We start from the raw sequence: 52703 nt of genomic DNA on the forward strand, positions 1-52703 counted from the left end.
GAACGCCGCACACCCGGGTCCGCCGGCGATGGCCGACACGGCCCCCCGCGCGTCCGGCCGCCCGTCCATTCCCGTGGAAACCAACCTGGATCCCCGCCTCCGCGGGGATGACGGTGGTGGGGGCGGAGCGACCCCGGCGAGGGTCGGCGCCTGACATGGGCGGGCGATGGTGGCGGGGGCAGGGACGAACCCGGCGGGGCCGGCGCCTCAGATGGACGGGCGATGGTGGCGGGGGCAGGGACGAACCCGGCGGGGCCGGCTCCTGACATGGGCGGGCGATGGTGGTGGGGGTGGAGCGACCCCGGCGAGGGTCGGCGCCCGACATGGACGGGTGACGGTAGCGGGGGCAGGGCGAACCCGGCAAAGCCGGCGCCCGACATGAACGGGCGACGGCATACGGCCCCCTGCCCACCCCCAACACCATCTCTTGCATTTTGTTTTTTGTAGCATCATAGTTCCGTCATCCCCACCGATGCGGAGTGATGCGGCATGACCGTCCAGTCCCCTGCCCTCGATCTGGCCGGCGCGCCCGATGCCCGGTTTGCGCCCAACGACCTTCAGCCCTATTGGATGCCGTTTTCGGCCAACCGGGCGTTCAAGGCCGATCCGCGCCTGTTCGTCGCGGCCGACGGCATGTACTACACCACCGCCGACGGCCGGCAGGTTCTGGATGCCATGGCGGGCCTCTGGTGCGTGAATGCCGGCCATAATCAGCCGCGAATCGTGCGGGCGATCCAGGACCAGGCGGCGCGGATGGACTATGTCTCGTCCTTCCAGATGAGCCATCCGGCCGCTTTCGTGCTGGCCGAGCGGATCGCGAACCTCGCCCCCGCCGGGCTCGACCGGGGGTTCTTCACCAATTCGGGGTCGGAAGCGGTCGATACCGCGCTCAAGATCGCGCGGGCCTATCACAAGGTCCGCGGCGATGCGAACCGGGTGAAGCTGATCGGCCGGGCCAGGGCCTATCACGGCATGGGCTTCGGCGGGCTGTCGGTTGCCGGCATCCCGCGTCACCGCCGCGATTTCGGCCCGCTTCTGGGCGATGTCGACCACCTGCCCCACACCCATGATCTGGCGCACAACGCCTTCTCGCGCGGGCAGCCGGCCTGGGGGGCGCATCTGGCCGACGAGCTTGAAAACATCATCCAGATCCACGACGCCTCGACCATCGCCGCCGTGATCGTGGAGCCGGTGACCGGATCGGGCGGCGTGCTGCCGCCGCCGGTCGGCTATCTGGAGCGGCTGCGCGAGATCTGCACCCGCCACGGCATTCTGCTGATCTTCGACGAGGTGATCACCGGCTTCGGCCGGCTGGGCGCGCCCTTCGCCTCCAATGCCCTGGGCGTCACCCCCGACATGATCACCTGCGCCAAGGGCATGACCAACGGCGCCGTGCCGATGGGCGGGGTGATCGCCTCCACCGCCGTCTACGACGCCTTCATGACCGGGCCCGAAGCGGCCGTTGAGCTGATGCACGGCTATACCTATTCCGGCCATCCGCTGGCCTGCGCCGCCGGCATCGCCACCATCGAGACCTACGAGCAGGAAGGGCTGTTCGACCGCGGGCCCGAGATCTGCGCCGCCTGGGAGGACGCCGTCCACCAGCTGAAGGGTGCGCCCCATCTGCGCGATATCCGCAATATCGGCCTGCTGGCGGCGATCGAGCTGGAGAGCCGCGACGGCGCCCCGGGCGCGCGTGCGGCTGAGACGGTCAACCGCTGCTTCGACGACGGCGTTCTGGTCCGGGTGGCGGGCGACAATCTGGTGCTGTCGCCGCCGCTGATCATCACCCCCGATCAGATGGGCCAGGTGGTCGACACCATCCGCACGGCGCTGGGGGAGGTGGCGTAACGCCACCGCGCCCGCCCCTCCCCCCTCTCTTCGTTCTGTCAGACGAGACCAGCGCCCGATGACAACCGCCACCCCGCACGCCCCCATCCAACCCTTCCCCTTCGTGTCCGTCGCGGGCACACCCTATGACCGCGGCTGCGCCTATGGCGCGGCCGTGCCCGACCGGATCGCGCGGAGTGCCGAGATCTATGGCCGGGCGCTGGACGGGCTGGGGGCCGATGCCGATTTCCGCCGCCGGCTGATCGCCGATTTCGCCGAGCGCATCCGGGCGTTCGGTGCCCATTACCTGGACGAGATCCGCGGCATCGCAGAAGGGTCGGGCACCTCGTTCGAAGACGTGGTGATGATCAACGCCCGCACCGAGGTGGTGGCCCAGGCCCGCCGGCTGGCCGCAGCGCCGCCCGCGGCCGTCGACGCGCCTTCCGAACCCGAAGACGGCTGCACCGGTGCGATCATCCTGCCCGGGCGCAGCCGGACCGGCCGGCTGATCCATGGCCAGAACTGGGACTGGCGGTCGGAATGCGCCGAAACCGGCGTGGTGCTGCGCGTAGAGCGCGACGACGGCCCGGATCTGCTGACCTTCGTCGAGGCCGGCGGCCTCGCCCGATCGGGGCTGAATGCGGCCGGCATCGCCATCACCGCCAATTATCTGGAATGCGAGCGCGATTTCCGCACCGCCGGCGTGCCGCTGTCGCTGATCCGCCGCAAGGTGCTGGAACAGAGCCATTTCGCCGAGGCGATCCGGGCGGTGGCGACCACGCCCAAATCCTGCTCCAACAACATCATGATCAGCACCGCCCAGGGCTTTGCGGTCGATTTCGAATGCGCGCCCGACGAGGCTTTCGCCGTGCTGCCCGAGGACGAGATGATCGTCCACGCCAATCACTGGATCAGCCCGATCGCCCGCACGAAGCTGCGCGACACCGGCATCGCCAACATGCCCGACAGCCTGTATCGCGACTGGCGGGTGAAGCGGCTGCTGGAAGAGTCGGGGCCGAAGATCGGCATCGACGACATGAAGCGCGCCTTCTTCGACGATTTCGGCACGCCCTATGCCGTCTGCCGCCCGCCCCGGCCCAACCAGGCCGGCAATCTGTCGGCCACCGTCGCCATGGTGGTGATGGACCCCGCGGCCGGCGTGATGGAGGTGGCCCCCCTGCCGGCGCTGCAGCAGGGTTTCACCCGTTACACCCTGACCGGCGACCCGGTGGCGGCGGCGGCCTGAGCCGCGCCCACTTTTCAAGCGGGATCTTCAGGGCAGGAGGCTGGCCATGGGACGCTTCATCTTCTCACGCATCGCCATGGGCGTGCCCACGCTGCTGATCGTGGCGGCGGCGGTGTTTTTCCTGATCCGGCTGATCCCGGGCGATCCGGCCTCGCTGATGCTGGGCGACATGGCGACGCCTGAAACGGTCGCCGCCCTGCCCCGCGAGCTTGGCCTCGACAAGCCGCTGCCGGTGCAGTTCGTGCTCTGGCTGGGCCAGATCCTGACCGGGGATTTCGGCCGCTCGATCACCACCGATCTGCCGGTACTGCCGATGATCCTGGACCGGTTCGGGATCAGCGCCACCATCGTGGCGATCGCCGTGGCGCTGGCGACGCTCGCCGCCGTGCCGGCGGGCATGATCGCGGCCTGGCACCAGGACAGCGCGCTCGACCTCGGTTTCATCGCGGTGGCGACCCTGCTGCTGTCGATCCCGACCTTCTGGCTGGGCCTGCTGCTGCTGCTGCTCTTCGGGCTGGAACTCGGCTGGCTGCCGGTGATCGGCTATGTGTCGCTGGCCGAGGATTTCCAGGCCGGGCTGCTCTACCTCACCTTGCCGGTGCTGACCCTGTTCCTGCACGAGACCGGGGTGATCATCCGCATGGCCCGCGCCAGCATGCTGGAGGTGCAGCGGCTGGACTACATCACCCATGCCCGCGCCAAGGGGCTGTCGGAACCGGTGGTGCTGTGGCGCCACGGCTTCCGCAACGCCTTCGCCCCCACCTGGACGCTGATCGGCCTGATCCTGGGCAATCTTCTGGGTGGCATTGCGGTGGTCGAGACCGTGTTCACCATCCCCGGTCTCGGCCGGCTGCTGGTCGACGGCATCTTCGCCCGCGACTACCCGGTCATCCAGGGCTGCCTGCTGTTCATCGCCGGCGCCTATGTGCTCGTCAACCTGATCGTCGACCTCTGCTACCCGGTCTTCGATCCGCGCGTGACCCTGAACTGAAGAGGCCCGGATGATGATGATCTTGAGGTCCCTGCGCGGCCTTTCAGGCTCGTTCCTGGTCGGCGTCATGATCCTGGTGGCCATGCTCGCCGCGATCTGGACGCCGCAGGATCCGCTGGCGCTGAACCTGCGCGCCCGCCTCGCCGCCCCGGGCGGCGCCCATCTGCTCGGCACCGATGAATTCGGCCGCGACGTGCTCAGCCGGCTGATGGCCGGTGCGTCCGCCAGCATGACCATCGCGCTCACCACCGTGGTCTTCGCCATCATCGCCGGCAGCATCATCGGCATTCTGGCCGGCTATTTCCGCGGCTGGACCGACCGGATCGTGATGACCTTCAACGATGCCCTGCTCGCCTTCCCCGGCATCCTGCTGGCGCTGGGCCTGCTGGTGGTGCTGGGGGCGAGCCCCGGCGGCATCGTGCTGGCGCTGGGCCTTGCCTATACGCCCTCGGTCGCCCGGGTGATGCGCGGCACGGTGCTGTCGCTGCGCGAAAACGCCTTCATCGAAGCCTCACGCGTGATGGGCCATGGCCAGATCTACACCATGCTCCGCCACGTCCTGCCCAATTGCGTGGCGCCGCTGACGGTGCTCGCGACCTCAATGTTCGGCTGGGTGCTGCTCTCGGAAAGCGCGCTCTCCTTCCTGGGCCTCGGCGCGCCGCCGCCCGCGCCCAGCTGGGGCAACATGCTCTCGGGCGGGCGCGCCTTCATGGGCCAGGCCCCCTGGCTCGGCATCTTCCCGGGGCTCTGCATCTCGTTGACCCTGCTCGGCATCAACCTGCTCGGCGACGCGCTGCGCGACCGCCTGGATCCGCGGATGAGGAATATTGCATGACCGGATGCATGACCGCCGGCGCGCCGCTGCTCGACGTCTCGGATCTCTCGCTCGGCATCGGCGAGACCGGCCGGCTGGTGGTCGACCGGGTGGGCTTTCAGGTCCGGGCGGGTGAAATCGTCGCCGTGGTCGGCGAAAGCGGCAGCGGCAAGACGCTGGCCGCCCGCGCCGTGCTGGGGCTGACGCCGCCCGCCATCCGCCGCCGCGGCGGCAGCATCCGGATCGACGGCCGGGCGCTCGAAGACATGACCCCGCGCGAGCTGCGGGCACTCCGCGGCGGGCGGATCGGCATGGTCTTCCAGGAGCCGATGACCTCGCTCAACCCGTCGCTCACCATCGGCCGGCAGCTGGAAGAGGCGCTGGCGCTGCACACCGGGCTCGATGCCCGGGGCCGCCGCGCCGCGATCCTCGCCATGCTGCAACGGGTGGGGTTGAGCGATCCCGAACGCGTGCTCAAGGCCTGGCCGCATGAATTCTCGGGCGGCATGCGCCAGCGGATCATGCTGGCCTCGGTGATGCTGCCGAAACCCGCCCTGCTGGTCGCCGACGAGCCGACCACCGCGCTCGATGCCGTGGTACAGCGCGACGTGCTGGAGCTGATGGTGGCGCTGACCGCCGAAAACGACACCGCCGTGCTGATGATCAGCCACGACCTCGCCATGGTCGCGCGCTATTCCCACCGCGTCATCGTGATGTGCCGGGGCGAGATCGTCGAGCAGGGGCCGACCGACCAGATCCTGCGCGCCCCCGCCCATCCCTATACCCGCAAACTGCTGGGCGCCATGCCCCGCCGCCGCCCGGTGCCCGAGGTCGCGGCGGATGCCCCGCCGCTGGTGGAGGTGCAGGGGTTGACGGTCGATTTCGGCCGACGCGGCGGGCTCTTCCGGCGCAGAGCGCACAAGCGCGCGCTCCACGGCATCGATCTCGCCATCCGCCCGCGCGAGGTGGTGGCGGTGGTCGGCGGCTCGGGTTCGGGCAAGACCACGCTCGGCCGGGTGCTCGCCAGCCTGCAGAAACCCGGTGGCGGCCGGCTGATCTTCGACGGGCAGCCGATTTCCGGTCGCTCGGGTGCCGCCTGGACCGACTATCGCCGCAACTGCCAGATGGTGTTTCAGGACCCCTATTCCTCGCTGGATCCGCGGATGACCGTCGCCCAGGCGATCGGCGAGGCGCTGCGCGGATCGGGGCTGGACCGGGCCGCCATCCGCGCCCGGGTGCTGGAGGTTCTGGCCGAGGTCGGCCTCGACGACACCCATGCCGGCCGCTACCCCCATGAACTCTCGGGCGGCCAGCGCCAGCGCATCGCCATCGCCCGCGCCGTCATCCGCCGGCCGCGGCTGGTGATCGCCGACGAGCCGGTCTCGGCGCTCGATACCACCGTGCGCGCCCAGATCCTCGACCTCTTCGCCGATCTGCAGCGCCGCCACGGTTTCGCCTGCCTGTTCATCAGCCATGATCTGGCGGTGGTCGAACAGCTCGCCAACCGGGTGGTGGTGATGAACCAGGGCCGGATCGTCGAAGAAGGCCCGCGCGACCGGATTTTCGACGCCCCGGCCGACCCCTACACGAAGCGCCTGCTCCAGGCGATCCCGACCCTCGACCCCACGCCCTCGGGCGGGGTGCGGCTGCGCTGGCGCCACGAGGAGGCCGCATCCGACGGCGACCACCAGGCCAGCGCCTGATCTTTCACGTCTCAAGACCGAGGACGTCCCCCTCCATGTCCGCCGCCCTCTCCTATCCCGACACCCGCCTGTTCATCGATGGCGCCTGGACCGCCGGCAGCACCAGCCGTGACGAGGCGGTTCTGAACCCGGCCACCGGCACCGTCATCGGCCGGGTCGCCCATGCCTCGACCGCCGATCTCGACCGGGCGCTCGCAGCCGCCGACCGCGCCTTCCGCAGCTGGCGGCGGGTCCCGGCCTTCGACCGGGCGAAGCTGATGCGCAGGGCCGCCGGGCTGATGCGCGAGCGCGCGGCCGCCATTGCCCCCATCCTCACCCTGGAACAGGGCAAGCCGCTGGCCGAAGCCCGCGCCGAGGCGATGGGCTCGGCCGATACCATCGACTGGTTCGCCGAAGAGGCGCGCCGCACCTATGGCCGGGTGATCCCGTCGCGCGCCCCCGGCCATGTCCAGATCGTCACCCGCGAGCCGGTCGGCCCGGCCGCGGCCTTCACGCCCTGGAATTTCCCGATCAACCAGGTGGTGCGCAAGGTGGCGGCGGCCCTTGCCGCCGGCTGCACGATCATCGTCAAGGGGCCGGAAGAAACCCCGGCCAGCTGCGCCGCGCTGATCGCCGCCTTCGCCGATGCCGGGGTGCCGGCGGGCGTGATCAACCTGGTCTTCGGCGTGCCGGCGGAGATTTCGGCTTATCTGATCCCCCATCCGGTGATCGCCAAGATCTCCTTCACCGGCTCCACCGCCGTGGGGCAGGAGCTGGCGGCGCTGGCCGGGCGGCATATGAAGCGCGCCACCATGGAGCTGGGCGGTCATGCCCCGGCGATCGTCTTCGCCGATGCCGATCCGGCCAAAGCCGCGGCGGCACTGGCGGCGCAGAAATTCCGCAATGCCGGCCAGGTCTGCATCTCGCCCACCCGCTTTCTGGTCCATGAAGACATCGCAGAGCCCTTCATTGGCGCCTTCACCCGCGCCGCCGCCGCGATCCGGGTCGGCAACGGCCTGGATGACGGCGTGGGCATGGGGCCGCTGGCCAATATGCGCCGGGTGGAGGCCATGGAGGCGCTGGTGGCCGATGCTCAGGCCGCGGGCGCGGAGCTCCGCACCGGCGGCGCCCGCATCGGCAATCAGGGCTGTTTCTTCCAGCCCACCGTCCTGACCGGCGTGCCGCTTTCCGCCCGGATCATGAACGAGGAACCCTTCGGCCCGATCGCCCCCATCTCCACCTTCCGCGATTACGACACGGTCATCGCCGAAGCCAACCGCCTGCCCTGGGGCCTCGCCGCCTATGCCTGGACCGGCAGCGCCCGCACGGCCGCGGCGGTCTCGGCCGATCTTGAAAGCGGCATGGTCTCGATCAACCAGGCCCCGCTCGGCTTCCCGGAAGTCCCCTTCGGCGGCATCAAGGCGTCCGGCCACGGCTCGGAAGGCGGCAGCGAGGCGATGGAGGGCTGGCTGGTGACCAAGTTCACGGCCGAGAACACGGTGTTCTGAGCCACGAACCGGAACAGAGTCGGGTCGCCGGACCGGTCGTCGCATGCCAGGATGGTGGTCCACCCGATGATGGCCCATCACCTGCCCGGACCCCGCCCAGATGACCCCCGACGACCGCAGCCTCGACCTCATCCGGCGGAGCGTGCTCTGCTGGCTCGCCACCGTCTCGGCCGAGAGCGTGCCCAATGTCAGCCCGAAAGAGATCTTCGCCCATGACGGCGCGGAAACCCTGCTGATCGCCGAAATCGCCTCGCCGGTCAGCCTGCGCAATCTGCGCGGCAACCCGATGGCCTGCGTGTCGATGATCGACATCTTCACCCAGAAGGGGTGCAAGATCACCGGCCCGGCCAGCATCCTGGCCCCCGACACCCCCGGCTTCGACACCGCCGCCGCCCCGCTTCTGGCCCTGACCGGCGGCGCCTTCCCCATCCGCCACGTCTTCGCGATCCGCATCGATACCTGCCGCCCGATCATCGCCCCCGGCTATTACATGCGCCCGGGCACGACGGAAGAAAGCCAGGTGGCGGGGGCGATGGCGGCGTATGGCGTGCGGCCGATCACTTAGTCTGCGGCCGGAACAGCCGGAGCCAGAAGCAACTGAGAGGATGAGAGGGATCTGCCGGCCTTTGCCGGATCGTCACAGCTGACGACCAGGATTTCGCGCCGGCCCTCGAAGCTTTTGTATTTTCGGGCGGTGTCATACGTACATCCGCGCGTCAGCGCCCCTTCAAAGCGCAGGGTCCGGAGGATCTGCTCGGGCAGGAGATAGAAGTCGGTCGTGGTCCGGAATATAACAGCGGAACGCAGGTCTCCATATTCCATGGAAAACGGCTGCATACCCGCCGACGATGTCACCCGCACTGGAGGTGGGCATTCTTTCGGCATGAACAATCTCTCGAAGAAGGATCTTTCTCTGCACCACCTCCCGTCTTCGTTCAGATGGACCTCGTGGAAAAGGACGGAATCATCCTCTCTGAAAACATAACGTCCTGGAGATCTATGATCTGGATAGCGGGCCGCTGCGGCATATTTCAAGAACCTTTCGTCTATATTCAGATCGAAGTCGCTCGAAGAGACAGCATAGTGTCCCATAACGGCGCCTGCCAGGTTGGCCCCAATAGGGTAGGGGCCAGCGTATTGCCCAGAGACGCCCATAGCGGCAGCCACAGCGGCACCCGCTAAGGCCATCTTAGATGTAGAACGCACAGATCGACAGACGTCAGACGCCGGCGGCCAACTCCAGACGCCATAGAACGAGTCGACAGCAATCAAATAAATCCCGGCGATTTCAAAAAATGATCGAAAATATCTTTCATATGCTCCATTTATACGCAAAATTTTGCCGTCATTTGTTTTAATAATATACTGCAGATTATTTATATTAACGTGTATTCTGAAATTTATTATTTCATAACTATCGGCGATAACGACACTAAGAGGCAAACTATCTCCAGTCTTTATCTTAAACAATAGTGGATATTCCGATCTGCGGCCAGGTATCTCCTGTTTTCCATCAACAATAACAGTTGATGACGTGCCGCAATTATAAATCGCAACGTCAAGTTCAGGAATGCGGTCATGAGGTCGGCTATCGTCGAGATCGCGCAATGAGTTCCAGGCGTCGAAAGCCGCCTCTGACGGGACATGCTTGATCGGAACATCAGGACCCGTCTGGCAGGCCCCCAGCCCAAGGCAAAGGAAAGTGGCCCACGCCCATCTCGTCAATTGCCTGACAATCATCCGCCTGCTGGCCCCCGCCGTCGGAACGAGGTCGCCAGCGCGACGTAGAGCAGCCCAAAGGCTGCGACGGCCAGGAAGGTCACATGAACCATCAGCAGCCATTGCACATCGTCAAGAACGACCGCATCGTTGACCACCTGCTTGTGGAAATGAAGCCTTGTGCGCACAGCAAGCGCCTGCGACACGAAGGCGGCCACGAAGACGACAACACCGGCAGCACGGCCGCGAATCCATCGATCCGAGCCCTGTCTGCCGTCGGCGCGCAGCAGGTATCCGGTGGCCACGCAGATGCCGAGAGTAAGGGCGAGATCAAGCTCAAGCATGGCGTCAAGCCCATCGCCCAGAACGGCGATCAGCGCAGCATCCGGTTTCGGGTGATCGGCCTGCGACAGAACAATCGGCGCCGAGCCATCGAGCCAACGCAGAAACCCTATACAGGCTACCCCTGCAATCACAACCCAGAAGCCGGGAGACACCGCAAGATTCCGCAACCGTCGATCCGCCCCGGCACGAGGCCGCCGATCATTCCCCGCCATGCGCCCTCACCTGAGGTGACGATCAGAGCACTATCATAGCTGGAGAAAGACAGGGGAGCGCAATCCCCTTTTGCGCAACACATCGGAGATCATCGGCCTGGTGAGTTCTGCGGCTCACCGGTTGGTGCCCGTCGCCACCCGCACCCGATAGCTGCACCGCCTTCCGCCGGCCAGGATGTGGTCTTCCCGCGTCACCGTGCATCCGGGCCCCAGCACCGCGCGGAAGACGGCGAGTTCGGCGCGGCAGAAGCCCTGGCAGGCGGTGGCGGCGGCGCAGATCGGGCAGTGGTTTTCGATCAGCAGCCAGCCGTCGCCGTCGGGGGCGGGCTGCACCTCGGCCATATAGCCTTCGGCGCTGCGCTGGCGGGCGAGCGCCTGGAGGCGCGCCTCCGGATCGGTCGCGCCGGCCAGCGCCGCGTCATAGGCGGCACGGGTTTCGGCCTCGCGCGCGGTGATCAGCCGGTCGAGCGCCTCTTCGCCCAGAAGATCGCGAACATGGCGGATCAGGGCGACGGTCAGCTCGGCATGGGCATCGGGAAACCGGGCCTGGCCGCGATCGGTGAGGTGCCAGATCTGGGCCGGGCGGCCGACGCCGCGGATCTCCGCCCGCGCCTCCACCAGCCCCTCGGCCGCCAGCTTGACCAGCTGCTGGCGGGCATTCTCCCCCGTCGTGCCCAGCGTACGACCCAGCACCGCGGCGGTTTCCGGTCCCCCGGTCTTGATCAGGGTCAGCAGCCGGTCGGCCGTGCCCGTTGCCTGTCTCAGGGAAGGGTCTCTCAAGGGGTCGGTCACCCGCGTCCTCGCCCTTTCGGGATCATGCCAAAGCGTTATTCCAAGCCGTTCTTTGGAAATTAAGGGAGAGGGCGGCGCGGGGCAAGGGGTGTGGGGCCGGTTGGACCCCCGGCGTCGTTCGGGCGTTCCCTTCAGGGCGGCAGTTCGACATGGAGGGGCCCCCATGGCCGAGCCGACGCCTCAGACAGGCACCCGATCCCGGCTGATCGCGGCCACGGCGATCCTGCCCGGACTTTATCTGGTTGGTGTCATAACGATTATATTTATGGGCATGATTGTGGCCGTGGAACTGTTGGTGCGGTGAACCGCACCTCGCGCAACCACATCATGGCCGATTGCAATCGTCGTTCTGCTCAGGCCGCCCCCCCTGCCCCGAGGCCGCACGAACCCTCAATCTGCGGGCGAACCACCCGCCCTCTGGCCGCCGCCGCGCCGCAGCCCGAGTTTGCCCCCGGAGGGGTCGCCCGAGAAAATCCCGTGATATCAACCACATCAACAATTCGTGAAACGCTACATGTGACCACGGGAACGGTTAAACTAGATTAAAGAATCCTTACCGCCGCCGCATTAAGGTTCCTGAGTGGGTCAATTCCTCCACGCCGCTGCGGTGAATATCCTCGCATTTTGCAGAAGGATGTACCGCAGACCGGGAGGGGCGGAGGAACCGGTGCAGATCGGCTCCTTTTGCCTGAAATGCCACGCAAATTCGGGTCATGACCACGCCACGATCCGCGACCACCCGTTGAAACAGGGAGGACATACGGATGCCACAGCACGGCGCGCAGACTGATCCACTCCAGGCCGGCGGCAGGGAGGCCGCATCCGGTCGCGCCACATCTTCCGGCAGCCCCGCCCTGGAGCGGAGGCACCAGCCGGTTCCGCCGACACCCGGACCCGCCAGAGCCGATAGCCACCACGGACCCGATGACAATGGACAGGGGCCACGCATGATGGAACATCACCAACAGGTCGTTCAGGATGAAATCGTTGCCTTGATCCCGTCCTTGCGCGCCTTCGCCCGATCGCTGACCAGGAATCCGTGCGAAGCGGATGATCTGGTTCAGGAAACGCTGATGAAGGCGATCGCCAATGCCGGCCAGTTCACCGCCGGCACCAACCTTCGCGCCTGGCTGTTCACCATCCAGCGCAACACCTTCTACACCCTTTATCACAAGCAGCAGCGTGAACCCGTGCTGGTGGTGGAGGATCTGCCCGGCGTACATGTGAAGCCGGCTCAGGAATGGTCGCTGAAGCTGCGCATGGTCGAAGAGGCCGTCGGCAAGCTTCCCGCCGATCAGCGCGAGGCATTGATGCTCGTGGGTGGCGGCGGCATGAGTTACGAAGAGGCCGCGGAGATCTGCGGCTGCGCCCTCGGCACGATCAAGAGCCGGGTCAGCCGGGCCCGCACGGCCCTGCTCCGCCTGCTCGACAGCGAGGACGAACACGACTTCCTTGACGACATCACCGGTGGCAGCCGTCGCAGCCGTATCGCTGCGGATGATGCCGACCGGCGCACGCCACGGATACAATAAGCGGACCCGCCGCAGCGGGTGATGTCTCCGGGCGCGCGGGCTTCGATCGCAAGGACAGCCCGCGCTTTCATGTCATGACGCTCCCCGTACAGGGGTTTCTTCAATTTCAGACGTCTAAGCCCGCCGCCGCAGCTGACAGCGGCAGGCGGCGCCCCCCCCGAGGGGGCGTCACGGCCATCCTGGAGAGCTGGTCAAGAGGTGTGTTCGTCGGACCCTCCGGTCCGGTTGAGGACGCCCGGATCTGCCGGCTCGGACGGCATGGCAGCCCCGCCATCCTGCCCGGCCGCGTCCGCCAGTGCGGCGGCGGCCTCGCGCGCCAGAGCCATCAGCTCCTCGGGCGGCGATGTGTCGTCTCCATAAGCGGCGTAGAGATCCTGGAGGGCCCGGTCGAGCGAACGGTCGTCGTGCTCGGCCTGCCGTTTCGGGTCGGTCCCGTCGATGCGACGTCCGGGATGTGCGCTAGCCATGGGTAGGGGGTGTTCCTTCGTCATGGGATCATCCTGCCGAAGGCAGCCTCGGGCCATGATGCATGATGCATGGGCGCCGGCCGGTCGAAGCTTCGGTTTCGGCAGTCACCAGCCTGGCCGTCTCCGGAAGCCAGACGTCGGATTGGGGGCACCCGACCTTTCTTACGTCGTTCGTCATCGGGTGGATCAACCTCCGTTGCAGTTTAATTCATCGGGCGGCCGCACGTCACGCGGCACGCGGAGACGGAACTTGAACGGATGGCATACTGTTCCTCCTATGCCGGAACCAAATATATCTGGAAGCGTTCACGCGACATGTCTGCAACAGAGCCTGGAAAGGGACGGATATGTCGGATCATCTTCAACCACCCCAAAGGCAAAATCAGCAGCCGGGGCGCGAGCATGAAATGTCACCGGCCCCCGATTACATGCCACGATTTCCCGGCACCGGCCGGCTGAAGGATAAGGTCGCGCTGATCACCGGCGGCGACAGCGGCATCGGCCGGGCGGTGGCGATCGGCATGGCGCGCGAGGGCGCCGACATCGCCATTCTGTATCTGAACGAGCATCGCGACGCCGAGGAAACCGTGCGTCTGGTCGAAGCCGAAGGTCGCCAGGCCATGCACATCGCCGGCGATGTCGGCGACGAGGCGGTCTGCCGCCGCGCGGTGGGCGAGGTGGTCAAGACCTTCGGCCGGCTGGACGTGCTGGTGAACAATGCCGCCGAACAGCACGAGGTGAAGGATTTCACCGATCTGGCCGCCGAACAGCTGGAGCGGACCTTCCGCACCAATGTCTTCGGCTATTTCTTCATGACCAAGGCGGCGCTGGAGCATCTGCCCGACGGCGGCGCGATCGTCAACACCACCTCGATCACCGCCTATCAGGGCTATCCCAGCATGGTGGACTATGCCTCCACCCGCGGCGCGATCGTGGCCTTCACCCGATCGATGTCCAAGCTGCTGGTCGACCGGAAGATCCGCGTCAACGCGGTCGCCCCGGGCCCCATCTGGACCCCGCTGATCCCCGCCAGCTTTCCGCCCGACAAGGTCGCCGAACACGGCGGCAGCGCCCCCATGGGCCGCGCCGGCCAGCCCAACGAGGTGGCGGCCTGCCATGTCTTCCTGGCGAGCGAGGAGGCGTCTTACATGAGCGGCCAGGTCCTGCACCCGAACGGCGGAACCATCGTGCAGTCCTGACGCAGATGATGGCGGGCACCGATCGGGCAGTGCGCCCGCCATCACAATCCCCCCGATTGGCTCAATCTTCGCGAAACTTCGCCGGCTGGCCATCGGGCGGATACTGGTTTTCGGCCAGCAGCCGGGCCAGATGCAGCACGTTGCGCGCCGCCAGATCGATGGTGGTGCCGATCTTGTCGGGCATGGCGGGCAGATCCTTGTAGTCGGTCTTGCCCATCGCCTCTCCCACCCAATAGACCACGGCATTGGGCGGGATGGTGAAGCCGACATCGGCCAGGCCCTGATAGACCTCGGCCGCGACATGATGGGCGCCGTCTTCATTGCCCACCACCACCAGCGCCACCCCCCGGCCGTAAGAGCGCAGCCGCCCCGCCTCGTCGGTTTCGGTCAGGAAGGCGTTCAGCCGCTCCAGCACCCGCTTGCAGACGCTGGAGGGCTGGCCCAGCCAGATGGGTGTGCCGATCACCAGGATCTGCGCGTCCAGCACCTGGCGGCGGATCGCCGGCCAGGCATCGCCCGGCCCTTCATCGGCGGTGATGCCGGGTTTGATGTCGTGATCGACCGCGCGGATGCTCGCCGTCTCCACCCCGTCGCGGCCCAGCCGGTTCAGGAATTGCGACAGCAGCAGATCGGTCGAGCTTTCGGCATCGCCGCCCTTCAGCGTGCAGTTGATGCCGAAGGCGCGGATCGGCTTCGGATCCGCCATGGCTTACCCCTCCTCCCGCCGGACGGCATTTGCGACGAGCCGGCGGCGGATCTGGTCGTGATCGGTGGTGGTGCGGGCGTCGGACATGGGTTCGGTGCCTCCTTCGGCTGGTTTTGACCCTGCAACGCGAACCCCGGAGCCGGGCCCATGGTTCCCGGGAACCGCGGCCGCCGCGGCCGGGTTGATCGGGTCAGATCCCGATCCGCCAGCAGGGGAGGCCAGCCATGGCGCGCAAACCGGCAAAGCGCAGGACAGACGCCGCCGAAGACACCGAAGACGCCGCCAACCGGCCGTCATCGCGCCCGGTCTGGACCGGCAATATGCGGCTTGCCCTGGTATCGGTGCCGGTGAAGCTTTATGCCGCGGTGAAAAGCGGCGCGCGGATCCAGTTCCACCAGGTCCACGAACCCTCGCGCCGGCGCATCCGCTATCAGAAGATCGTGCCCGGGGTCGGGCCGGTCGATACCGACGAGATCGTGAAGGGTTTCGAACTGGGCCAGGGGCGCTGGGTGCTGATCGATCAGGACGAGATCGATGCGCTGAAGGTGGAAACCCGCCACACCCTGGATCTGGTGCAGTTCGTGGGCCCCGACGAGATTGCGCCGATCTGGTTCGAACGGCCCTATTACGTGGTCCCCGACGGCGAGCTGGCGATCGAGGCCTATGCCGTGCTGCGCGATGCGCTGAAACGCGCCGGGCGGATCGGCCTCGGCCAGTTCGTGATGCGCGGGCGGGAATATGTCGCCGCCCTCAAGCCCTGCGGCCAGGGGCTGATGCTGGAGACGCTCCGCTTCGCCGACGAGGTCCAGCGCGCCGCCCCCTTCTTCACCTCGATCGACGAAGAGGCGAGCGATCCGGAACTGCTCGACCTGGCGGCCGAGTTGATCGAGCGGAAGACCTCGGCCTTCGAGCCCGCACGGTTCAAGGACAATTACACCCAGGCCCTGCGCCAGCTGATCGACGCCAAGGCGACCGAAAAATCGGTCGAGCTGGGCGAAGAGGCCGCGGAAGAGACCGGCGGCGGCGGCAAGGTCGTCGATCTGGTCGAGGCGCTGCGTCGCTCGGTCAAGGACAGTGGAAAGGCCAGCGGCAAGACACGGCCGGCACGGAGCGGCCGGCGCAAGGCGGGGTGAGACCTATGGCCGCCGACCCGCTCGACAGCTATCGCCGCAAGCGTCGCTTCGACCGCACGCCCGAGCCGGAGGCCGGGAGCGGGCGCAGCCCTGAAGGCGGCAGGCTGACCTATGCCATCCAGAAGCACGACGCCCGGCGGCTGCATTACGATCTCCGGCTGGAATGGGCGGGGGTGCTGAAAAGCTGGGCGATCACCCGCGGCCCCAGCCTGGACCCCAGGCAGAAGCGGCTGGCGGTGCGCACCGAAGACCACCCCCTCGCCTATGCCGGTTTCGAGGGGCAGATCCCCGCGGGCCAGTATGGCGCGGGCGAGGTGGTGCTGTGGGATCGCGGCCATTGGGAGCCGATCGGCGACGCGGCGGCGGGGCTCGCGGCGGGGCGGCTGGACTTCGTCATCCATGGCGAGCGGCTGCATGGCCGTTTCGTGCTGGTGCGCATGAAGCCGGCGGCCAAGGCCGGGCGGGCGCCGGAAAAGGCCGAGAACTGGCTGCTGATCAAGCGCGACGATGCCGATGCCGACCCGACGGGCGAGGTGACCCGCCGCCACCCCGGCAGCGTGGCGGGTCAGCCGAAGCGCGAGGCCGCGCCCCTGCCCGGCGCCCCCCTGCCCGGCTTCGTCGCGCCGATGCTCGCCACCCTGACCGACCGGCCGCCGCGCGGGCCCGGCTGGGTGTTCGAAATCAAGCTCGACGGCTATCGCGCCCTCGCCGCGGTGTCGGGCGGCCGGGCCGTCATCCGCACCCGATCGGGCCTCGACTGGACCGACCGCTTCCCCGGCATCGCCCGGGCGCTGGCGGCACGGCCGGGCCTGGACGGCGTGCTGCTGGACGGCGAGGTGACGGCGATGACGGCAGACGGCCGCACCGATTTCTCCGCCCTGCAGGCGGCGCTTTCCGCCGGGGGCGAGGGGCTGCATTACGGCGTCTTCGACCTCTTGGCCGAGGGCGGGGAAAGCCTGCGCCACCTGCCCTGGACCGCCCGCAGGGCCCGGCTCAGGGCGCTGCTGGGGGGGCCCGCGGGCGACGGCATCCACCTTGTCGACCACAGCCCCGGCCCGGCGCGGGACCTGCTGGACCAGGTCTGCGCGGCGGGCCATGAGGGGCTGATCGCCAAGCGGGCCGACGCGCCCTATCGCCCGGGCCGCGGCCATGCCTGGCTCAAGGTCAAATGCGGTCAGGCGGGGGAGTATGTCGTGGTCGGCACCTCGCCCTCCGAAGCCGGGCGGCCCTTCGCCTCGCTGCTGCTGGCGGTTCAGGATCGCGGCACCTGCCGCTATGCCGGCCGGGTCGGCGCCGGTTTCAGCGACAGGGATTTCGCCTGGCTGGCGCCACGGCTGACGGCGCTGGCCCGCAAGACCCCGCCGGTCGACCGCGACAGCGTGCCGCCCGCCGTGGCCCGGGCGGCACGCTGGGTGGAGCCGCGGATCGTGGTCCAGATCGCCCATGGCGGCCTGACCGGCGAGGGGCTGATCCGCCAGGGCCGCTATCTGGGCCCGCGCGAGGACAAGCCGGCGGCCGAAGTTGAGGCGGACCGGGTGATGGCCGTCGAGGAGGCAGAAGCGATGGACGAGACCGGAGACAGCCTGCGCGGCGTGCGCCTGACCCATCCCGACCGGGTTCTGTTCCCCGAACAGGGCATCACCAAGCGCGATCTCGCCCGCTGGTTCGATGCCGTCGCGGCGCTGATGATGCCGCATCTGCAAGACCGGCTGGTCAGCCTGGTGCGTTGCCCCGAAGGCCGCCGCAAGGCCTGTTTCTTCCAGCGCCATGCCGGCCGCGGCCTGCCCCGCGGTTTCGCCAGCCGCAGGCTGACCGACGCACAGGGCAATACCGAAGAGTATGTTCTGGTCCGCGATCCGGAAGGCCTGGTGGGTGCGGCACAGATCGGGGTTCTGGAACTGCATCTCTGGGGATCGCGCATCGACCGGCCCGAGCGCCCGGACCGGCTGGTCTTCGATCTGGACCCGGATCCGGCGGTGGATTTCGCGGCCGTCCGCCAGGCGGCCTTCGACATGCGCGACGCGCTGGCGGCGCTGGATCTCGCCTCGGTGCCGCTGCTGACCGGCGGCAAGGGCGTGCATGTGGTGGTGCCGATCGCCCGGCGGCACGACTGGCCGGTGGTGAAGGCGGCGGCGAAGGCCCTGGCGCAGCGCTTCGCCGACCACGACCCCGACCGCTTCGTCGCGACCATGAGCAAGGCGAAGCGCAAGGGCCGGATCTTCATCGACCATTTCCGCAACGACCGCACCGCCACCGCCATCTGCCCCTGGTCGCCCCGCGCCCGGGCCGGCGCCCCGGTGGCCCGGCCGGTCGACTGGCAGATGCTGGCCGGGATCGACCGGGCCGATGCCTTCCGCCTGGGCGACCCGCTGCCCGCAACCGACCCCTGGGCCGGGCTGGTGCCGCCCCGCCAGGGGCTGACGGCGGCGGCGCTCAGGGCATTGGGTGTGGCAGAATAGGGGCACGCGGGAATGCGCGTGGCCGCAATGACCGCGGGCCGCGTTTTCCCCTCGCCGTCCACCGCCATGAGAGGATTATTTTGGGCCTGCCCCCCAAAAAAATGAAATACCGGCTTGCCAGAGGGACGAAAAGGCCCCACCTTCGGCAGCGTCGAGTACGAGCCTACCCGGTTCCCAGACCTCTAGCCGATGAACTTCGTATACCCATTCGAATTTGTCTTGTTTGAGATCTGATTTCGACCATCCGCACGTGATGCGGGTGCCCTTATGACGACGACGAAAGGTTATTCCCATGGCTACGGGAACCGTGAAGTGGTTCAACACCACCAAGGGCTTCGGCTTCATCCAGCCTGACGAGGGCGGAAACGACGCCTTCGTGCACATCAGCGCCGTGCAGCGTTCGGGCCTGACCGAGCTGGTCGAAGGCCAGAAGGTTGCCTACGAGCTGATCGCTGACCGCCGCAGCGGTAAGCTGGCAGCTGCCAATCTGGAGCTTCTCTGATCCGGTTCCGGTGCGCCCCTTCGGGTGGCGCGCCACGGTGACGATGTCTCCAAGAAAGACCCCGCCCTGGTTTCGACCGGGGCGGGGTTTTTCGCGTCTGCGGATCGTACCGAAACGCCTGGGGACGAAAGGCCGCACTTGAAACCCGGCCCGAAAAGCCGCACCCTTTTTCTCGTCGACGGGCACCAGGGATGATGGGGTGCCCGCCGTCCGTCCGCGCCTGGGCTGCGGACGACACTGCACAACGACGATGACGAAAGGGTGTCCCCTCATGGCGACGGGAACCGTGAAGTGGTTCAACGCCACCAAAGGCTTCGGCTTCATTCAGCCCGACGAGGGCGGAGCCGATGCCTTCGTGCACATCAGCGCCGTTCAGCGCTCGGGCCTGACCGAGCTGCGTGAGGGCCAGAAGGTCTCTTACGAGCTGATCGCCGACCGCCGCAGCGGCAAGCTGGCGGCCGCCAACCTCTCCCTGATCGACTGAGCCGACGGCTCGACCTGACCCACAGGCGAGAGGCGCGTTCGCAGGCGTAGCTACCACCACGGAGTTTCGTGACGCCTGACGATACCCGAGGCACTTTCGGAAACCCCGCATCCTCTGACCGAGGATGCGGGGTTTTCTCGATCAACGGTTGGCTTCATCACCTGCCCAAAGGTGGATCCCCGCCTGCGCGGGGATGACGACATGGGATTGCGAGCCGCACAGAAAACCGCCGCCGCTGCGTCTGCCACGGGACCACCGGCCCCAGGCCGGCCGAGCGTGTCAGAACCGGGGCAGCCGGCGTACAAGAAAGAAGAAACCGTCATCCCCGCGTAGGCGGGGATCCACCTTGGCGGTACCCCTCTCACTGGCCCCACCCGAGCTTCATCAGTCGAGAATGGCCTTACCCCGGAATATCGTCATCCCGCGGCGGCACCGGCCGGGGGGTGGTGCGCTCTTCGCCCTGGTCGGTCAGGGTCGGGAACTCGCCCTGGTTCTCCACCGCCTCCAGCGGCTCGGTGGGGTCGTTGCGGATGCGGTCGCGGGGGGATCCGGGGCGGAAAGTGGTCAGGTGCTGGTTGTCCTCGATCGCCACCAGCTCCTCGGCACGGCCGCGGTAGTCCGCCTCGCGCCCCGGGATGGCGCCCTCTTCCTTCCACAACCTGTGCATGTGTTCTTTGATCCGATCATCCCTGCTGGTTGTTCTCTGCTCCGGGCTCTGCCTGGTCATCGCCGGCCTCCTTCCTGGGGATGGCGGTCAACCGGCCGGACGGAGGGAGAGTTCCCCTATGATCCGGGAACCTCCCGCGCGGTTCAGGGGTTCAGCCCTGGTAACCGCCCGCCAGAGCAGGAGATACCGCCGCCATGGCGACAGCCGACCGGAACCGCCGGCAGCCGGACCCCACCGATGCCGAGATCCTGGGCAGCGCCGAAGGGCGCGAGGCCGATGCCCGCGACACGCGCAGCCCCGATGGCGGGCGCTTCCGCAATGTCCCGCGCGACGAAGCGCCCGCCCGGCCGGATGACGTGATCACCGACCCCGTCACCGGCGAGGCCGAGGGCCTGGACCCGACCGAAGAGGCACCCCGCCGCGCCGCCGAGGACGTGTTCGACGACGAAGCCCCCGACGACGAAGATGGGGAGACCGAGGATGAGGACCGCTTCCCCGAAGGCTGGCCCCCCGACCGCCGCGACACGGATGACGACGATGCCGGGTGATCGCCTGGTCGAAGGCCGGGCGGTGACGCTGGAGGTGAACGGCCACCCCTGCCGCGTGACCATCGACCCCCGGCTCAGCCTGCTGGACCTGCTGCGCGACCGGCTGGGGCTGACCGGCGCCAAGAAGGGCTGCGACCACGGCCAGTGCGGCGCCTGCACCCTGCTGGTCGACGGCCGGGCCGTGCTCGGCTGCCTGACCCTCGCCGCCCGGCTGGATGGCGCCCGCGTGACCAGCATCGAAGGGCTGACGCCCGAGGGCGAGGAGGAGGGAGAGGGCGCGGGCGCGCTGCACCCCATGCAGCAGGCTTTCATCGATCATGATGCCTTCCAGTGCGGCTATTGCACCCCCGGCCAGATCCTGTCGGCCGTGGCGCTGACCGCGGCCGAACCGCAGCCCGACGATGCGCGGATCCGCGAGCACATGTCGGGCAATCTCTGCCGCTGCGCCGCCTATCCCAACATCGTGGCCGCCGTGCGTGCGGCGGCCGGCCGGATGGGGGGGGCGTGATGCAACCCTTCCGGCTTCATCCACCGACACCCGTCCACGACCCGACACCCACCGGTGCCCGGCAGATCGCGGGCGGCACCAATCTGGTCGATCTGATGCGGCTGGGGGTGGAACGCCCCACGGCCCTGGTCGATCTGGACCGGGTGTCGCCGCCGGCGCTGCGCGGCATCACCCGCCTGCCCGACGGCACCTTCCGGATCGGCGCGCTGACCCGCATGGCCGAGGCCGCCGCCGACCCGGAGCTTGGCGCCGCCCTGCCGATGGTGGTCCAAAGCCTGGAGCTGGCGGCAAGCCCGCAGATCCGCAACATGGCGAGCCTGGGCGGCAACCTGCTGCAGCGCACCCGCTGCCCCTATTTCCGCGATGTCAGCTGGCCCTGCAACAAGCGCGAGCGCGGCAGCGGCTGCGGCGCGATGGAGGGCATCACCCGCCATCATGCGATCCTTGGCACCAGCGACAGCTGCATCGCCGCCTATCCCGGCGATTTCGCCCAGGCCGCACTGGCGCTGGATGCGCAGATCGAAATCACCGGCCAGGGCGGGGTCCGGCGCATGAAACTGGCCCGGCTGCACCGACTGCCGGGGGCGACGCCCGATGTCGAAACCGCGCTGGATGCCGACGAGACCATCACCGCCATCCACCTGCCCGCCCCGGGCTGGGCACGGCGCTCGCTGTTTCTGAAGCGCCGGGAACGGACCTCCTATTCCTTCGCCCTGGTCTCGGTCGCCTGCGCGCTGGACCTGGACGGCGACCGGGTGCGCGAGGTGCGCCTGGCGCTGGGCGGCGTCGCCACCATCCCCTGGCGGGCCTTTCCGGCCGAACAGCTGCTGGTCGGCGAACGCCTGACCGAGGAATGTGCCCATGCCGCTGGGGTCGCCGCCTTCGCCGATGCCGTGGTCCGGCCCGACAACGCCTTCAAGCGCGATCTGGGGGCCGCTTTGATCGCCCGCGCCCTGCTTGCCGCCCGCGCCCTGCCTGCCGCCGGGGATCTTTCGGTCACGGAGACCCGCCGATGAGCCTGCCCCCCACCTCCCTGCCCGCCACATCCCTCCCCGCCACGACACCCCGCATCGACGGGCGCGCCAAGGTCACCGGCCGGGCCGTCTATCCCGCCGACACCGCGATTGCCGGCCTGGCCCATGCGGCCCTGGTCGTCTCGCCCGTGGCCCGCGGCCGGCTGGCGGCGATCGACACCGCAAAGGCCGCCGCCCTGCCCGGCGTGCTGGGGGTGCTGACCGTCGACGACGTCACCGGCCGCATCGGCCTGCCCCGCTTCGGCGTCGCCGCCTCGTCGATCGCACCGCTTCAGGACCGGCTGATCCGCCATGACGGCGAGATCCTGGCGGTGGTGGCGGCAGAGACCGCCGAGATCGCGGCCGAAGCCGCCGCCCGGGTGAGCTTCCGGATCGAGGCCGAGGCCCCCGCCACCGGCTTCGACGATGCCGGCGCCGAAACCGTCGCCGCCGCCGACGCTGCCGGCCGCAAGGATCCCGGCCAGGGCGATATCGAGGCCGGTTTCGCCGCCGCCGAGGTGTGTATCGAGGCCGATTACGAAACGCCGGTGCAGCACCACAACGCGCTCGAACTCTATTCCACCACCGCGGTCTGGGACGGCGAGGGCGACCAGGCGCGGCTGACGGTCTATGAACCCTCGCAGAACGTGAACGGCTGGCGCCACGAACTGGCCCGCCAGCTGGGCATCGATGCCGCCCGGGTGCGGGTGGTGGCGGAATTCGTCGGCGGCGCCTTCGGCGGCAAGGGGCCGATCACCGCGCGCACGGCGCTGATCGCCTTCGCCGCCCGGCATTTCGGCCGGCCGCTCCGCTGCGTGGTCAGCCGCGCCCAGGGCTTCACCGCCGGCACCCACCGGGCGGAGACCCGCCAGCGGATCCGCATGGGCGCCACGCGCGACGGCCGGATCACCGCCTTCGTGCATGACGGCGCCGAGGTCACCTCGCGCGCCGACCCCTATCTGGTCGGCGGCAATTCGGTCACCGCCCGGCTCTACGGCTATGGCGCGGTTCAGACGAAGCTGTCGCTGGTCCATGCCGACCGCCCGACCCCCGGCTATATGCGCTCGCCGCCCGAAGTGCCCTATGTCTACGCGCTGGAACAGGCGATGGACGAGATGGCGGCGGCGCTCGACATGGACCCGATCGACTTCCGGCGGCGGAACGATACCGCGACCGACCCGCTGTCAGGCAAGCGCTACAGCAGCCGGATGCTGATGCCCTGTTTCGATGCCGCCGCAAAGGCCTTCGGCTGGGACCGGCGCGACCCGGTGCCGGGGTCGATGCGCGATGGCGACTGGGTGATCGGCATGGGCTGCGCCGCCACCGTCTACCCCGCCAACATCGCCGCCGCCACCGCCCGGGTGCGGCTTGCCGCCGACGGCCGGGTGACGGTCGAAACCGCCAGCCACGAGCTCGGCACCGGCATCCGCACCGCCGCCGCCCGCATGGCTGCCGAGGTTCTGGGCGTGGCGCCCGAACGGGTGACGGTCAGAACCGGCGACAGCGACCTGCCGCCGGCCCCCGTCTCGGGCGGATCCAACTCCACCGCCAGCGTCTGTTCGGCGGTGGCGCGGGCCGCAGAGGCGGTGAAGGCGACGCTCTTCACCCGGCTGACCGCCCCGGATGCCGGGTCCTTTGCCGGGCTGGATGCGGCAACCCTCCGCCTCCGCGACGGCCGGATCGAGGCCGACGGCCCCTATATGGCGTTCGACGCCGCACTGGAGGCGGCCGGGCTGGAGGCGATCAGCCAGACGGCCGACTTCATCCCCGACGGGCTGAAGCCCGATGCGGTGGAGAAGCTGCGCGCCGGCCGCACGCCGATGCGCGGCGGCGGATCGGGCGATCTGCTGCGCTATGCCATGGGCGCTGAATTCGCCGAAATCCGCATCAACCGCCGCACGCTCGAAATCGAGGTGCCGCGCATGACCGGCGCCTTCGCCGCCGGCCGGATCATGAACCCGCTGACCGCGCGCAGCCAGCTGATCGGCGGCATGATCTGGGGGCTTTCCACCGCGCTGATGGAAGAGACCGAGCTGGACCGCCGGGCGGCGCGCGTGCTGAACCACGATCTTGAAAACTATCTGATGCCGGTGAATGCCGATATCGGGCAGGTGGATGTCATCCTGCTCGACGAGGACGACCGCGCCGGCAACCCCTCGGGCATCAAGGGGCTGGGAGAGCTTGGCAATGTCGGCATGTCCGCCGCCATCGCCAATGCCGTCCACCACGCGACCGGCCGCCGCTTCCGGCGCCTGCCGATCCGCATCGACCGGCTGTTCCTGCCGGCCTGCCCCGATGTCGTCTCCGCCTGACCCAGACGGCCGACACGCCTTGAAGACGCACGAGACCAGGACGCCATGGACATCCTCAGAACCCCGCGCTGGCTGGCGGAGCTTGCCGCCGCCATGCCGGCCGGGACCGGTTATCTGCTGCTGCTGATCGTGGCGGTGGGCGTGGCGCTGATCGCCCATCGCCTGTTCTTCCGCCTGCTCACCATCGTGGTGCCGCGCAGCGGCAAGGGCTTCCGCACCGAAGTCTTCCGCCGGGTGCGGGGCCCCGTGCGTCTGGCCTTCATCCTGATCGCGCTGCGGGCGATCGCCCCCGAACTCGCGGTCGACGAGGGCGCCGGCGCGGTGATCGGCCGGGTGCTGCAGCTGGGGGTGATCGCGCTGATCGGCTGGATCGCCGTCTCGGTGCTGCGCGCGCTGGCCGATGTCAGCCGCCGCCGCTATCGCATCGATGTCGACGACAATCTGGTGGCGCGCAAGCACCGCACCCAGCTGATGCTGCTGCAACGGGTCGGCATCGGCCTGGTGGTGGTGGTGACGGTGGCGGCCATGCTGATGACCTTCCCGTCGGTGCGCCAGTACGGCGTCAGCCTGTTCGCCTCGGCCGGTGTCGCCGGCATCGTGATCGGCTTCGCGGCCCAGTCGATCCTGGCCAATCTGATCGCCGGCATCCAGATCGCCCTTACCCAGCCGATCCGCATCGAGGATGCGGTGGTGGTGGAAAACGAATGGGGCTGGGTGGAGGAAATCGCCGCCACCTATGTCGTGATCCGGCTGTGGGACTGGCGCCGGCTGGTGCTGCCGATTTCGTATTTCATCGAAAAACCCTTCCAGAACTGGACCCGCGAGACCGCCGGCATCATCGGCACGGTGATCTGGCAGGTGGACTACGCCATGTCCTTCGCCCGCATGCGCGAAAAGCTCGACGAGTTTCTGAAGCAGAGCAAACTCTGGGACGGCAAGGTCGGCGTGCTGCAGGTGATCGACACCACCGAACGCACGGTCACCATCCGCGCGCTGATGAGCGCCCACAACTCCCCCACCGCCTGGGATCTGCGCTGCGAGATCCGCGAGAAGATGCTGGTCTGGATGCAGGAGGACTGCCCGGAGGGGCTGCCGCGGCTGCGCAACGACGTCACCGCAGCCCTCCATGCCCCCGACCGGGCGGCAACCGGCAGCGACGGACAGGAACCGCTGACCCCGGAGGCGCTGGACCGCATGGGCGTGCGGCAGTAACGGCCGCCCCCGCTGCATGCTAGTCTTGTCGCTCATGGCCAGGAGAGCATCGGCGGGGAGCCCATGGACGCGCTGATCACCGCCGCCGCCCGCGCCCTGGCGGCGGGCGACCTTTTGGGCGCCCTCAATCGCGTATCGCTCCGCGACGACCCGCCGGCGCTGGCGCTGCGCGGCATCGTCATGGCAAGGCTCGGCGAATTCGGCCGGGCGCGGGATCTGCTCGCCCGGGCCGGACGGGGCTTCGGCCGCGGCAACCCCGCGGCGCGGGCGCGCTGTACCCTGGCCGAGGCCGAAATCGCCCTGGTGCTGCGCGACATCGCCTGGCCCCAAGGGCTGCTGGACCGCACCCGCGCGGTGCTGGAGACGGCCGGCGACCATGCCAATGCCGCCCATGCCCGGATCATCGAGGCCCGCCGCCTGCTGCTGATCGGCCAGCCGGGCGCCGCCGGCGACGCGATCGCCGGGCTCGACCCCGGGCGGATCCCGCCGGCGCTTGCGGCCGGGCTGCACCTGACCCGCGCCGGCATCGCCGCCCGCCGCATCGCCGCTGCCGAAGCCGCCCGTGACCTCGATGCCGCCGCCGCCGCGGCCGCGGCCAGCGGCATCGCCGAACTCGCCGCCGAAGTGGCGACCGCCCGCCACCAGCTCGACGCCCCGGCGGCCCGGCTGGTCCGGGCCGGCACCGACCGCATGGTCACGCTGGCCGAAATAGAGGCGCTGCCGGCAGAGGCGGCGCTGGTCGTCGATGCCTGCCGGCTGATCATCCGCGATGCCACCGACATCCGCCCGCTGGCCACCCGCCCGGTGCTCTTCGCCCTGGCCCGCCAGCTGGCGCTGGCCCATCCGGCCGATGTGCCGCGCGCGGTGCTGATCCGCGAAGGTTTCGGCGGCCGCACCGCCGACGACAGCCACCGCGCGCGGCTCCGGGTCGAGATCGGCCGCCTGCGCCGCCTGCTCCACCCGCTCGCCCGGATCCTCGCCACCCCGGCCGGCTTCGTTCTGCACCCCGCCCGCCCGGGCCCGGTCGCTCTGCTCGACCCGCCGATCGAGGCCGGCTGCGGCCGCATCCTCGCCCTGCTCGCCGATGGCGAAGCCTGGTCGACCACGGCCCTCGCCATCGCCCTCGGCACCAGCCCGCGCACCATACAGCGCCTCATGGAACGGCTTGCCGCCACGGGCCGCGTCCGCCCCACCGGCCGCGGCCGCACCCGCCGCTGGACGGTCCCGGCCCTCGGCGGTTTTCCGACGATCATGCTGCTGCCGGGGGTATAGGCGGGACCACAATTTTTGCCCCTGAAAATTGTCATTGACGACGCCGCCGATTGTTGCCGCATCTTTTTTCATCAAGGACTTGCCGGGAATGCGCGGCCTTGATATTCAGGGAAAAAGCTTTACCTTTTGCGTAAAGGTTTTACGTGCTGATCGGCTTCAAGACGACAAAGCTGAAGAAGCTGCTGTCCGACGAACGGCAGCTCGGCCGTGAGTATGGCGCCAGTGGCGGGCGAAAGATTGCGCGCCGGCTCGCCGTCCTTGCCGCAGCGGAGTGTCTGGCCGACGTCCCGACCACGCCGCCCACACGACGGCATCAGCTGAAGGGCGATCTGGACGAGCAGTTTGCCGTCGATGTCGAACATCCTTACCGCCTGCTCTTCAAGCCGGATCACACCCCTGTACCAAGATGTCAGGATGGCGGCATAGACCTGACGAAGGTCACCGCGATCACCATCCTGGGAGTTGAGGATTACCACTGATGACGACCGCCGCCACCGAATTCGAGCCAGATTATGTCGTCTCGCCGGGAGAGATTCTGGAGGAGATCCTCGAGGCGCGCGGCATGAAGAAGCGTCAGCTCGCCGACAGGTCAAACAAGTCGACCAAGCTGATCAGTCAGATCATCGCCGGTATCGCGCCGGTATCGCCGGATACGGCCATCGCGTTCGAGCGGGTGCTCGGCGTTCGGGCCTCCCTCTGGAATAATCTCGAATCCCGGTACCGCCTTCATCTGGCAAAACAGGACGAGCGAGCCCGCCTGGCATCCAACGTCGCATGGGCAAATCGTTTTCCCCTCGCCAGAATGAAGAAGTTCGGCCTCGTCGGCGATGCCCGGAAGCCGATCGTCGAAGATATTCTTGATTTTTTCGGCGTGGCGAATACTGACGCCTGGGAGAATGTTTACCTCCAGGAACAGCAGAGAGTGGCGTTCAGAGCCTCGCAAGCCTTTCAAAGCAGCCCCTATGCGATCGCTGCCTGGCTCCGCTGGGGAGAGAAGCATGCCGAATCGCTGGACGTTCCCGCCTTCGACAGGGACAGGTTCAAAACGGCGTTGAACGACATCAGGGCATTGACCCGTATGACGCCCGAAGAGTTTCACGCCCCCCTGAAGGAGTTGTGCAGCCGGTCGGGTGTCGTCGTGCTCTGGCTGCCGGAGCTTGACGGCACGCGCCTTAGCGGCGCCACAAAATGGCTCGGGCCGGAGAAGGTGATGATCCAGCTCAGCTTGCGCCACAGGACCGACGATCATTTCTGGTTCAGTTTCTTTCATGAAGCGGCTCACGTTCTTCTTCATGGGAAGAAAGCCGTCTTCATCGACGACGCCAGCAATACCACGACCAAAGAAGAAGATGAGGCAAATCTCTTCGCGCAAAATCATCTCATTCCCAGATCGCATTGGGCTCGTCTTACCAGGACGAAGGCGTTCTCGCGGGAGAGGATCGTCTCGTTTGCAGATGAGTTAAATATAGCTCCGGGGATTGTTGTGGGGCAACTGCAGCATGCCGGACTCATCCCGTACACACATCTGAATGGCCTGAAGCAGAAATTCGTTTGGGCCGATCAGCGCTATAACTGAGAAGACCGCTTCCCGACAGCATTGTTACTCTCACCCCCACCCCTCCCCGATCCAGGCTGAGGCTCGGACATGATCCCACCGCAGATCCCAAGGGAGGTTCCCATGACCAAGACCCTCACATCCCCCACCGCCGCCGCCACGGCCGATGCCGAGATCCTGCGCGACTACGGCCCCTGGCCCGGGGTCGATACCGTGCACGGGGTCAGTTTCGACGGCAGCCATGTCTGGTTCGCCGTCGGCCCGGCGGTGAATGTGCTCGACCCCTCGGATGGCCGGGTGGTGCGCAGGCTGCCGGTGCCGGGAGAGGCCGGCACCGCTTTCGACGGCCGGTTTCTCTATCAGATCGCAGGGCCGGTGATCCGCCGGCTCGACCCCGAAACCGGCGCGGAGCAGGGCACCATCCCCTGCCCGGGCAATGGCTGCGCGTCGGGCCTCGCCTGGGGCGAGGGCACGCTCTGGGTCGGCCAGTTCGACGACCGCCGGATCCTGCAGATCGACCCCGAAACCGGCGCCGTGCTCCGCCAGATCACCTCGGACCGCATGGTCACGGGCGTCACCTGGGCGGGCGATGAACTCTGGCACGGCAGCTGGGACGGCGCGCAGCAGACGGCCGATCTGCGCCGCATCGATCCCGACACCGGCCGCGTGATCGCCGTCATCGCCATGCCCCCGGGGCTTTCGGTCTCGGGTCTCGAAAGCGACGGCAACGGCACCTTCTATTGCGGCGGCGGCCGCAGCGGCAAGATCCGGGCGGTGCGCAAGAGCCTGTGAGCGCTACCCCCGGCCACCCGCCACCTCGCGCATGAACGCCAGAAACCGCGGATCGGCGGCATGGGCGACGTTCACCCGGATCGCCGGCGCGCGGGGTGCGCGGTCGGGGGCGAAGACCTGGCCCGGGGCCAGGAAGATGCTGCGCTCTGCCGCGGCACGGGCGAGCGCCAGTTCGTCCGTGCCGGCCGGCAGGCCGACCCAGAGATAAAAGCCGGCATGGGCCGGCGTCGCCACGTCCAGCCCCATTTCAGACAGCGCGCCGGCCGCCGTGGTCGCGGCCTCGCCCACCCGCGCGCGCAGCCGGCGCAGATGGCGGACATAATGGCCGTCGGAAATGAAGTTGTAGATGAAGCGCTCGACATAATCCGAGGTCGCGACCACCGTCAGCATCTTGATGCCCTGCAGCGCCGCCGCCACCGGCGCCGCCGCCGCGACATAGCCCGAGCGCAGGCTGGCCGAGAAGGTCTTGGAGAAGGTGCCGACATACAGCACCCGGTTCAGCTGATCGAGGGCGGCGAGCCTGGGCGCCGAGGCCGGCATCACATCGGCGAAGGCGTCGTCCTCGACCAGCTGGAAGCCGTGGCGTTCCGCCGCCTGCAACAGGCCATAGGCCGTGCCCATGGTCAGGCCATGGCCGGTCGGGTTGTGGCCCTGGGACTGGGTGAAGAACAGTTTCGGCCGGTGATGGGCCAGCTTCGCCGCCAGATCCTCCAGATCCGGCCCCTCGGGCCCGCGGCGGATGCCGATGATCCGCACCTTGGCCAGCGTCAGCTTGCCGAACAGCGGATAATAGCCGGGGTCGTCGACGAAGACCGTATCGCCCGGCTCCAGATGATGGCGGATGATCAGGTCCAGCCCGTGATTGGCGCCGTAGGTGAGCAGCACCTGCCCCACCCCCGCCTTGATGCCGCGTTCCGCCAGCAGCATGGCGATGCGTTCGCGCAGCGGCAGGAAGCCCCAGGAACTGCCATAGCCATGATCGATCGCCTCGCCCTTCGGCCATTTGAACCGGCCGAAGAAGCGGCCGATTTCAGAGCCTTCCATCCAGGCCTGGGGCGGGCGGCCGTCGCCGGGGCGCACCTCGTAATGCTGGTCCAGCTGTTCGCGCAGCAGCGAGACCACATCCACCGCCGCCTCCACATCCGGGTTCTGGCGCGGCAGCGGCCGGCGGTTGCCGCCGGTGACATAGAAGCCCGATCCCGGCCGCGACTCAAGCAGCCCCGCCGCAACCAGCCGGTCATAGACCTCGGCCATCGTGTTCTTCGACACCCCGTGATCCCCGGCCGCCGCCCTGACCGAGGCCAGGCGCTCGCCGGTTTTCAGCAGGCCGCCGGTGATCTGCCCGGTAATCAGCTCGACCAGCTGGTCGATGCGACTGGGTTGACGCGGGGGTGTGTCTGCCATATTGAAGCCGTCCGCCGAACTGTCCCATGAACCTTACTGGGACAGTCATGGTGATGAACCGTCCGACCGTCCCTTGTCCGTCCCCCGGATCATAGGACAATCATTGCCCAAGTCACAATCCTTCCCCGGTGCCCCCTGAAGCCGCGCTTCCGGAGCCCCGAAGAAGGCCGGGACGCCGGACAGACGGAGGAAACATGCAGGCCCGTGGCAGCGCGCTCAATTCGCGCCTTGAGAACTACCGCAACCTCACCCCGGCCGAGCGGCTGGCGGAACTCGCCCGCGCCGCCGGCCTCGATGCCGCCGACCAGGCCCTGCTCGCCGACCCCGCGGCGCTCGCCGTCGATCGCGCCAACGGCATGATCGAGAATGTGATCGGCACCTTCCAGCTGCCGATGGGTGTGGCGACCAATTTCCGCATCAACGGCCGCGACTACCTGATCCCGATGGTGGTCGAAGAACCGTCGGTGGTGGCGGCGGCGTCGTATATGGCGCGCATCGCCCGCAGCAACGACATCGGCTTCGAGACCTCCAGCACCATGCCGATCATGCGGGCGCAGGTGCAGCTTCTGGACGTGACCGACCCCTGGGGCGCGCGGCTGCGCATCCTGGCGGCGCGCGAGGCGATCATCGCCGCCGCCAATGCCAAGGATGCCAAACTGGTCAGCCTGGGCGGCGGCTGCCGCGACATCGAGGTCCATGTCTTCCCGGAAAGCCGGGTCGGGCCGATGGTGGTGATGCACCTGCTGGTCGATGTCCGCGACGCCATGGGCGCCAACACGGTCAACACCATGGCCGAAGCGGTGGCACCGCTGGTGGAACAGGCGGCCGGCGGCCGGGTGCGGCTGCGCATCCTGTCGAACCTGGCCGATCTGCGCCTGGCCCGCGCCAGTGTGCGGGTCTCGCCCGCCGCACTCGCCACGAAAACCGTGTCGGGCGAGGACATGGTGACCGGCATTGTCGAGGCGGCGGAATTCGCCGCGATCGACCCCTATCGGGCCGCCACCCACAACAAGGGCATCATGAACGGCATCGACCCGGTCGTGGTCGCCACCGGCAATGACTGGCGGGCGATCGAGGCCGGCGCCCATGCCTTCGCGGTGAAGGGCGGGCGCTATACCTCGCTCACCACCTGGGAGCGCGACCGCGAGGGCAATCTGGTCGGCACGCTGGAAATGCCGATGGCGCTGGGCCTGGTGGGCGGCGCCACCAAAACCCATCCGCTCGCCCAGGCCGCCCTGCGCATTCTGAAGGTCGAAACCGCGCAGGAACTGGCCGAGGTGACGGTGGCGGTGGGCCTGGCCCAGAACATGGCCGCCCTGCGCGCACTTGCGACCGAAGGCATTCAGCGCGGCCATATGGCGCTGCACGCCCGCAACATCGCCATCCTGGCCGGGGCCGAAGGGGCCGAGATCGAGGCGGTGGCAAAGCAGCTGGCCGCCGCCCATGACGTGCGCGTCGACCGCGCCCGCGAATGTCTCGACGAGCTGCGCCGGGGTTGATCCCCGGCGCCAATCACAAGCAGCCAGTCACGTACAGCTGACGATCCTGGGGAGAAAACCGATGACCAGCCATGACCAGACCACCCGCCGCGGCCTGCTGAAGCGCGCCGGCGGCATCGCCGCCGCCGGTGCCGCGGTGGCCGCCGGTGCCGGCACCTTTGCCGCACCCCATGTCGCCCGCGCCGCCGGCCAGCCGGTGAAATGGCGCATGCAGGCGCTGTGGGACGCCAACACCACGCCGATGAAGTTCGAACAGCTCTTCGCCGACCGGGTGAAGGAGTTGACCGGCGGTGGCTTCGAGATCCAGACCTTCACCGCCGGCCAGCTGGTGCCGGCCAACCAGGCCTTCGACGCGGTCCGCGCCGGCGCCTTCCAGATGATGAAGACCTTCGACGGCTACGAGGCCGGCAAGATCCCGGCCTTCGCCTTCACCTCCACCGTGCCCTTCGGCTTCCCCGAAAGCGACCAGTACGAAGCCTGGTTCTACGAAAAGGGCGGTCTCGACATGGCACGCGAGGCCTATGGCAAGGCCGGGCTGATGTATATCGCCCCCACCGTCTATGGCCAGGAGCCGATCCATTCGAAGGTGAAGATCTCGTCGATCGAAGAATTCCAGGGCAAGAAGGGCCGTTTCGTCGGCCTCGCCTCCAGCGTGATGGGCGCCATGGGCGTGGCGGTGACGCCGCTGCCGACGGCCGAAGTCTATTCGGCGCTGGAAAAGGGCGTGATCGACATCGCCGACCGCGGCGACCTGACCGCCAACCTCCAGGCCGGCCTGGCCGAGGTTGCCAAATTCATCATCCTGCCCGGCGTCCACCAGCCGACCACCGCCACCAGCTATGTGGCGAACAAGGCCGCCTACGAGGCCCTGCCGGCGGAATACAAGGCGGTGCTGGCGGTGGCGGCCCGCGAGACCTCGGCGGCGCTGCGCCAGCATATCGTGGTGCAGGACGTGGCCTCGCTGGCCAAATACCGCGAGGCGGGCGTGGAGATCGTCCAGCTCGACCCGGCCGACATCCGCGCCAACCGCGCCAAGGCCGAGGCCCAGTGGCGCGTCGCCACCAAGGACGACGCGCTCGCCACCCGTATCCTGGACAGTCAGGTCGGGTTCATGAAGGAACTGGGCCTGCTGGGTTGAGGGGAGGCGTGGCCGAAGGTGGATCCCCGCCTGCGCGGGGATGACGGATTTTCCCTTGTGTCAAAGGGACCGATCCTACCCTGCACCGCCAGGCCGCAGTCACCAGGGACCTGCGTCCGTCACCGTAAAACCGACGGCAATCTGTTGTTCCAGACAGGAGATGCCGTCATCCCCGCGAAGGCGGGGATCCACCTTTCCCGCCGCGTGACGGGCGCAGCCAGGGCTCCCCTGCCCCAACAACACAACATCGCCGGGCGGCGGGGCCTTTGTCCCGCCGCCTTCGTCCGGTTCCGGTGCGGAGGATCCTGATGTCCGCCCTTGTCGGGGTGGTCCGCGGCTATTGCACGGCCGTCACCGCCTTCAACCATCTTCTCGCCCGGCTGGCCGCGCTCGTCATGTTCGTGGTCGTGCCGGTGATCCTGTTCGAGGTGGTCTCGCGCTATTTCTTCGATGCGCCGACCAACTGGGCGATGGAATCCGCCACGCTGGTCTTCGGCCCCTATTTCCTGACCGCCGGGCCCTGGCTGCTGCACATCCACGGCCATGTGAACATCGATATCCTCCACAAGGCGGTCGGCCGGCGACTGCAACTCGTCTTCGATGCCTTCGGCCAGCTGGTGATCATGGGCTTCTGTTGGGTGCTGATCGAGCTTTCCTGGCCGCTTGCGGTCAATTCCTGGGAGCTGGGCGAGACCAGCTTCTCGTCCTGGAACCCCGAGATCTGGTGGACCAAATTCTTCCTGCCGGGGGCGCTGGCCCTGCTGTTCCTGCAGGCGGTGGCGGAATTCCTGCGCGCCGCCATCCAGCTCGGCGGCGGTGACGACCCGATGAACGGTGCCGGCCGGCCCCGGGCAGGTGCGGCATGACCGGTATCGCGTCGGAAGGCGTGCTGATCTGGATGTTCGCGGGCCTGGTCGGGCTGATGCTGACCGGCCTGCCGCTCGCCTTCGTGCTGGGCGGTCTTGCGATCCTGTTCACGGTGCTGCTCTGGGATCCGGCGGCGCTGACCATCACCGTGCTGCAGATCTTCGACACCATGCGCTCGGATTCGCTGATGTCGATCCCGCTCTATGTGATGATGGCGAGCGTGCTGCAGCGCTCCGGCATCATCGAATCGCTCTACAAGGCGATGGAGCTGTGGTTCAACCGCCTGCCCGGCGGGCTCGCCATCGGCACGGTGATCATCTGCACGATCATGGCGGCGATGACCGGCATCGTCGGCGCCGCGGTCGCGGCCATGGGCATCCTGGCCCTGCCCTCGATGCTGAAGCGCGGCTATGACCAGCGCCTGGCGCTGGGCACGATCTGCGCCGGCGGCACGCTCGGCATCCTGATCCCGCCGTCGGTGGTGACCATCGTCTATGCCGTCACCGCCCAGGTCTCGATCGGCCAGATGTTCATCGGCGGCATCATTCCGGGCCTGCTGCTGGCGGGGCTCTATGTCGCCTATATCGTCATCCGCAGCCTGATCGACCCGTCGATCGCGCCGCGCGACCCCTCACCCGTCGCCTGGGGGGCGCGCATCCGCTCGCTGCGCGCGCTGATCCTGCCCTTCCTGATCATCATCGGCGTGCTCGGCAGCATCTATGCCGGCATTGCCACGCCGACCGAAGCGGCGGCGGTGGGGGTGGCCGGTGCGATCGTCTCGGCGGCGGTGGAGCGCCGGCTCAGCCTCTCCATGCTGTCCGGCGCCGGCATCGACACGATCAAGGTCACCGCGATGATCCTGTGGATCACCATGGGCGCCAAGGCGTTCGTGGCGATCTTCACCGGCACCGGCGGCGCCGATTTCCTGCTGGAGTTCATCCGCGACCTGGACGCCAACCGCTGGCTGGTGCTGGCGGCGATGATGGGCGTGCTGGTGTTCCTCGGCCTGTTCCTGGACGAGATCGGCATCATCCTGCTCTGCGTGCCGGTCTTCCTGCCGGTGATCCAGCTCCTGGATTTCGACCCGCTCTGGTTCGGCATCCTGTTCATGGTCTCGGCCCAGACCGCCTATATCAGCCCGCCCTTCGGCTATACCCTGTTCTATCTGAAGGGCACGCTGCCGCCGGAGATCGGCATGGGCACGGTCTATCGCGGCATCATCCCCTTCGTCCTGCTTCAGCTGGTGGGCCTCGGCCTCTGCGCGGCCTTCCCCGAACTGGTGCTGTGGCTGCCGAAGCTGATGGTGGCGGGGTAGCGCACGGCACCCGCTTCCCGGCGAAAACCCCGCCCCGCCCTGCCGCAGGGCGGGGTTTTCGCGTTGTGGAAAGCCTCGCGATCGACCAGTCTTGTTCCCTGGTCGGGCGGCCATGCGTGGAGGGATCATGACGATACTGTCCATCCGATCCGGGGATTTCGACGTCGCAGATCGGGTCGAGGCCTTCCGGAATGTCGTGTCGACCATGACCAGGGTCGACGTCACGCCCGATGATCCCGCGACCTTTCATTCCGAAACCTCGATCGCCATCCTCACCGATCTGATGATCGGCCATGGCAGCCATTCGGCCTCTACCGCCGTCAGAACCACCGCCCATGCCGCCGATGCCGGCGACAATGTGATGTTCCACATCCCGCTCTCCGGCGGCTGTTCGATCGCCCAGACCGGCGGCGAAACCGCCGAGTTGCGGCCCGGCCTGATCTATGCCGACCCGAGCGGGGTTGCCGGTGTGCTGCGGTTTCACGGCGAACCCACGGTCGGCTGCTATGTCTCGCTGCCCCGCCGCCATCTGGCCGCGGCAGGTGCCGGGCTGGATGCGATGCTGCGGCGCACCGCACCGCTGACCGCCCAATGGCGGCTGCTGTTCGGCTATGCCCGCAGCCTGCACCGGGAACTGCCGCATCTTCCCCCCGAAGACGCCGCGCAAAGCGCCTGCCATCTTCGGGATCTGGCGGTGATGGCGCTGGGGGCGACGCGCGACGCCGGCCAGATCGCCATGGATGCGGGCTTCGGCGATCTGTCCTGGTTCAACGCCCGGTTCAAACGCTGCTATGGCCTGTCGCCGCGCGATGTGCGGGCACGGGCGCGGCGCGGGGACTGATCCGCGGCTGTGCCGTTGCCCCCGATCCCTGGTGCCGCCCTCCCCAAGACGTCGTCTCCGCCCGCCCGTATTCTGTGCCCCGGAATGCCCGGGGCCTCGGTCGGCCCGCCGGGCCGTCGACGAGAAAAGCCAGATGAGACAGCTTCTGTTGAAGACCGGCGGCGCCCTGCTTGCGGCCCTGATCACCTGCGGCACCATGGCCCAGGTCGGGACGGTTGCCCAGGCCGGCACGGGCACCCAGGCCGGAGAGGCGGATCGCGCCACCATCCTGATCCTCGATGCCTCGGGCTCGATGTGGGGGCGGCTTGCCGACGACGAGACCGGGCCCGGCGGCAAGACAAAGATAGAGGTCGCACGCGACGTGCTGGACGGGTTCCTGGGGTCGCGCGACATGTCGGTCCCGCTCGGCATCATCGCCTATGGCCATAATCGCCGGGGCGATTGTTCGGATATCGAGCAGATCGCCCCGGTCGGCCGGCACGAGACACGCGCCCTGTCGGCGCGGCTGGCGCGGCTGAACCCCAGGGGCAAGACGCCGTTGGGGCAGTCGCTGCGCCGGGCTGCGGCCGACATCCCCCGCACGGCGGAAGAGGCCGATATCGTGCTGGTCACCGACGGGCTGGAGACCTGCGATGTCGACCCCTGCGCGGTTGCGGCAGAGCTTGCCGCAGAGGGAATCCGGATCCGGGCGCATGTGGTGGGGTTCGGGCTGACCGAGACCGAAGCCGCCGCCCTGGCCTGTATTCCCGACAAGACCGGCGGGCTGCTGATGCGCCCGCAATCGGGCGCGGAACTGGCCGAGGCCCTGTCGCGTGCCACCGCCGAGGCCCCGCCGGTGGCGATGACCGGGCTGCGCCTGATCTTTTCCTATCCGGGGGCGATGCCCGATACCTATGAATGGGCGCTGCGCGACGAAAGCACGGGGCAGGAACTGGTGCTGGGCAAGGTGTCGGGGGCGGCGCGCTATCAGCCTTTCGCCGTGGAGCTGGCCCCCGGCACCTATACCGCCCCAGGCACCTACACCGCCATCGTCACGGCAGAGGCGGGGCGCGGCGAGGCCCGCTTCACCGCCACCGGCGCGGCCCGGGACATCGTCGTCACCATGCAGGGGCTGCTGCCGGTCACGGCGATGCGCGATCGCGGCCCCTATGCGGCCCGGGGCGAAACCGTGGCCATCGACCTGAACATCACCCAGGCGGGCCAGGAAACCGGCGGTGCGGCGCTGGCGCTGCGGCTCTATGCGCCCGATGGCGGCGAGGCCATCACCTATTCCACGGTCGAAGGCAAGGCGGGCGTCAGCCAGGCCGGGATCAATCTGCCGGCCACACCGGGCCCCTATCTCCTGAAGCTGGAAAGCTGGGGCGGAGAGCCGGTCGAGGAGATGACCATCCAGACCGAAACCGACCCGGCCGTCACCCTGCTCGCCCCGCCCGCGGTGGCGCCGGGTGCGGCGATCCCGGTCGGCAGCACCGGCAGCCAGCTCTGGAACGACGGGATCGAGATCTGGCAGGGCGACCGCCAGGTCGATTGGGGGGTCACGCTGGGGGATCTGGCCAATGGCAACAGCCTGACGGCCCCGGCGGAGCCCGGCACCTATGATCTGGTCTACAAAACCACCGACGCCGCGGGCACACGCATCGAAAAGGCCCGGCTGGCGATCGTGGTCGGCACCGTCGCCGATGATGCGACCGGTGCGGCCGCGGCGCCGGGGGCCGCCGCCACCTGCGACGACGGCCGGGGCCACGGCCCGGATGCCTGCGCAAACGGCAGAGAGGCGGGAACGCGGGCCTGGACCGACTATCCCCATCGCTGCCTTCAGGGCGACCGGACGGCGACCTATTGCGAGATGCGCGACGCCGCCACCGGCCTCGGCTTCATCCTGCCCGAGAACCGGGTGGCCGAGGTCGTGCCCGCCTCCGGCGCCGACATCTTCCCCCGCGCCGAGTTCATCGACGCCACCGGCGCCACGGCATCGATCTTCCTGAACCCTGAAACCCCACCGCCGGGCGACAATGCCTGCCACATCACCCGGGTGGGGCGCCTGTGCGCCGACCCGGACCGGGGCGATGAAAAGCTGGCCGCCGCCATCCGCACCCTGCAGTTCACGCTGACCACCGGACGGGTGATCCGCCGCTGCGGCGACACGGCCTGCGCGTTCGACCACCCCAACCCGCCGATATCGGGGCGGCTGCCGGCGCGCTGGTCGGTAGAGGCGGCCCGCCCCACCGGGGATGGAGGCCCACAACTTTCGACCTGGTTCTTCGATCTGGACCGGTCCGGGGCTTTCCACCTCATCGGCCTGAACCAGCCGGGCGGAACCGACTGCCGCGAGGCCGGCCCCGGCAACCGGCTCTGCGCCTTCACGCCCGGCATCGCATCGCAGGATTTCGATCTGATCCGCAGGACGCTCGGGACCGGCGGCACCAGGGGCGACACCGGGGGCGGGGCGTCGGATGCGGCCCGGACCCTGGAGCTTCTGGCCCCGTCGCGCACCCCGGCACGATAACCGCTTTCCAAGGATGAACCCGACATGCGTCATCGGCTGACTGGCGCCCTGCTGTCCGGCCTGGGCATTGCCCTGGCCGGGCCGGCGCTGGCCGACAAGGCCATCATCGCGGAATGCCGCGGCAACGGCGCCGCCTTCTATCTGTCGGATGTGCCCTTCGACCGGGTGAACGACCTGGCGGTCGAAAAGGGCATCGGCCCCGCCCCCTCTGCCGATGCCGTCTTCGTGATCGGCGACGGCCGGCGCTATCCCCTCTACAGCTGGGACACGCGCAGCCGCCAGGCGATCGACCGGGCCTGCGGCGGGGATGACGAAGGCAATGGCGACCTGGCGCTGTTCTACGGCATCCAGCCACAGCCCGGCCTGTGGCAGGCGCGGCTGGGCAAAACCCGGCTGGACGGCTGCCCGCCCCTCATGCAGCAGGCCTTCCCGGCATCAGCCGGCGCCCTGCCGGCCGAGTGGACGACCCCACGCCGGCTGACCTTCGACGTGCCGTTCCACCCCGACCAGCTGGAGATGACCCGCCGCCTGGAGGCGGAGGGCCTCAGCCGGGTCGACTGGCGGAACGCCGGCGACGACGCCTGGCAGGCCGAGCTGTTCAGCCCCCTTTTCGGCCAGATCCCGGCCGGCGACGGCCAGGGCAGCAGAATGACCTGGCGGCTGACCGTCAAAAGCGAAACCGAGATCGAACACCTCGTCACCATGCGCCTGACCCTGCCCGACGCGGCCGCCGGCGCCATGGGGCTCGGCGACTGCCGCATGACCAGCGTCAACGCCTGGACCCGCATCGGGGAGTGAGGGGGGGCAGGTCAGGCGTCGCCACTTGCCCGCATCAACAACCCGTTATGCACCCGGCCGGAGGTCGCGGCCCCCGTTTCCCGCATGAAGCCCTCGCGCTTCACCACGGCGCTGCCTTCGGTGGCGAGGCGCGGGTGGTCGCGGCGGAGCAGGCGGCCGGTCGGGGGTTGGGCGGTGGGGTTGGCGGCGTCGGCGAGCGCGCGGACGAAGCTGCGCCACCAGCGGCTGACGTCGTTGGCAGAGAGCACCGCCATCATCGCCTCCCAGCGCTCGCGGCGTTCTTCAAGGCTCATGGTCAGGCCCTGATGCATGCGCCGGGCGGTCTCGTCATGATCGAGCGGGTTGACGATCAGGGCGGCGTCCAGTTCCTGGGCGGCACCTGCGAAGCGCGACAGCATCAGCACGCCCGGATCTTCGGGGTTCTGGGCTGCGACATATTCCTTCGCAACCAGGTTCATGCCGTCATGCAGCGGTGTCACCACCGCCATCCGGGCCATGCGCAGCACGCCTGCCAGCGTTTCGCGCGGGATGCCGCGATTGATGTAGCGCAGCGGCGTCCAGTCGGGTTCCGAGAAGCGGCCGTTGATCCGGCCGCTGATCTCTTCCAGCTCGCGCCGGATCGCGACATACTCCGGCAGCTTGCTGCGCGATTGCGAGGCGATCTGCACGAAAGCCATCCGGCGGCGCAGATCCGGCTGCAGCTCCAGCAGGCGTTCATAGGCCAGCATCCGGTGCGGCAGGCCCTTGGTATAGCCCAGCCGGTCGACGCCCAGCATCAGCGCGCCGCGCCCCGTCCCGCGGGCGAGCTTCAGGCAGTAATCGCTGTCGGCATGACGTTCAGCCGTCAGGGCGAAGGCGGCCGGATCGATCGAGATCGGGAAGACCGAGGCCCGGAAATGGCGGCCGAAGGCCTCCATCCGGCCGTCCATCGAGACGCTGCCCCCCGCCTCCCAGCGGATATAGTCCTGGAAGGCCCGCAGGTCCGAGGCGGTCTGGAAGCCGATCAGATCGGCATGGGCCAGCCCCTCGACCAGGGCGCGGTGTTCGGGCAGGGCCGCGAAGGCGTCCGCGGCCGGAAAGGGCGTGTGCAGGAAGAAGCCGATCGGGTTGCGCAGGCCCCGGCGCCTGAGGTCTTCGGCCGCCGGCAGCAGGTGATAATCGTGGATCCAGATCATGTCGTCGGGGTGCAGCAGCGGCAGCAGCCGGTCGACGAACTGGCGGTTCACCGATCGATAGGCGGTGTAGCGGTCGGCATCGTGGTGCATCAGATGGGGGGCGCTGTGCAGCACCGGCCACAGCGCCTCGTTCGCATAGCCGTTGTAATAGCCGCGATGATCGGCGGGCGTCAGGTCGACGGTGGCGATACGGTAGCCGCCGGGCTGCATCTCGGGTCCGTGCAGGGCCGGCGTCTCCGACAACTGGCCGCTCCAGCCGAACCACAGGCCGGCGGTTTCGCTCAGGGCCTCGCGGACGGCCACGGCCAGTCCGCCGCTCGCCCCCGCATCCTCGGTGGTCCGCGGATCTGCGCGGGCCACGCGGTTGGAAATCACCACAAGTCGCTTCAAGATCCGTCCCTCCAGGCTCCGACGGGGGCCGGCCCTGGCCGGCGCCGTCGTCGCGACATTCATTCATCGCGATAACCCGCAGAGGAGGGGTTAGGTTCCGGGGCCGCCGGCTCCCTCGCCCGCCGGCTCGTCCATCACCGCAAGCCCGGCCAGCCAGCGGCGGAAACCGGGCGCATCGGGCACCGTCCAGCGTGCGGCGCTGGCGGGCGGAGCCCCATGTCCCGCGCCGATTTGGGGGCCCACCCGGATGGAATGGCCGCCCATGGCATTGACCATGGCGAAGCCGTCCTCGTCGGTGACGTCGTCGCCCGCGAAGACCGGCACCCGGCCGCGAAACGGCGCCGCCGCCATGAAGGCGCGGATGGCGGTGCCCTTGTCGGCGCCCGCCATTCTGAGTTCCACCACCATCTTGCCCGGCATCACCCGCATCTCGGGCCGGGTGGTCGCGGCCAGCCGGCGGGCCAGCGCCAGCGCGCCGGCCCCCGCGGCCGGGGCCGCCCGGTAATGCAGGGCGAACCCGTGGGATTTCCGCTCCAGAAGCACGCCCGGATGGGCGGCGGCGAAAGCGGCGAGCGGTGCTTCCAGCGCAGCGAACCCCTCGGGCTGCGGCAGCGGCGGCCGGCCGCGCCATTCCAGCCCGTGCTGGCCGGCAGCGGCCGGACGGGCAGGGTGGAACAGCTGCTCCAACTCCGCCAGCGGCCGGCCGCTGACCAGGGCCAGCGCGCCACCGAACCGGGCCGCCAGGCGGTCGAGCAGCGCCGGCAGCCCGGGTTCCACCACCACCGCATCGGGGGTGGGGGCGATGTCGACCAGGCAGCCATCCACATCCAGAAACAGCGCCCAGTCGGGCCGGGGTTCGGGCAGCCGCAGCCCCGCCACGGTCACTGGCCCGGGCCGGTCGACTTGCCGTTGCCGCCCGGCTGCCTGCCGGGGGTGAAGGGCGCCGAGGCCTGGGCCGTGCCCGAACCGGTGGTTCCGGGCGCACCGCCGCCGACCTCGGTGCCGAAACCGCCCGACGATCCGGCGGCAGCACCGCCGGTGGCGGAGCCGTTCTCTTCCATCCGCCGGCGGAAGCGGCGCAGATCGTCCATCAGCTGGCGCTTGGGGTGGCGCGGCATCAGCCACTGGCCGATCCGGCCCAGCAGCCCCGCCGGCACCTCGTAGCGCAGCGTCACCGCCACCTCGGTGCGGTTGCGGCCGTCGCCGGTTTCGGTATCGGGGATGAATTCGACCATGCCGGCATTCTGGAAATCGGCCTCTTCGGTCGTGCTCCAGGCGATGCGGCGGTCGGGAATGTCCTGGGTGATGCGCGACACGAAGCCGATGCTCTCGCCCGCCGGGCCGTCGATGATCCAGCGCGAGGTGGTGTCGTCGATCTCGCGGATGCTGTGGACATGAGAGAGGATGCGCGACAGATGCTCCAGGTCGCGCCATTCGCGATACAGCTCCGCGGCCGGGCGGTCGATGGTCACCGAGGCATGGATTTCAGAGGTGTTGCGGCCGTTCACCTCCTGCTCGCCCCTGGTGTCGATGCCGAGACGTTCATAGAGCATGCAGCGGCCCTGCAGACCCCGATGGATCAGCAGCCCGCCGGCCGCCATCGACAAAAGACCGCCGGCATGGCCTGGATGGTCGGACTTCAGGCCGTGGCGCACCAGACAGGCGCCGAGGAACAGCGAGGCGAGCTGTTCTGCGGGATGCACATTCGGGGTGTGGTGGCCGTGATCGGTATGGGTCGCCATGGGGGAAGGCTCCTTGGAGTAAACCGGTGAGGTCGTCCCGCACAACCCCGGACCGGCGGGAGGGTTCCCGGCAGGAAGAGGCAGCCGCAACCCGGCCCGCCTGAACCGGCCCGCCTGAACCGCGACATGGGCGGCAGGATGGGGAACCAGGACGCCCCGCGGGTGTTGAGCCAGCAGACGGCCCATCGATGCCCGAGGACGCCTGGTGATGCACACATCCGACGACACCCCCACGGACCGCACCCGCCGCCTGGAGAAGATCGCCCACCGCATCTGGGTGGAGGAAGGCCGGCCCCATGGCCGCGATCGCGCGCATTGGGCGGCCGCGGAAGCCGAGCTTGAGGCGCTGGAGGCGGCCAACCGGCGGCGTCTGGCGGCTGCGAAGACGGCGGAGACGAAGGCGGTCGGAGCCGGAACGCGCCGCACCAAGGGCGGCACCGATGCCGCACCGACGCCGACCGTCGACGGGCCGAAGAAAGCGGGCACGAAACCGGCCACCCGTTCCCGCACCCGGCGGCCGGCGGGGGATGCATGAACGCGCAGCCCTCTCGCACCCCCTGGCATCCGCGGATCCTGATGGTGCCCGCCGCAACCGCCCGCGAGGGTGCGGCGCTGGCGGCCGCCGCCGCCCATGCCCGTGATCTGGGCTTCGATCATCTGCTGCTGGCGGGCCCGGCCGAGCCGGCGCGGATCGAGGCCGCCTGCCGCAGCGCCACCGATCACGGCATCCGGCTGCTGGTCGATCTGCTGCCCGAACCCGACCCGGCGCGCGAAGCGCGGGCGGGCCGCGATCCGCGCCGGCAGGCTCTGATCCCTGAAAATGACCAGGGCGAAGCGACGCTGGCCGGGCTGGTCGATGCCGCCATGGCGGCGGGCGTCGCCGGCTTCCGCGCGCCCCTGCCCCAGGCGGTGACGCCCGAGATCTGGGCGCGGCTCCGTGCCCGCGCCGCCGAGTGCCGGCTGCTGCTCTGGACCCATGGGCTGACGGCGGAGCGGATCGACGCGCTCGCCGCCTGCGGCTTCGATGCCGCGGTCGCATCAGATGCCTGGTGGGATCTGGCGGCACCCTGGATGCTGGACGAGATCGCGCGGCTGTCGCGCATCGGCAGCGTGCTGGCCTGTCCGGAAGTGCCCTTCGGGCCGCGCCTGCCCGAGATCCTGGGCGGGCCCGAGGCGGCAGAGGCGGCCGGGCGGCGCAGCCTGAAACTTGCCCCCTTCCTGTTCGACGGGATCGTGGTTCAGGCCGGGTTCGACTGGGGCGCACCGGATCCGCTGCGCCCGGATACCGTGGCCCCCGCCCGGCCGGAACGGCCGGCCTATGACCTCTCCCCCGCGCTCAGGGTCGCCAATGCCGGTTTCGAGCGGATGGCGCAGGCCGGCCGGCCGAAGCTCGACATTCTGACCGGCCAGAGCGGCCCGGTACTCGCCTTCCGGGCCGGCGACGACCGGCTGGTGGTGGCCTCCCGCGTGCTGGACGCCCCCCTCCGCCTCGATCCGCAGCCGCTGCTGGCCCGCGGCCCGGACATGGCCGCGCGGCGGCTGGTCGATCACCCGCCGGGCACGCCGCTGGATCTGGCGCCGGGCGGGGTGGCGGTTCTGGAGATCGCGGCGGCCCCGCCTGTGCGCGGGCCCGAGGCCGGGCCGGCCGAGGCGGCGGCCAGGCTGCCGCGGATCGCGATCGAGGCCGTCTCCCCCCTGCTGGATGACGGCCGGTTCGCCATCCGCCGCCGGCTGGGCAGCACGCTTGAGATCGAGGCCGACATCTTCGCCGACGGCCATGACGTCATCAAAGCCGTGCTCAGGCTGCGCGCCGAGGACGAGACCGAGTGGCGCGAGGTGCCGATGACCCCGGTGGTCAACGACCGCTGGCGCGGCCGGGTGCCGCTGGACCGGCTGGGCCGGCACCGGTTCGAGATCATGGCCTGGCGCGATGCCTGGGGGTCCTATCGTGCGGATCTGGCCAAAAAGCAGGCGGCCGGCGTGGTGCGGCCGGTGGATCTGGCCGATGGTCTGGCCCTGCTCCGGGCCCATGGCATCGACGACATCGTGCAGGAGGTGGAGCAGGCCTGCGATGATGCGGCGAAGGTCCGCCGCCTGCTCGACGACGAGACCCGGGGCGCCATGGCGCTGGTCGACCCGCGCCCCTTCGCCAGTGCCACGCCGCGGGATTATCCGGTCGATGTCGAGCGGCTGCGGGCCGGGTTTGCCGCCTGGTACGAGCTGTTCCCGCGCTCGGAAACCGACGACCCCGGCCGCCACGGCCGGTTCGAAGACGTGATCCGCCGCCTGCCCGAGATCCGGGCGATGGGCTTCGACGTGCTTTACATGCCGCCGATCCACCCGATCGGCCGCACCAACCGCAAGGGTCGCAACAATGCCCTGACGGCGGGTCTGGACGATCCCGGCAGCCCCTATGCCATCGGCAGCGAGGCGGGCGGCCATGACGCGATCCATCCCGAACTGGGCACGCTGGAGGATTTCCGCGCCCTGGTCGCCGCCGCGGCCGATCAGGGCATGGAGCTGGCGCTGGATTTCGCCATCCAGTGCTCCCCCGATCATCCCTGGCTGAAAGACCATCCCGACTGGTTCGCCTGGCGATCCGACGGCTCGATGCGTTATGCCGAAAACCCGCCCAAGCGCTATGAAGACATCGTCAATGTCGACTTCTATGCCGAGGGCGCGGTGCCGGATCTGTGGCAGGCGCTGAGAGACGTGGTGGCCTTCTGGGTGGCGGAGGGCGTCCGGCTGTTCCGGGTCGACAACCCCCACACCAAGCCGTTTCCGTTCTGGGAATGGCTGATCGCCGACATCCGCCGCGACCATCCCGACACCGTGTTCCTGGCCGAGGCCTTCACCCGGCCCAAGGTCATGTACCGGCTGGCGAAGCTCGGATTCGCGCAGTCCTATACCTATTTCACCTGGCGCGACGACAAGGCCGGGCTGACCGACTATTTCATCGAACTCAGCACGCCGCCGGCGGTGGAGTTCTTCGGGCCGCATGTCTTCGTCAACACCCCCGACATCAACCCTTATTTCCTGCAGACCTCCGGCCGGCCGGGCTTTCTGATCCGCGCCTGCCTCGCCACCATGCTCTCAAGCCTCTGGGGGATGTATGCGGGTTTCGAGCTGTGCGAGGGCGCGCCCCTGCCGGGGCGCGAGGAGTATCTCGACAGCGAGAAATACGAGATCCGGCCCCGCGACTGGAACCGGCCGGGGCATATCCGCGCCGAGATCGCCCTGCTCAACCGCATCCGCGCCGCACATCCGGCCCTGCATCAGAACCGTGGCCTCGCCTTCCACACCGCCTGGAACGATCAGGTGCTGCTGTTCAGCAAGGCGACCGATCAGGGCGACGACATCGTTCTGGTGGCGGTGAGCCTGGACCCGCACGCCGCCCAGGAGGCGGCGATCGAGCTGCCGCTGGAGCGCTGGGGTCTGCCCGAGGATGCCCACGTCGTCATGGATGATCTGGTCACCGGCCAGCGATCCACCTGGACCGGCCGGCATCACCGGCTGCGCCTGGACCCCGCCCACCTTCCCTTCGCCATCTGGCGGGTGCTGCCGCCGGTGAGAGGTTGAGCCACATGCCTGCACCCACGACGCCCGTCTCATCCCCAACCGTCTCGTCGCCCGCCGGCGCGCAAGGCCGGATCATCCGTGGCGCCGATCCTGCACCGGGCGATCCGCTCTGGTACAAGGACGCCGTCATCTACCAGCTGCATGTGAAGTCGTTTCAGGACGGCAATGACGACGGCATCGGCGATTTTCCCGGGCTGATCTCGCGGCTGGACTATATTGCGGCACTTGGCGTCGACACGATCTGGCTGCTGCCCTTCTACCCCTCGCCCTTGCGCGACGACGGCTACGACATCGCCGATTATCGCGACGTCAACCGCGCCTATGGCACGCTTGGTGACTTCAAGCGCTTCCTGGCCGAGGCCCATGCCCGGGGCCTGCGGGTGATCACCGAACTGGTGATCAACCACACCTCCGACGCCCATCCCTGGTTCCAGCGTGCCCGCCGCGCCAGGCGCGGCTCGGCGCAGCGCGATTTCTATGTCTGGTCGGATGACGACCGGAAATATCCCGAAACCCGGATCATCTTCCTCGACACCGAAAAGTCGAACTGGACCTGGGATCCGGTGGCCGGGGCCTATTACTGGCACCGCTTTTATTCCCACCAGCCCGACCTGAATTTCGACAACCCGCGCGTGCTGGACGCGGTGCTGAAGGTGATGCGCTTCTGGCTCGACATGGGGGTGGACGGGCTCCGGCTCGACGCCGTGCCCTATCTGATCGAGCGCGAGGGCACCAACAACGAAAACCTGCCCGAGACCCACGACGTTCTGAAGAAGATCCGCGCCCATCTGGACGAACATTACAGCGACCGGATGCTGCTGGCCGAAGCCAATCAATGGCCGGAAGACACCCAGGAATATTTCGGCGCCGGCGACGAATGCCACATGGCGTTTCATTTCCCGCTGATGCCGCGAATGTATATGAGCATCGCGCAGGAAGACCGCTTCCCGATCACCGACATCATGCGCCAGACGCCGGACATTCCGGAAAACTGCCAATGGGCCATCTTCCTGCGCAATCACGACGAACTGACGCTGGAGATGGTCACCGAAACCGAGCGCACCTTCCTGTGGGAGACCTATGCCTCGGACCGGCGGGCGCGAATCAATCTGGGCATCCGCCGGCGCCTGGCACCGCTTCTGGATCGCGACCGGCGGCGGATCGAGCTGATGCACAGCCTGCTGCTGACCATGCCCGGCACGCCGGTGCTGTATTACGGCGACGAAATCGGCATGGGCGACAATGTCCATCTGGGTGATCGCGACGGGGTGCGTACCCCCATGCAATGGTCGCCCGACCGCAATGGCGGCTTCTCGCGCGCCGACCCCGAACAGCTGATCCTGCCGGCGATCATGAGCCCGCTTTACGGCCATGCGGCGGTGAATGTCGAAACCCAGAGCCGCGACCCGCATTCGCTGCTGCACTGGACCCGGCGCATGCTTCAGGTCCGCCGCCGCTTCCGCGCATTCGGCCGGGGACGGCTGGATTTCCTGTTCCCGGGCAACCGCCGGGTGCTGGCCTATCTGCGCGCCGACGACAGCGATACGGTGCTGTGCGTGGCCAATCTGTCGCGCACCGCCCAGGCGGTGGAGCTGGACCTGTCGCGTTTCGAAGGCCGGGTGCCGATGGAACTGGTCGGCGGTGCCGCCTTTCCGCCGATCGGCCAGCTGCCCTATCTGCTGACCCTGCCGCCCTATGGCTTCTACGCCTTTGCGCTGGAACCGGAAGGCCGGGCGCCGGTCTGGCACCTGCCGGCGCCGGAGCCCCTGCCCGAGCATGAAACCTTCGTGCTGCGCCGGGGGCTGGCGCAGCTGCTGGAAGCCCCCCATCGCGACCGGCTGTCGAAGACGGTGCTGCCGGCCTGGCTGGCCATGCGCCGCTGGTTTGCGGGCGGCCGGGATGCGGCGGCGACCGCGCGGCTGGATTTCGCCGACCCGTTGCCCGGCACCGATGGCGAGATCCTGCTGACCGGCATCGCGGTCGCCCGCGACGACGGCACCGAGGATCATTACGCCCTGCCGCTGGGCATTCTGTGGGAGGCGGACCGCCCGGACACCCCCGCCCTGCCGGTACGGCTGGCGCTGGCCCGGGTGCGGCAGACCGCGCGGGTGGGGCTGCTGACCGACGGTTTTGCGCTGGAAGGCTTCGGCCGGGCGCTGATGCGGGCGCTGGCCGATGGCGGCACGGAGGCGCGCCCGGGCGCGCGGCTGGCGCTGCGGCCCGGATCGGCCGAGGCGGTGGCGGTTGCAGAGGCCATGCCCCCCGGCGCCGAGGTGCGCTGGATGGCGGCGGAGCAGACCAACAGCTCGGTCATCGTGGGCGATACCGCGGTGATCAAGCTGATCCGCCGCATCCAGCCCGGCATCAACCCCGAGGTCGAGATGGCCCGCCATCTGACCGAAGCCGGCTATGCCGGGGTGGCGGAATTCCTGGGCGAACTCGTGTGGGAGGGCCAGGTTGGGGAGGGCTCCGCAGAAACCGCCAGCCTGGCGGTGATCCAGCGCTTCATCCGCAATCAGGGCGATGGCTGGCACTGGACCGGCGACCAGCTGGCCCGGGCGCTGGACGCGCTGCACCATCACGACCACGAGCGGCTGGAGGATGCGACGGCGACGATCCGCGCGCTGACCCGCACCATCGGCCGGCGGCTGAAGGAGCTGCACGAGGTGCTGGCACGGCCGTCGGAGGACGTGAATTTCGCGCCGGAAATAGCCGATCCGGCTATTATCGCCGCCTGGAATAGCCGAATCGGCCAGGCGCTGGAAACGGCCTTCGATATTCTGGCCGATCATGCCGCCGCGGGGGAGGACACCCCCCTCTCCCGGGCAGCGCGGCGCGTGCTGACCCGGCGCCGGGGGCTGGCCGCAGCCGTGGCTGCACTGGCCGAGGCGGGGACCGGTGCGATGCTCACCCGCATCCATGGCGATTTCCATCTGGGCCAGCTGCTGGTGTCGACCGGCGATGTGACCCTGATCGATTTCGAGGGCGAGCCGACCCGGCCGCTGGCGCTGCGCCGGGCCAAGGACAGCCCCTGGCGGGATGTGGCCGGGCTGCTGCGCTCGATCGATTACGTGACCGCCATGCCACATCCGACGGCCCCGGCATCGGATACCGGCGCGGGGCTGGAGCCCGACGATCCCGCCCACTGGCTGCTGCGGCTGCGCGGCGACATGGAGCGTGCCTTCCTGGCCGGCTATGCCGGCGACGAGGCCACCACCGCAGCGCCCGATCTGCCGGCGCTGCTGAAACTGTTCCTGATCGAGAAGGCGGCCTACGAGGTCGCCTACGAGGCCCGGTTGCGGCCCGACTGGCTGCTGCTGCCGGCGGCCGGTCTTGCCCGCCTGGCCGAACGACTGGTACCGGAGATCGACGATGTCGCACCCGACGCATGAACCGGCCGGCCCCCCCGGCCTGGACCGGGGGGCGATCGAGGCCCTGGCCGAGGCCCGCCATGGCGACCCCTTCGCGGTGCTGGGGCCGGGGCCCAGCCTGGAGCCGGGCCGGCGCCGGCTGGTGGTGATCCGCCCCGATGCCGACGAGGTGGGCGCGGTGGCGCAACAGGATGGCCGGCCGCTGGGCGTGCTGGCCCGGGTGCATCCGGCCGGGATCTTCGCCGGCACGATCGAGGATGCCCCCTACCGGCTGGTGGTGACCACCGGCCAGGGCACGGAGACGGTGGAAGATCCCTATCGCTTCGGCCCGATCCTGACCGACGAGGATCTGCGCCTGATCCGCGCCGGCCACCATCCCGATCTGCCGGGGGTGCTGGGCGCGCGGGTGACGGAGGTGGACGGTGTCACCGGCACCGTCTTCGCGGTCTGGGCGCCCAATGCCGACCGCGTCTCGGTGACCGGCGATTTCAACGGCTGGGACGGCCGCCGCCACCCGATGCGGCTGCGTCACGCCGCCGGCGTGTGGGAGCTGTTCCTGCCCGGCATCGGCCCGGGCCGGGCCTATCGCTACGAGATCCGCACGCGCGGCGGCACCGTGCTGCACAAGGCCGACCCGATGGCCCAGGCGACGGAAATGCCGCCCGGCACCGCCAGCATCGTGCCCGACCCGACCCCCTTCCCCTGGACCGACGGCAGCTGGATGGCGCGGCGCGCCACCACCGATCTGCTGAAGATGCCGGTTTCGGTCTACGAGGTGCATGCCGCATCCTGGTTCCGCGATGCCGCCCACCCGCAGCTGGACTGGGACGGGCTGGCCGACCGGCTGATCCCCTATGTCCGGGCGCTGGGCTTCACCCATGTCGAACTGCTGCCGGTGATGGAACATCCCTTCGGCGGGTCGTGGGGCTATCAGCCGCTGGGGCTGTTCGCCCCCAGCGCCCGCTTCGGCCGGCCGCGCGGCTTCGCGCGGTTCGTGGACCGCTGCCATGCCGCCGGGATCGGGGTGATCCTGGACTGGGTGCCGGCGCATTTCCCGATGGACCCTCACGGCCTGTTCCGCTTCGACGGCACGGCACTTTACGAGCATGAAGACCCGCGCGAGGGCATTCATCGCGACTGGAACACCGCCATCTACAATCACGGCCGCGACGAGGTGACGGGCTTCCTGATCGCGAGCGCGCTCTATTGGCTGGAACACTATCATGTCGACGCGCTGCGGGTGGATGCCGTGGCCTCGATGCTCTATCGCGACTACAGCCGCGAGCCCGGCGACTGGGTGCCCAACATCCATGGCGGCCGCGAGAACCTTGAGACGGTGGCTTTTCTGCGCCGGATGAACCAGGTGATCGAGGCGCGCGTGCCCGGCGCCATGACCATCGCCGAGGAATCCACCGCCTGGCCGGGGGTGACGGCGCCGGTCGCGGCCGGAGGATCGGAGACCGCGCTGGGCTTCACGCTCAAATGGAATATGGGCTGGATGCATGACAGCCTGAAATATATGGGCGAAGACCCGATCAACCGGCGCTGGCATCACGGCACCATGACCTTCAGCCTGGTCTATGCCTGGTCGGAACGCTATGTGCTGCCGCTGTCGCATGACGAGGTGGTCCATGGCAAGGGCTCGCTGCTTGGCCGCATGCCGGGGGATGACTGGCAGAAACGCGCCAATCTCAGGGCCTATCTCGCCTTTATGTGGGGCCATCCCGGCCGCAAGCTGATCTTTGCCGGCGGCGAGCTGGGCAATCCGCGCGAATGGGACCATGACGGCTCCACCCCCTGGGAGCTGCTCGACGATCCCGGCCATCAGGGCATCCAGGCGCTGGTCGCGGATCTGAACCGGCTCTACGCCCGCGAGCCGGCCCTGCACACCCGCGACGACGACCCGGGCGGCTTTCAGTGGGTGGTGGGCGACGATGCCGCCAACAGCGTCTTCGCCTGGATCCGCCGCACGGGGGAAGAGGCGATCGACCCCGCCACCCCGTCCTCTGGCATGCTTGTGGTCGCCAATCTGACCCCGGTCCCGCGCGAGGCCTATCGTATCGGGGTTCCGGCCCCCGGCATCTGGCACGAGGTGCTGAACACCGACGCCACCGCCTATGGCGGTTCGGGCCTGGGCAATGGCGGCCGGGCGCTGGCGGTGGAAACCCCGGCGCATGGCCGGCCCGCCTCTCTCACCCTCACCCTGCCACCGCTCGCGACCCTGATGCTGCGACAGGGGCGGTAGAGCGATGCCGGAACCCGCCTGGTCGCCGCCGCCGCTGTCCGGCTCCGCCACTGGCCGTGGCCGCACCGCCCCCCGTCACAGCCACCGTCCGTCACCGCCGTTACCCCTGCCCGCGCCGTCCGACCACCACCGCTGTCCGGCACCGCCGTCGACCCTGCCCGCACCGCCCGACCACCACCGCCCCTGTCCGGCTCCGCCGTTGACCGTGGCCGCACCGCCCTACCACCGCCGCCACTGTCCGGCTCCGACGTCGACCGTCTCTGCACAAAAGAAACACCGTCATCCCCGCGAAGGCGGGGATCCAGGTAGGCCTCTACAGGAATGATCGATGAC

Annotated in this window: 44 protein-coding genes; 34 read left to right on the forward strand and 10 right to left on the reverse strand. The window is 68.8% G+C overall.

The window, feature by feature from the left end:
* The first annotated feature begins 489 nt into the window (after nt 1-489).
* The 7 genes from CMO28_RS06120 to CMO28_RS06150 all read left to right on the forward strand — a co-directional run bounded on the left by CMO28_RS06120 (nt 490) and on the right by CMO28_RS06150 (nt 8636).
* The gene (locus CMO28_RS06120; RefSeq protein WP_296711150.1) at nt 490-1851 is read left to right on the forward strand and encodes an aspartate aminotransferase family protein; all 1362 of its coding nucleotides are present in this window, start codon (nt 490-492) and stop codon (nt 1849-1851) included.
* Between the two features lie 58 nt (nt 1852-1909).
* Nucleotides 1910-3076: a C45 family autoproteolytic acyltransferase/hydolase gene (locus CMO28_RS06125; protein WP_296711155.1), complete on the forward strand. Its 1167-nt coding sequence runs from the start codon at nt 1910-1912 to the stop codon at nt 3074-3076.
* A gap of 46 nt (nt 3077-3122) precedes the next feature.
* The gene (locus CMO28_RS06130; protein WP_296711158.1) at nt 3123-4067 is read left to right on the forward strand and encodes an ABC transporter permease; all 945 of its coding nucleotides are present in this window, start codon (nt 3123-3125) and stop codon (nt 4065-4067) included.
* 10 nt (nt 4068-4077) lie between these two features.
* Nucleotides 4078-4902: an ABC transporter permease gene (locus CMO28_RS06135; RefSeq protein WP_296711161.1), complete on the forward strand. Its 825-nt coding sequence runs from the start codon at nt 4078-4080 to the stop codon at nt 4900-4902.
* A complete protein-coding gene (locus CMO28_RS06140) occupies nt 4899-6584 on the forward strand; it encodes an ABC transporter ATP-binding protein (RefSeq protein WP_296711164.1) in 1686 nt (561 codons plus the stop codon). The genes CMO28_RS06135 and CMO28_RS06140 overlap by 4 nt, the downstream gene beginning before the upstream one ends.
* 35 nt (nt 6585-6619) lie before the next feature.
* The gene (locus CMO28_RS06145) at nt 6620-8071 is read left to right on the forward strand and encodes an NAD-dependent succinate-semialdehyde dehydrogenase (RefSeq protein ID WP_296711167.1); all 1452 of its coding nucleotides are present in this window, start codon (nt 6620-6622) and stop codon (nt 8069-8071) included.
* Nucleotides 8072-8171: 100 nt separating this feature from the next.
* On the forward strand, nt 8172-8636 hold the full coding sequence (locus CMO28_RS06150) for a pyridoxamine 5'-phosphate oxidase family protein (RefSeq protein WP_296711170.1): 465 nt from the start codon (nt 8172-8174) through the stop codon (nt 8634-8636).
* Here the strand turns inward: CMO28_RS06150 and CMO28_RS06155 are convergent.
* The 3 genes from CMO28_RS06155 to CMO28_RS06165 form a co-directional block, all read right to left on the reverse strand.
* On the reverse strand, nt 8633-9679 hold the full coding sequence (locus tag CMO28_RS06155) for a hypothetical protein (RefSeq protein WP_296711173.1): 1047 nt from the start codon (nt 9677-9679) through the stop codon (nt 8633-8635). The genes CMO28_RS06150 and CMO28_RS06155 overlap by 4 nt on opposite strands.
* 128 nt (nt 9680-9807) lie before the next feature.
* On the reverse strand, nt 9808-10302 hold the full coding sequence (locus CMO28_RS06160; RefSeq protein WP_296711175.1) for a hypothetical protein: 495 nt from the start codon (nt 10300-10302) through the stop codon (nt 9808-9810).
* A 159-nt stretch (nt 10303-10461) separates the two neighbouring features.
* Nucleotides 10462-11127: a helix-turn-helix transcriptional regulator gene (locus tag CMO28_RS06165; protein WP_296711178.1), complete on the reverse strand. Its 666-nt coding sequence runs from the start codon at nt 11125-11127 to the stop codon at nt 10462-10464.
* A 175-nt stretch (nt 11128-11302) separates the two neighbouring features.
* On the opposite strand from CMO28_RS06165, the gene CMO28_RS06170 reads away from it, so the two are divergent.
* On the forward strand, nt 11303-11443 hold the full coding sequence (locus CMO28_RS06170) for a hypothetical protein (protein ID WP_296711180.1): 141 nt from the start codon (nt 11303-11305) through the stop codon (nt 11441-11443).
* Between the two features lie 460 nt (nt 11444-11903).
* On the forward strand, nt 11904-12671 hold the full coding sequence (locus CMO28_RS06175; protein WP_296711181.1) for a sigma-70 family RNA polymerase sigma factor: 768 nt from the start codon (nt 11904-11906) through the stop codon (nt 12669-12671).
* A 191-nt stretch (nt 12672-12862) separates the two neighbouring features.
* Here CMO28_RS06175 and CMO28_RS06180 read toward each other — a convergent pair whose 3' ends face one another.
* The gene (locus tag CMO28_RS06180; RefSeq protein ID WP_296711183.1) at nt 12863-13138 is read right to left on the reverse strand and encodes a hypothetical protein; all 276 of its coding nucleotides are present in this window, start codon (nt 13136-13138) and stop codon (nt 12863-12865) included.
* 347 nt (nt 13139-13485) lie between these two features.
* On the opposite strand from CMO28_RS06180, the gene CMO28_RS06185 reads away from it, so the two are divergent.
* Nucleotides 13486-14337 carry an SDR family oxidoreductase gene (locus CMO28_RS06185; RefSeq protein WP_062763152.1) on the forward strand — a complete coding sequence of 284 codons (852 nt, stop codon included), beginning with the start codon at nt 13486-13488 and terminating at the stop codon, nt 14335-14337.
* Between the two features lie 61 nt (nt 14338-14398).
* On the opposite strand, the gene CMO28_RS06190 is transcribed toward CMO28_RS06185, so the two are convergent.
* On the reverse strand, nt 14399-15043 hold the full coding sequence (locus CMO28_RS06190; protein ID WP_296711189.1) for a flavodoxin family protein: 645 nt from the start codon (nt 15041-15043) through the stop codon (nt 14399-14401).
* Between the two features lie 224 nt (nt 15044-15267).
* On the opposite strand from CMO28_RS06190, the gene CMO28_RS06195 reads away from it, so the two are divergent.
* The 4 genes from CMO28_RS06195 to CMO28_RS06210 all read left to right on the forward strand — a co-directional run bounded on the left by CMO28_RS06195 (nt 15268) and on the right by CMO28_RS06210 (nt 19621).
* On the forward strand, nt 15268-16176 hold the full coding sequence (locus CMO28_RS06195; RefSeq protein WP_296711191.1) for a Ku protein: 909 nt from the start codon (nt 15268-15270) through the stop codon (nt 16174-16176).
* Nucleotides 16177-16181: 5 nt separating this feature from the next.
* Nucleotides 16182-18635 carry a DNA ligase D gene (ligD, locus tag CMO28_RS06200; RefSeq protein ID WP_296711192.1) on the forward strand — a complete coding sequence of 818 codons (2454 nt, stop codon included), beginning with the start codon at nt 16182-16184 and terminating at the stop codon, nt 18633-18635.
* Nucleotides 18636-18927: 292 nt separating this feature from the next.
* The gene (locus CMO28_RS06205; protein ID WP_041606896.1) at nt 18928-19137 is read left to right on the forward strand and encodes a cold-shock protein; all 210 of its coding nucleotides are present in this window, start codon (nt 18928-18930) and stop codon (nt 19135-19137) included.
* Between the two features lie 271 nt (nt 19138-19408).
* Nucleotides 19409-19621 (forward strand): cold-shock protein, encoded by a 213-nt coding sequence (locus tag CMO28_RS06210; protein WP_014747389.1) that lies wholly within the window; start codon nt 19409-19411, stop codon nt 19619-19621.
* 400 nt (nt 19622-20021) lie between these two features.
* Here CMO28_RS06210 and CMO28_RS06215 read toward each other — a convergent pair whose 3' ends face one another.
* Nucleotides 20022-20348 (reverse strand): DUF2934 domain-containing protein, encoded by a 327-nt coding sequence (locus CMO28_RS06215; RefSeq protein WP_296711199.1) that lies wholly within the window; start codon nt 20346-20348, stop codon nt 20022-20024.
* A 134-nt stretch (nt 20349-20482) separates the two neighbouring features.
* Here CMO28_RS06215 and CMO28_RS06220 point away from each other — a divergent pair, with 134 nt between their 5' ends.
* The 9 genes from CMO28_RS06220 (at nt 20483) to CMO28_RS06260 (ending at nt 29500) form a co-directional block, all read left to right on the forward strand.
* Nucleotides 20483-20836, forward strand: a complete 354-nt coding sequence (locus tag CMO28_RS06220) for a hypothetical protein (protein ID WP_296711200.1) — start codon at nt 20483-20485, stop codon at nt 20834-20836.
* Nucleotides 20826-21344 carry a (2Fe-2S)-binding protein gene (locus CMO28_RS06225; protein ID WP_296711202.1) on the forward strand — a complete coding sequence of 173 codons (519 nt, stop codon included), beginning with the start codon at nt 20826-20828 and terminating at the stop codon, nt 21342-21344. The genes CMO28_RS06220 and CMO28_RS06225 overlap by 11 nt, the downstream gene beginning before the upstream one ends.
* Nucleotides 21344-22360: an FAD binding domain-containing protein gene (locus CMO28_RS06230; protein WP_296711264.1), complete on the forward strand. Its 1017-nt coding sequence runs from the start codon at nt 21344-21346 to the stop codon at nt 22358-22360. The genes CMO28_RS06225 and CMO28_RS06230 overlap by 1 nt, the downstream gene beginning before the upstream one ends.
* Nucleotides 22357-24669 (forward strand): xanthine dehydrogenase family protein molybdopterin-binding subunit, encoded by a 2313-nt coding sequence (locus tag CMO28_RS06235; protein WP_296711204.1) that lies wholly within the window; start codon nt 22357-22359, stop codon nt 24667-24669. Before CMO28_RS06230 ends, CMO28_RS06235 begins: the two co-directional genes overlap by 4 nt.
* A 45-nt stretch (nt 24670-24714) precedes the next feature.
* Complete coding sequence (locus CMO28_RS06240) at nt 24715-25881, forward strand: mechanosensitive ion channel family protein (protein WP_296711207.1); 1167 nt, start codon at nt 24715-24717, stop codon at nt 25879-25881.
* 63 nt (nt 25882-25944) lie between these two features.
* Nucleotides 25945-27153, forward strand: a complete 1209-nt coding sequence (locus CMO28_RS06245; RefSeq protein ID WP_296711210.1) for a helix-turn-helix domain-containing protein — start codon at nt 25945-25947, stop codon at nt 27151-27153.
* Between the two features lie 143 nt (nt 27154-27296).
* Nucleotides 27297-27632: a type II toxin-antitoxin system RelE/ParE family toxin gene (locus CMO28_RS06250; RefSeq protein ID WP_296711213.1), complete on the forward strand. Its 336-nt coding sequence runs from the start codon at nt 27297-27299 to the stop codon at nt 27630-27632.
* A complete protein-coding gene (locus tag CMO28_RS06255) occupies nt 27632-28729 on the forward strand; it encodes a helix-turn-helix domain-containing protein (protein WP_296711215.1) in 1098 nt (365 codons plus the stop codon). The genes CMO28_RS06250 and CMO28_RS06255 overlap by 1 nt, the downstream gene beginning before the upstream one ends.
* A 102-nt stretch (nt 28730-28831) precedes the next feature.
* On the forward strand, nt 28832-29500 hold the full coding sequence (locus CMO28_RS06260; RefSeq protein WP_296711218.1) for a glutamine cyclotransferase: 669 nt from the start codon (nt 28832-28834) through the stop codon (nt 29498-29500).
* Nucleotides 29501-29503: 3 nt separating this feature from the next.
* On the opposite strand, the gene CMO28_RS06265 is transcribed toward CMO28_RS06260, so the two are convergent.
* Entirely contained in the window at nt 29504-30904 is a 1401-nt protein-coding gene (locus CMO28_RS06265) for a PLP-dependent aminotransferase family protein (protein ID WP_296711221.1), read from the reverse strand.
* Between the two features lie 194 nt (nt 30905-31098).
* Between CMO28_RS06265 and CMO28_RS06270 the strand changes: the two genes are divergently transcribed.
* From CMO28_RS06270 to CMO28_RS06300, 7 genes are all read left to right on the forward strand, one after another.
* Nucleotides 31099-32403, forward strand: coding sequence for a hydroxymethylglutaryl-CoA reductase, degradative (locus CMO28_RS06270; RefSeq protein ID WP_296711222.1), 1305 nt, complete (start codon nt 31099-31101; stop codon nt 32401-32403).
* Between the two features lie 61 nt (nt 32404-32464).
* Nucleotides 32465-33541 (forward strand): TRAP transporter substrate-binding protein DctP, encoded by a 1077-nt coding sequence (gene dctP / locus CMO28_RS06275; protein WP_296711225.1) that lies wholly within the window; start codon nt 32465-32467, stop codon nt 33539-33541.
* 308 nt (nt 33542-33849) lie between these two features.
* Nucleotides 33850-34407, forward strand: coding sequence for a TRAP transporter small permease subunit (locus CMO28_RS06280; RefSeq protein WP_062762190.1), 558 nt, complete (start codon nt 33850-33852; stop codon nt 34405-34407).
* Nucleotides 34404-35723: a TRAP transporter large permease gene (locus CMO28_RS06285; RefSeq protein WP_296711229.1), complete on the forward strand. Its 1320-nt coding sequence runs from the start codon at nt 34404-34406 to the stop codon at nt 35721-35723. Before CMO28_RS06280 ends, CMO28_RS06285 begins: the two co-directional genes overlap by 4 nt.
* Before the next feature lie 127 nt (nt 35724-35850).
* Nucleotides 35851-36564, forward strand: coding sequence for a hypothetical protein (locus CMO28_RS06290; RefSeq protein ID WP_296711234.1), 714 nt, complete (start codon nt 35851-35853; stop codon nt 36562-36564).
* Nucleotides 36565-36697: 133 nt separating this feature from the next.
* On the forward strand, nt 36698-39070 hold the full coding sequence (locus tag CMO28_RS06295) for a vWA domain-containing protein (RefSeq protein WP_296711236.1): 2373 nt from the start codon (nt 36698-36700) through the stop codon (nt 39068-39070).
* Between the two features lie 24 nt (nt 39071-39094).
* Entirely contained in the window at nt 39095-39868 is a 774-nt protein-coding gene (locus CMO28_RS06300; protein ID WP_296711240.1) for a hypothetical protein, read from the forward strand.
* 11 nt (nt 39869-39879) lie between these two features.
* Here the strand turns inward: CMO28_RS06300 and CMO28_RS06305 are convergent, their stop codons facing one another.
* The 3 genes from CMO28_RS06305 to CMO28_RS06315 form a co-directional block, all read right to left on the reverse strand.
* The gene (locus tag CMO28_RS06305; RefSeq protein ID WP_296711243.1) at nt 39880-41433 is read right to left on the reverse strand and encodes an alpha,alpha-trehalose-phosphate synthase (UDP-forming); all 1554 of its coding nucleotides are present in this window, start codon (nt 41431-41433) and stop codon (nt 39880-39882) included.
* A gap of 90 nt (nt 41434-41523) precedes the next feature.
* Entirely contained in the window at nt 41524-42312 is a 789-nt protein-coding gene (otsB, locus tag CMO28_RS06310) for a trehalose-phosphatase (RefSeq protein WP_296711247.1), read from the reverse strand.
* 2 nt (nt 42313-42314) lie between these two features.
* The gene (locus CMO28_RS06315; RefSeq protein WP_296711250.1) at nt 42315-43175 is read right to left on the reverse strand and encodes an SRPBCC family protein; all 861 of its coding nucleotides are present in this window, start codon (nt 43173-43175) and stop codon (nt 42315-42317) included.
* 208 nt (nt 43176-43383) lie between these two features.
* Between CMO28_RS06315 and CMO28_RS06320 the strand changes: the two genes are divergently transcribed.
* From CMO28_RS06320 to glgB, 4 genes are read left to right on the forward strand one after another with little or no spacing between them, the layout of a single operon-like run.
* Complete coding sequence (locus tag CMO28_RS06320) at nt 43384-43710, forward strand: DUF2934 domain-containing protein (RefSeq protein WP_296711253.1); 327 nt, start codon at nt 43384-43386, stop codon at nt 43708-43710.
* Nucleotides 43707-46754: an alpha-1,4-glucan--maltose-1-phosphate maltosyltransferase gene (locus tag CMO28_RS06325; RefSeq protein ID WP_296711256.1), complete on the forward strand. Its 3048-nt coding sequence runs from the start codon at nt 43707-43709 to the stop codon at nt 46752-46754. Before CMO28_RS06320 ends, CMO28_RS06325 begins: the two co-directional genes overlap by 4 nt.
* 5 nt (nt 46755-46759) lie before the next feature.
* Complete coding sequence (gene treS / locus CMO28_RS06330) at nt 46760-50146, forward strand: maltose alpha-D-glucosyltransferase (protein ID WP_296711259.1); 3387 nt, start codon at nt 46760-46762, stop codon at nt 50144-50146.
* Nucleotides 50127-52370, forward strand: a complete 2244-nt coding sequence (glgB, locus tag CMO28_RS06335; RefSeq protein ID WP_296711261.1) for a 1,4-alpha-glucan branching protein GlgB — start codon at nt 50127-50129, stop codon at nt 52368-52370. Before treS ends, glgB begins: the two co-directional genes overlap by 20 nt.
* Nucleotides 52371-52703: the final 333 nt, after the last annotated feature.

The sequence above is a fragment of the Tistrella sp. genome, assembly GCF_002684955.1.
GTDB lineage: Bacteria > Pseudomonadota > Alphaproteobacteria > Tistrellales > Tistrellaceae > Tistrella > Tistrella mobilis.

Coding starts and splice junctions, on each gene's coding strand:
- CMO28_RS06225 (WP_296711202.1), top strand. CDS start 20,826: ATGCCGGGTGATCGCCTGGTCGAAGGCCGGGCGGTGACGCTGGAGGTG.
- CMO28_RS06190 (WP_296711189.1), bottom strand. CDS start 15,043: ATGGCGGATCCGAAGCCGATCCGCGCCTTCGGCATCAACTGCACGCTG.
- CMO28_RS06255 (WP_296711215.1), top strand. CDS start 27,632: ATGACGACCGCCGCCACCGAATTCGAGCCAGATTATGTCGTCTCGCCG.
- CMO28_RS06210 (WP_014747389.1), top strand. CDS start 19,409: ATGGCGACGGGAACCGTGAAGTGGTTCAACGCCACCAAAGGCTTCGGC.
- CMO28_RS06220 (WP_296711200.1), top strand. CDS start 20,483: ATGGCGACAGCCGACCGGAACCGCCGGCAGCCGGACCCCACCGATGCC.
- CMO28_RS06300 (WP_296711240.1), top strand. CDS start 39,095: ATGCGTCATCGGCTGACTGGCGCCCTGCTGTCCGGCCTGGGCATTGCC.
- CMO28_RS06135 (WP_296711161.1), top strand. CDS start 4,078: ATGATGATGATCTTGAGGTCCCTGCGCGGCCTTTCAGGCTCGTTCCTG.
- CMO28_RS06290 (WP_296711234.1), top strand. CDS start 35,851: ATGACGATACTGTCCATCCGATCCGGGGATTTCGACGTCGCAGATCGG.
- CMO28_RS06245 (WP_296711210.1), top strand. CDS start 25,945: ATGGACGCGCTGATCACCGCCGCCGCCCGCGCCCTGGCGGCGGGCGAC.
- CMO28_RS06150 (WP_296711170.1), top strand. CDS start 8,172: ATGACCCCCGACGACCGCAGCCTCGACCTCATCCGGCGGAGCGTGCTC.
- CMO28_RS06215 (WP_296711199.1), bottom strand. CDS start 20,348: ATGACCAGGCAGAGCCCGGAGCAGAGAACAACCAGCAGGGATGATCGG.
- CMO28_RS06280 (WP_062762190.1), top strand. CDS start 33,850: ATGTCCGCCCTTGTCGGGGTGGTCCGCGGCTATTGCACGGCCGTCACC.
- CMO28_RS06145 (WP_296711167.1), top strand. CDS start 6,620: ATGTCCGCCGCCCTCTCCTATCCCGACACCCGCCTGTTCATCGATGGC.
- CMO28_RS06195 (WP_296711191.1), top strand. CDS start 15,268: ATGGCGCGCAAACCGGCAAAGCGCAGGACAGACGCCGCCGAAGACACC.
- CMO28_RS06125 (WP_296711155.1), top strand. CDS start 1,910: ATGACAACCGCCACCCCGCACGCCCCCATCCAACCCTTCCCCTTCGTG.
- CMO28_RS06270 (WP_296711222.1), top strand. CDS start 31,099: ATGCAGGCCCGTGGCAGCGCGCTCAATTCGCGCCTTGAGAACTACCGC.
- CMO28_RS06315 (WP_296711250.1), bottom strand. CDS start 43,175: ATGGCGACCCATACCGATCACGGCCACCACACCCCGAATGTGCATCCC.
- ligD (WP_296711192.1), top strand. CDS start 16,182: ATGGCCGCCGACCCGCTCGACAGCTATCGCCGCAAGCGTCGCTTCGAC.
- CMO28_RS06185 (WP_062763152.1), top strand. CDS start 13,486: ATGTCGGATCATCTTCAACCACCCCAAAGGCAAAATCAGCAGCCGGGG.
- CMO28_RS06260 (WP_296711218.1), top strand. CDS start 28,832: ATGACCAAGACCCTCACATCCCCCACCGCCGCCGCCACGGCCGATGCC.
- CMO28_RS06325 (WP_296711256.1), top strand. CDS start 43,707: ATGAACGCGCAGCCCTCTCGCACCCCCTGGCATCCGCGGATCCTGATG.
- CMO28_RS06120 (WP_296711150.1), top strand. CDS start 490: ATGACCGTCCAGTCCCCTGCCCTCGATCTGGCCGGCGCGCCCGATGCC.
- CMO28_RS06235 (WP_296711204.1), top strand. CDS start 22,357: ATGAGCCTGCCCCCCACCTCCCTGCCCGCCACATCCCTCCCCGCCACG.
- CMO28_RS06130 (WP_296711158.1), top strand. CDS start 3,123: ATGGGACGCTTCATCTTCTCACGCATCGCCATGGGCGTGCCCACGCTG.
- CMO28_RS06320 (WP_296711253.1), top strand. CDS start 43,384: ATGCACACATCCGACGACACCCCCACGGACCGCACCCGCCGCCTGGAG.
- CMO28_RS06295 (WP_296711236.1), top strand. CDS start 36,698: ATGAGACAGCTTCTGTTGAAGACCGGCGGCGCCCTGCTTGCGGCCCTG.
- dctP (WP_296711225.1), top strand. CDS start 32,465: ATGACCAGCCATGACCAGACCACCCGCCGCGGCCTGCTGAAGCGCGCC.
- glgB (WP_296711261.1), top strand. CDS start 50,127: ATGTCGCACCCGACGCATGAACCGGCCGGCCCCCCCGGCCTGGACCGG.
- CMO28_RS06205 (WP_041606896.1), top strand. CDS start 18,928: ATGGCTACGGGAACCGTGAAGTGGTTCAACACCACCAAGGGCTTCGGC.
- CMO28_RS06140 (WP_296711164.1), top strand. CDS start 4,899: ATGACCGGATGCATGACCGCCGGCGCGCCGCTGCTCGACGTCTCGGAT.
- treS (WP_296711259.1), top strand. CDS start 46,760: ATGCCTGCACCCACGACGCCCGTCTCATCCCCAACCGTCTCGTCGCCC.
- CMO28_RS06180 (WP_296711183.1), bottom strand. CDS start 13,138: ATGGCTAGCGCACATCCCGGACGTCGCATCGACGGGACCGACCCGAAA.
- CMO28_RS06230 (WP_296711264.1), top strand. CDS start 21,344: ATGCAACCCTTCCGGCTTCATCCACCGACACCCGTCCACGACCCGACA.
- CMO28_RS06175 (WP_296711181.1), top strand. CDS start 11,904: ATGCCACAGCACGGCGCGCAGACTGATCCACTCCAGGCCGGCGGCAGG.
- CMO28_RS06285 (WP_296711229.1), top strand. CDS start 34,404: ATGACCGGTATCGCGTCGGAAGGCGTGCTGATCTGGATGTTCGCGGGC.
- CMO28_RS06265 (WP_296711221.1), bottom strand. CDS start 30,904: ATGGCAGACACACCCCCGCGTCAACCCAGTCGCATCGACCAGCTGGTC.
- CMO28_RS06170 (WP_296711180.1), top strand. CDS start 11,303: ATGGCCGAGCCGACGCCTCAGACAGGCACCCGATCCCGGCTGATCGCG.
- CMO28_RS06240 (WP_296711207.1), top strand. CDS start 24,715: ATGGACATCCTCAGAACCCCGCGCTGGCTGGCGGAGCTTGCCGCCGCC.